The 57,247-nt window shown below is 70.2% G+C and carries 49 protein-coding genes, 1 tRNA gene and 2 pseudogenes (1 of these 52 only partly in view); 18 read left to right on the forward strand and 34 right to left on the reverse strand.

The window, feature by feature from the left end; genetic code table 11:
- The 4 genes from AIF0345_RS08470 to AIF0345_RS08485 all read right to left on the reverse strand — a co-directional run.
- Window positions 1-429 carry the 5' portion of a MerR family transcriptional regulator gene (locus AIF0345_RS08470; RefSeq protein ID WP_285297913.1) on the reverse strand. The gene continues 90 nt to the left of window position 1, outside the view, so the window shows 429 of its 519 coding nt (coding positions 1-429); the start codon lies at window positions 427-429; its stop codon lies beyond the left edge, outside the window.
- 356 nt (window positions 430-785) lie between these two features.
- Window positions 786-1,259 (reverse strand): bifunctional nuclease, encoded by a 474-nt coding sequence (locus AIF0345_RS08475; protein ID WP_268917208.1) that lies wholly within the window; start codon window positions 1,257-1,259, stop codon window positions 786-788.
- A 96-nt stretch (window positions 1,260-1,355) separates the two neighbouring features.
- A complete protein-coding gene (ftsR, locus tag AIF0345_RS08480) occupies window positions 1,356-2,102 on the reverse strand; it encodes a transcriptional regulator FtsR (RefSeq protein WP_404975915.1) in 747 nt (248 codons plus the stop codon).
- Complete coding sequence (locus tag AIF0345_RS08485; protein WP_043559479.1) at window positions 2,099-2,551, reverse strand: FHA domain-containing protein; 453 nt, start codon at window positions 2,549-2,551, stop codon at window positions 2,099-2,101. Before AIF0345_RS08485 ends, ftsR begins: the two co-directional genes overlap by 4 nt.
- 285 nt (window positions 2,552-2,836) lie before the next feature.
- Between AIF0345_RS08485 and AIF0345_RS08490 the strand changes: the two genes are divergently transcribed.
- Window positions 2,837-4,855, forward strand: coding sequence for a variant leucine-rich repeat-containing protein (locus AIF0345_RS08490; protein WP_285295878.1), 2,019 nt, complete (start codon window positions 2,837-2,839; stop codon window positions 4,853-4,855).
- 102 nt (window positions 4,856-4,957) lie between these two features.
- On the opposite strand, the gene gndA is transcribed toward AIF0345_RS08490, so the two are convergent.
- Window positions 4,958-6,433 (reverse strand): NADP-dependent phosphogluconate dehydrogenase, encoded by a 1,476-nt coding sequence (gndA, locus tag AIF0345_RS08495; RefSeq protein WP_285295879.1) that lies wholly within the window; start codon window positions 6,431-6,433, stop codon window positions 4,958-4,960.
- 282 nt (window positions 6,434-6,715) lie between these two features.
- Between gndA and zwf the strand changes: the two genes are divergently transcribed.
- The 5 genes from zwf to AIF0345_RS08520 all read left to right on the forward strand — a co-directional run bounded on the left by zwf (window position 6,716) and on the right by AIF0345_RS08520 (window position 11,582).
- Window positions 6,716-8,212, forward strand: a complete 1,497-nt coding sequence (gene zwf, locus AIF0345_RS08500; RefSeq protein WP_285297914.1) for a glucose-6-phosphate dehydrogenase — start codon at window positions 6,716-6,718, stop codon at window positions 8,210-8,212.
- On the forward strand, window positions 8,209-9,195 hold the full coding sequence (locus tag AIF0345_RS08505) for a glucose-6-phosphate dehydrogenase assembly protein OpcA (protein ID WP_285295880.1): 987 nt from the start codon (window positions 8,209-8,211) through the stop codon (window positions 9,193-9,195). Before zwf ends, AIF0345_RS08505 begins: the two co-directional genes overlap by 4 nt.
- Window positions 9,192-9,971 carry a 6-phosphogluconolactonase gene (pgl, locus tag AIF0345_RS08510; protein ID WP_285295881.1) on the forward strand — a complete coding sequence of 260 codons (780 nt, stop codon included), beginning with the start codon at window positions 9,192-9,194 and terminating at the stop codon, window positions 9,969-9,971. The genes AIF0345_RS08505 and pgl overlap by 4 nt, the downstream gene beginning before the upstream one ends.
- 135 nt (window positions 9,972-10,106) lie before the next feature.
- A complete protein-coding gene (locus AIF0345_RS08515; protein ID WP_285295882.1) occupies window positions 10,107-11,105 on the forward strand; it encodes an HNH endonuclease family protein in 999 nt (332 codons plus the stop codon).
- A 9-nt stretch (window positions 11,106-11,114) separates the two neighbouring features.
- Window positions 11,115-11,582 (forward strand): RNA-binding S4 domain-containing protein, encoded by a 468-nt coding sequence (locus tag AIF0345_RS08520; RefSeq protein WP_285295883.1) that lies wholly within the window; start codon window positions 11,115-11,117, stop codon window positions 11,580-11,582.
- A 36-nt stretch (window positions 11,583-11,618) separates the two neighbouring features.
- Here AIF0345_RS08520 and AIF0345_RS08525 read toward each other — a convergent pair whose 3' ends face one another.
- Window positions 11,619-12,473 (reverse strand): Cof-type HAD-IIB family hydrolase, encoded by an 855-nt coding sequence (locus AIF0345_RS08525; RefSeq protein WP_043559457.1) that lies wholly within the window; start codon window positions 12,471-12,473, stop codon window positions 11,619-11,621.
- A gap of 61 nt (window positions 12,474-12,534) precedes the next feature.
- Here AIF0345_RS08525 and AIF0345_RS08530 point away from each other — a divergent pair, with 61 nt between their 5' ends.
- Entirely contained in the window at window positions 12,535-13,215 is a 681-nt protein-coding gene (locus AIF0345_RS08530) for a DNA-3-methyladenine glycosylase I (protein ID WP_285295884.1), read from the forward strand.
- 49 nt (window positions 13,216-13,264) lie between these two features.
- Here the strand turns inward: AIF0345_RS08530 and AIF0345_RS08535 are convergent, their stop codons facing one another.
- Window positions 13,265-14,575, reverse strand: coding sequence for an anaerobic C4-dicarboxylate transporter family protein (locus AIF0345_RS08535; RefSeq protein ID WP_285295885.1), 1,311 nt, complete (start codon window positions 14,573-14,575; stop codon window positions 13,265-13,267).
- Window positions 14,576-14,826: 251 nt separating this feature from the next.
- Here AIF0345_RS08535 and AIF0345_RS08540 point away from each other — a divergent pair, with 251 nt between their 5' ends.
- The 9 genes from AIF0345_RS08540 (at window position 14,827) to AIF0345_RS08580 (ending at window position 26,810) form a co-directional block, all read left to right on the forward strand.
- Window positions 14,827-16,044: an ROK family transcriptional regulator gene (locus tag AIF0345_RS08540; protein ID WP_285295886.1), complete on the forward strand. Its 1,218-nt coding sequence runs from the start codon at window positions 14,827-14,829 to the stop codon at window positions 16,042-16,044.
- Window positions 16,045-16,190: 146 nt separating this feature from the next.
- Window positions 16,191-17,099, forward strand: coding sequence for a TIM barrel protein (locus AIF0345_RS08545; protein WP_285295887.1), 909 nt, complete (start codon window positions 16,191-16,193; stop codon window positions 17,097-17,099).
- Window positions 17,096-18,298 (forward strand): Gfo/Idh/MocA family protein, encoded by a 1,203-nt coding sequence (locus AIF0345_RS08550; RefSeq protein WP_285295888.1) that lies wholly within the window; start codon window positions 17,096-17,098, stop codon window positions 18,296-18,298. Before AIF0345_RS08545 ends, AIF0345_RS08550 begins: the two co-directional genes overlap by 4 nt.
- Before the next feature lie 116 nt (window positions 18,299-18,414).
- Window positions 18,415-19,818 (forward strand): sugar ABC transporter substrate-binding protein, encoded by a 1,404-nt coding sequence (locus tag AIF0345_RS08555; RefSeq protein ID WP_285295889.1) that lies wholly within the window; start codon window positions 18,415-18,417, stop codon window positions 19,816-19,818.
- Window positions 19,819-19,824: 6 nt separating this feature from the next.
- Complete coding sequence (locus AIF0345_RS08560) at window positions 19,825-20,748, forward strand: carbohydrate ABC transporter permease (RefSeq protein WP_285295890.1); 924 nt, start codon at window positions 19,825-19,827, stop codon at window positions 20,746-20,748.
- Window positions 20,745-21,611: a carbohydrate ABC transporter permease gene (locus tag AIF0345_RS08565; protein ID WP_285295891.1), complete on the forward strand. Its 867-nt coding sequence runs from the start codon at window positions 20,745-20,747 to the stop codon at window positions 21,609-21,611. The genes AIF0345_RS08560 and AIF0345_RS08565 overlap by 4 nt, the downstream gene beginning before the upstream one ends.
- Window positions 21,608-22,696 (forward strand): ABC transporter ATP-binding protein, encoded by a 1,089-nt coding sequence (locus AIF0345_RS08570; RefSeq protein WP_285295893.1) that lies wholly within the window; start codon window positions 21,608-21,610, stop codon window positions 22,694-22,696. The genes AIF0345_RS08565 and AIF0345_RS08570 overlap by 4 nt, the downstream gene beginning before the upstream one ends.
- A complete protein-coding gene (locus AIF0345_RS08575) occupies window positions 22,693-25,518 on the forward strand; it encodes a glycoside hydrolase family 38 N-terminal domain-containing protein (protein WP_285295894.1) in 2,826 nt (941 codons plus the stop codon). The genes AIF0345_RS08570 and AIF0345_RS08575 overlap by 4 nt, the downstream gene beginning before the upstream one ends.
- A complete protein-coding gene (locus AIF0345_RS08580; RefSeq protein ID WP_285295895.1) occupies window positions 25,515-26,810 on the forward strand; it encodes a CehA/McbA family metallohydrolase in 1,296 nt (431 codons plus the stop codon). The genes AIF0345_RS08575 and AIF0345_RS08580 overlap by 4 nt, the downstream gene beginning before the upstream one ends.
- 97 nt (window positions 26,811-26,907) lie before the next feature.
- Here AIF0345_RS08580 and AIF0345_RS08585 read toward each other — a convergent pair whose 3' ends face one another.
- The 7 genes and pseudogenes from AIF0345_RS08585 to AIF0345_RS08610 form a co-directional block, all read right to left on the reverse strand.
- The gene (locus AIF0345_RS08585; RefSeq protein ID WP_285295896.1) at window positions 26,908-28,653 is read right to left on the reverse strand and encodes an SWIM zinc finger family protein; all 1,746 of its coding nucleotides are present in this window, start codon (window positions 28,651-28,653) and stop codon (window positions 26,908-26,910) included.
- A gap of 459 nt (window positions 28,654-29,112) precedes the next feature.
- Window positions 29,113-29,856 (reverse strand): HNH endonuclease, encoded by a 744-nt coding sequence (locus AIF0345_RS08590; RefSeq protein ID WP_285295897.1) that lies wholly within the window; start codon window positions 29,854-29,856, stop codon window positions 29,113-29,115.
- A 1,157-nt stretch (window positions 29,857-31,013) separates the two neighbouring features.
- Complete coding sequence (gene ltrA / locus AIF0345_RS08595) at window positions 31,014-32,282, reverse strand: group II intron reverse transcriptase/maturase (protein ID WP_285295898.1); 1,269 nt, start codon at window positions 32,280-32,282, stop codon at window positions 31,014-31,016.
- Window positions 32,283-33,422: 1,140 nt separating this feature from the next.
- Window positions 33,423-33,593 (reverse strand): hypothetical protein, encoded by a 171-nt coding sequence (locus AIF0345_RS08600; protein ID WP_285295899.1) that lies wholly within the window; start codon window positions 33,591-33,593, stop codon window positions 33,423-33,425.
- 58 nt (window positions 33,594-33,651) lie between these two features.
- Window positions 33,652-33,756, reverse strand: a pseudogene (locus AIF0345_RS16675) (hypothetical protein); the annotation flags it as partial.
- The gene (locus AIF0345_RS08605; RefSeq protein ID WP_285295900.1) at window positions 33,725-34,042 is read right to left on the reverse strand and encodes a hypothetical protein; all 318 of its coding nucleotides are present in this window, start codon (window positions 34,040-34,042) and stop codon (window positions 33,725-33,727) included. The gene AIF0345_RS08605 and the pseudogene AIF0345_RS16675, both read right to left, overlap by 32 nt.
- Window positions 34,043-34,144: 102 nt before the next feature.
- A complete protein-coding gene (locus AIF0345_RS08610) occupies window positions 34,145-34,492 on the reverse strand; it encodes a helix-turn-helix domain-containing protein (RefSeq protein ID WP_285295901.1) in 348 nt (115 codons plus the stop codon).
- Between the two features lie 406 nt (window positions 34,493-34,898).
- On the opposite strand from AIF0345_RS08610, the pseudogene AIF0345_RS16680 reads away from it, so the two are divergent.
- Window positions 34,899-35,000: pseudogene (locus AIF0345_RS16680) on the forward strand (hypothetical protein); the annotation flags it as partial.
- A gap of 58 nt (window positions 35,001-35,058) precedes the next feature.
- On the forward strand, window positions 35,059-35,229 hold the full coding sequence (locus AIF0345_RS08615; protein WP_285295902.1) for a hypothetical protein: 171 nt from the start codon (window positions 35,059-35,061) through the stop codon (window positions 35,227-35,229).
- Between the two features lie 87 nt (window positions 35,230-35,316).
- Here AIF0345_RS08615 and AIF0345_RS08620 read toward each other — a convergent pair whose 3' ends face one another.
- The 20 genes from AIF0345_RS08620 to gap all read right to left on the reverse strand — a co-directional run bounded on the left by AIF0345_RS08620 (window position 35,317) and on the right by gap (window position 57,065).
- Window positions 35,317-35,664, reverse strand: a complete 348-nt coding sequence (locus AIF0345_RS08620; protein WP_285295903.1) for a COG3415 family protein — start codon at window positions 35,662-35,664, stop codon at window positions 35,317-35,319.
- Window positions 35,665-35,759: 95 nt separating this feature from the next.
- A complete protein-coding gene (locus AIF0345_RS08625) occupies window positions 35,760-36,818 on the reverse strand; it encodes a virulence RhuM family protein (protein ID WP_268916251.1) in 1,059 nt (352 codons plus the stop codon).
- A 317-nt stretch (window positions 36,819-37,135) separates the two neighbouring features.
- On the reverse strand, window positions 37,136-38,302 hold the full coding sequence (locus tag AIF0345_RS08630) for an ISAs1 family transposase (RefSeq protein ID WP_285295904.1): 1,167 nt from the start codon (window positions 38,300-38,302) through the stop codon (window positions 37,136-37,138).
- A gap of 668 nt (window positions 38,303-38,970) precedes the next feature.
- Window positions 38,971-39,047 (reverse strand) — tRNA-Pro (locus tag AIF0345_RS08635).
- Window positions 39,048-39,174: 127 nt separating this feature from the next.
- Window positions 39,175-40,293, reverse strand: coding sequence for a molybdopterin-synthase adenylyltransferase MoeB (moeB, locus tag AIF0345_RS08640; protein WP_404975916.1), 1,119 nt, complete (start codon window positions 40,291-40,293; stop codon window positions 39,175-39,177).
- Between the two features lie 137 nt (window positions 40,294-40,430).
- Window positions 40,431-42,086: a glucose-6-phosphate isomerase gene (gene pgi, locus AIF0345_RS08645; RefSeq protein WP_285295905.1), complete on the reverse strand. Its 1,656-nt coding sequence runs from the start codon at window positions 42,084-42,086 to the stop codon at window positions 40,431-40,433.
- A gap of 373 nt (window positions 42,087-42,459) precedes the next feature.
- Window positions 42,460-43,221, reverse strand: a complete 762-nt coding sequence (locus AIF0345_RS08650; protein WP_285295906.1) for a hypothetical protein — start codon at window positions 43,219-43,221, stop codon at window positions 42,460-42,462.
- Between the two features lie 32 nt (window positions 43,222-43,253).
- Complete coding sequence (locus tag AIF0345_RS08655) at window positions 43,254-44,432, reverse strand: low temperature requirement protein A (protein WP_285295907.1); 1,179 nt, start codon at window positions 44,430-44,432, stop codon at window positions 43,254-43,256.
- A gap of 50 nt (window positions 44,433-44,482) precedes the next feature.
- Window positions 44,483-45,202, reverse strand: coding sequence for an amidohydrolase family protein (locus tag AIF0345_RS08660; RefSeq protein WP_353962048.1), 720 nt, complete (start codon window positions 45,200-45,202; stop codon window positions 44,483-44,485).
- 322 nt (window positions 45,203-45,524) lie between these two features.
- Window positions 45,525-47,684 (reverse strand): bifunctional cytidylate kinase/GTPase Der, encoded by a 2,160-nt coding sequence (der, locus tag AIF0345_RS08665; RefSeq protein WP_268916256.1) that lies wholly within the window; start codon window positions 47,682-47,684, stop codon window positions 45,525-45,527.
- Between the two features lie 223 nt (window positions 47,685-47,907).
- Window positions 47,908-49,065 (reverse strand): prephenate dehydrogenase, encoded by a 1,158-nt coding sequence (locus tag AIF0345_RS08670; protein WP_285295909.1) that lies wholly within the window; start codon window positions 49,063-49,065, stop codon window positions 47,908-47,910.
- A complete protein-coding gene (locus tag AIF0345_RS08675) occupies window positions 49,062-50,015 on the reverse strand; it encodes a pseudouridine synthase (protein ID WP_285295910.1) in 954 nt (317 codons plus the stop codon). The genes AIF0345_RS08670 and AIF0345_RS08675 overlap by 4 nt, the downstream gene beginning before the upstream one ends.
- Window positions 50,012-50,635 (reverse strand): SMC-Scp complex subunit ScpB, encoded by a 624-nt coding sequence (gene scpB / locus AIF0345_RS08680; protein WP_285295911.1) that lies wholly within the window; start codon window positions 50,633-50,635, stop codon window positions 50,012-50,014. Before scpB ends, AIF0345_RS08675 begins: the two co-directional genes overlap by 4 nt.
- The gene (locus AIF0345_RS08685; RefSeq protein ID WP_285295912.1) at window positions 50,632-51,486 is read right to left on the reverse strand and encodes a segregation and condensation protein A; all 855 of its coding nucleotides are present in this window, start codon (window positions 51,484-51,486) and stop codon (window positions 50,632-50,634) included. The genes scpB and AIF0345_RS08685 overlap by 4 nt, the downstream gene beginning before the upstream one ends.
- Window positions 51,476-52,351, reverse strand: coding sequence for a ParA family protein (locus AIF0345_RS08690; RefSeq protein ID WP_043562143.1), 876 nt, complete (start codon window positions 52,349-52,351; stop codon window positions 51,476-51,478). The genes AIF0345_RS08685 and AIF0345_RS08690 overlap by 11 nt, the downstream gene beginning before the upstream one ends.
- An 85-nt stretch (window positions 52,352-52,436) precedes the next feature.
- Complete coding sequence (gene xerD / locus AIF0345_RS08695; protein WP_285297916.1) at window positions 52,437-53,366, reverse strand: site-specific tyrosine recombinase XerD; 930 nt, start codon at window positions 53,364-53,366, stop codon at window positions 52,437-52,439.
- A gap of 82 nt (window positions 53,367-53,448) precedes the next feature.
- A complete protein-coding gene (gene secG, locus AIF0345_RS08700) occupies window positions 53,449-53,694 on the reverse strand; it encodes a preprotein translocase subunit SecG (protein ID WP_043562139.1) in 246 nt (81 codons plus the stop codon).
- A gap of 205 nt (window positions 53,695-53,899) precedes the next feature.
- The gene (gene tpiA / locus AIF0345_RS08705) at window positions 53,900-54,679 is read right to left on the reverse strand and encodes a triose-phosphate isomerase (protein ID WP_285295913.1); all 780 of its coding nucleotides are present in this window, start codon (window positions 54,677-54,679) and stop codon (window positions 53,900-53,902) included.
- A 6-nt stretch (window positions 54,680-54,685) separates the two neighbouring features.
- Window positions 54,686-55,879: a phosphoglycerate kinase gene (locus tag AIF0345_RS08710; protein ID WP_285295914.1), complete on the reverse strand. Its 1,194-nt coding sequence runs from the start codon at window positions 55,877-55,879 to the stop codon at window positions 54,686-54,688.
- Between the two features lie 181 nt (window positions 55,880-56,060).
- Complete coding sequence (gene gap, locus AIF0345_RS08715; RefSeq protein ID WP_043562134.1) at window positions 56,061-57,065, reverse strand: type I glyceraldehyde-3-phosphate dehydrogenase; 1,005 nt, start codon at window positions 57,063-57,065, stop codon at window positions 56,061-56,063.
- Window positions 57,066-57,247 lie beyond the last annotated feature (182 nt).

A 57,247-nucleotide genomic window follows, 5' to 3' on the forward strand; every position in this document is an offset into this window, starting at 1 on the left:
CAGGGAGCCCTCGACCTCGTGCCATACGCGCCCCACGGCGATGCCGAAGACGCCCTGGCCCCCCTGGACGAGGTCGATGACCTCATCGGCGCTGGTGCACTCGTAGACGGAGGCGCCGTCGCTCATCAGCGTTATGGAGGTCAGGTCCTCCACGCCGTGCTGGTGAAGGGCGTTGACCGCGGTGCGGATCTGCTGGAGGGAGACGCCGGTGTCGAGCAGCCGCTTGACGATCTTGAGCAGCAGGATGTCGCGGAAGGAGTACAGACGCTGAGAGCCTGAGCCCCTGGCGCCTCGGATGGAGGGCTCGACCAGTCCGGTGCGGGCCCAGTAGTCCAGCTGCCGGTAGGTGATGCCGGCGGCGCGGCAGGCGATTGGTCCGCGGTAGCCCGTGTTGACATCAAGCTCGGGAAGCGGGTCGCCGAAGAGCATCCCCTGGCCGCGCTGAAGTGCTGGGGCATGAAGACTGGCCTCGTTCGCGCTCAACTGACCTGCTCCTGTCGGAATGGGGGCGTGCGCGCTGGGCGCGCCCCGTGGCGGTGGGGGTCGGGCGGGTGTCCCCGACCAGGACCCACGATAGGGCCACTGCCCGCGGTGCTCAATGAAGGGCGCGCCGCGTCCGCCTGTCGAGGATGTCTCAATCTCAGGGCGAGGTCAAGTTTTGCCGCATTCTGTTAGCGATTTGCGGCCTGATTGCAGGGCAAACGGGTGGGTCCCCTACGACAGAGCATGTGATTCACATCACATTATTCGTCACATGCGTCACTTCCGTCTCGCGTGTCGCGGAGTCAGGCTGACGACGCCGCCTCATCGACCGCCATCGCCTCCAGCTCCCGGCGCCACTGCGCGAAGCGCAGGCACAGCCCCTGAGCATCGAGGTCCAGCCCCCGCAGCCGCAGGAGCCCGGCGGTCGCCACCACGGGACGGCCCAACGACTGCGCCGCGACCAGCGCCTCCGCCGGCGAGCACGGGACCCGGTGCTCGATCTCGCCCTGAAGGAGCACCACGCAGGCGCACAGCGCCGCATCGGCGTCGACATCGAGCTCGACAGCACTGACGCGGCCGCCCAGCGCCCGGCACGTCTGCCCGAGCAGAGTCGTCCAGGTCAAGGTGCGCATTACCTCGCTGGCCTCACCAGAGCTGAGCAGCAGGCCCTCACGAGGGGTGACGGGGACTGCCACCATCGCAGGACCGCCGTCCTCAACGAGGATGGCGACCAGGCCGTTCTGGGACGTTGTGGAGCGGACGCTCACCAGTGTCATGGTGCTCACGGACCCAAATCTACGGGCGCGCGGGCGCCGTGTCCGGCGAACGGAGGCGGAACCTCGACCGGTTCGGTCCCTCCCCGGGGGCGCCTCTCAGCCCAGCGCCGAGACCGCCTGGTGGAGCAGAGCCGTGTGCAGGTCCGCGAGGACGCCGGCGAGCTCGGAGGCGGCGTCCTCGGCGGCCGTGCTCGACCGCAGCCGCTTGTACCGCACAGCCAGGTCGACGACGTCGGCCTCGCGCTCGGCCGCGGCTCGCACCGAGCGCAGGTTGCGCAGAGGAATGCCGAGCCGGTGCGCGCGCAGTGCAAGCGACACCGTCCGCAGGGAGCGCGCGTCGAAACGGCCGTGGGCGTCGGGCGCCACGACGCCGATCGCAACCAGCTCCTCCAGCTGGGCCACGGAGGCGCCGGCGTGGTGGGCCAGCGATGCGGCGTCCAGGCTGGTGCCCACCACCGCATGGCCGCCGGCCGCGACCACGCGCGGGACCGGGGAGGGCTCGGGCGCCTGAGGCGAGGCATCCAGCTCGGCGAGCCGCTGCCGGATGACCGACAGCGGCAGATACTCGTCGCGCTGGGCCGTCAGCGTGTAGCGGAGCCGCTCGACATCGGCCTGGGAGTAGCGCCGGTATCCGTTGCCGACCCGAAAGGGGGCGATGAGACCCTCCCCCTCGAGGTAGCGGACCTTCGACAGGGAAAGGGCCGGGAACTCCGCCTTGAGCCGGTCCACCACCTCGGAGATCTTCATCTCCGGCTTGCGGGAGACGTCTCGGGGCCAGGGCGGGACCTCGGCGTCGGCCGCATCGCGCTCAGCGGGACGACGGCGTGCGGGGACGGCGCTCACTGCGCAGCCGCGCCCGCGACCGGGCCGGGGTGGTAGGTCATTCGGTACTTGCCGATCTGGACCTCGTCGCCTCGACGCAGAGCGGCCTGCTCGACACGCTGGCGGTTGACGTAGGTGCCGTTGAGCGAGCCCGAGTCGCGCACGGCGAAGCCTCCCTCGGGCAGCGCGAAGAAGATCGCGTGCTTGCGCGAGACCGTCACGTCGTCGAGGAAGATGTCCGCGCGCGGGTGACGGCCCACGGTCGTCTCGGCCGCGTCGAGCAGGAAACGGGCGCCGGTGGTCGGGCCCTGCTGGACCAGCAGCAAAGCCGTTCCTGCGGGCAGGGCGGCGATCGCAGCGCGATCCTGCTGCGACAGTCCGATAAGCGACGCAGCCGAATCAGCACTGAAATCCATAGCACCGAAGGACTGGGTCGTGCTGGGATCCGGCTCGATCGGAGTGCTCGGCATCTGTTCCCCTCGGGTCGGGCGGCGCGGGTCGCGCCGGTGTGGTCACACCATACCGTCGCGGCGCGTGCCACTGACAATATAATCGCGTTCTCTACGCTCAGCGCGTTCCAGGCCGCCGCTGCTGCCGGCCGGGACGCCCCTCGCCCCGGCGCCCGGAGCAGCGGGCACGACGCGGATGCTGTATCAGAAATTGTATCTGGTGAGGGGGCGCACGGCTCACTATCCTGAGTGCCGTGTTGCGGTGCGCACGACCCGCTTCCCTATGTCATCCCACGGAGGTAGACGATGTCTGATCCCGCCGGTCCCCCCAGCCCCCCAGGCTTCTCCCCCGAGCAGGCCTCCGATCCCGGCACGAGTGCCCATGACATGGCCAGGATCGCCGCTGAGCGTCCCGACCTGTGGCCCGCTCTGGCGGCCAACCCGGCGCTCTACCCGGATCTGCGGCAGTGGCTCGGGCAGGTCGATGACCCGGCGGTCAAGGAGGCCCTGGCCGCTTCCGAGCTCCGGGCGGACTCGATGCGCGCCGAGCAGACTGAGACTCGGGCGGAGCCGGCCCCCGCTCCCATGCCCACGCCCCTTCCCCCGCCGCCTCCGCCCGCCGAAGGCCAGGGCGCCCCCACGCCGCTGCCGGCGTCGGCTGCGTCGGCCCCGGCTGTCGCCTTCAGTCAGGCTCCGCCCCCGCCCGTCTCGCCCGTCCGGGGCGGCCGCAAACGATGGACCAGAAAGACCCGGGGCATTGCGGCCGCGGTGCTCGCCGTCGCCCTGGTGCTCGGAGGCGGCGCCTACACCGTCTACTCCCACTTCTTCCAGCGCGGGGCCTCCTCCCCCGAGGCCGCCATGGACTACCTGTCCCAGGCCGTGCAGGACAAGGACGTCATGACCCTGTTCAAAATGGTGTCGCCCGCCGAGATCGACACCGTCTCCGACTCCGCCGAGGCGGTGCGGAAGAACGACGGCGGCGATACCGACAAGTCCTCCAAGACGGATCCCGACAAGCTCATGTCCAAGGACGCGCTCGACAGCTACCTGAAGGCCATCAATGTGACGTCTTCCAACATGGAGTACTCCATCGACAAGAAGTCCGACAGCCTGGCCATCGCGACCGTCTCCTCCTGGAAGCTCAAGGCCAATGTCGACCAGAGCCTGGCCACGACGCTGCGCACCCGCTACGAGTCGGCCAAGGGGGAGCCCCTGGACGGGGACGAGAAGGACTTCTTCAACGACCTGGATTTCTCGGACGCGTCCTACAACGGCGATGTCGCCAAGAGCTTCTCGGACGACATCCCGCTCGAGCTCGTCATGGTCCAGGAGGACGGGCGCTGGTTCGTCTCCCCGACGATGACCGTTGCGCAGTGGGCCTACCGGGAGCGGGCGCGCTATGACGATGACATCAAGACACCGAGCTACAAGGCCGACTTCACCTCGGCCAAGGGGGCGTCCTCGGCCGAGGACGCGGTCGAGAAGCTGACCGACGCCGTCCTGGACGCCCGCCGTCCCAGCGACCTGCTCGATGACAACGTCGTCGGCATGCTCTCTCTGCCAGAGCGCCGCCTGGCCATGGTCTACGGACCCACCATGATCGGCGAGGACCAGGAGTTCTCCGAGAGGGCCTCGAAGTCGGTGCAGATCGACTGGAACCTGACCTCGACGAGCATCGGCAGCGGCAAGACCGTCGTTCACCCCGGCAGCTCCACGGTGACCCTCCACCCCGATGACAGCAGCCGGAAGGTCACTCTGGCCTTCAACGACGGCAAGGTGGACGTGACCACATCCGCGTCCGAGAACAACACCGCATCTGTCGACTTCACCCGTCAGCTCGCCAATCCCGATCACCTCGGAGTGGTGGTGGAGAAGAGCGACGGAACCTGGCACGTGTCCTCCTCGGGGACGATTGTCAACATCTTCAACCTGCATCCCTCGCAGGGCGCTCTCAACAAGCTCGCCGACACCCTCACCGACTGGGGGGTGGACTCCGATGACGCCGACGACTTCGCCGAGGAGGTCACCCAGTCCGCCGCGATCGCCACGCCCATTCTCGTGGTCGCCGACGTCGCCCAGCAGCTCAAGGACCTGGAGTGGGAGGACCACTCGTACTCCTCCCCGAGTCGCCCGCCATACGGCTCGTCGTCGAACAGCAGCCTGAGGAGCTCGTGCTCCGCCGGGAACATGGCCGACTGCGACAGCCTCTACTACAGCTCCTCCTACGGAAGCGACGATGAGGCCTTCGGCAAGAGCTGCGGAGGACGCAGCTACTCCATGAGGTACGGGGGCGACTGCAGGTCGACATACGGCTCCCGCTACTGACTCACCGGCCGGCCCGGGCCCGGCCCGCACCCCTGGACGGGTGCGGGCCGGGCCCGGCGGCCGTCTCAGGCCGGTGAGGAGGAAACGGGCCCGGTCGCCCGGTCAGTCCCACTTCTCCTCGGGGCGGCCGTCCCGGGCCCACAGGACGTGGTAGACGCCGGCGGGGTCGTCGACCCGGTGGTAGGTGTGGGACCCGAAGAAGTCGCGCTGCCCCTGGATGAGGGCGGCGGGCAGCCGCGGTGCGCGGAGCTGGTCGACGTAGGCCAGCGAGGACGCGAAGGCCGGGGCGGGCACGCCCGTCAGGGCGGAGGTCGCCACCACCTCGCGCCACGCGGGCAGCACCGTCTCCAGGGCCCGGGCGAAAACAGGCGCCGTCAGCAGGCCGGCCGGCTCGCGGCCGTCCTCGTAGACGCGGGCGATATCGTCCAGGAAGCGGGCGCGGATAATGCAGCCGGCGCGCCAGATGCGCGCCATGGCGCCCAGGTCCACATTCCAGCCGTCCCGCGCGCTGGCGGTGGCGATCTCGTCGAAGCCCTGGGCGTAGGCGGCGATCTTCGAGCCGTACAGCGCCTGCTTGACCGCCTCGACGAAGGCCGCGGTGTCCTCATCGGAGTCGAAGGCGATCGTGCGGGCCCCGGCGTCCAGGTCGGCCTCGCGCACGGCGGCGCGGGCCGCGGCCGAGGAGGACACGGCGCGCGCGAAGGTCGCCTCGGCGATCGCCGGCACCGCGGTCCCGAGCTCCAGCGCGGTCTGGGTGGTCCACACGCCCGTGCCCTTCTGGCCGGCTGCGTCAACGATCACGTCGACGAACGGCTCGTCGGTCGCGGGGTCCGTGCGGTCGAGGACCTCCGCGGTGACGTCGATGAGGTAGGAGTCGAGCTCGGAGTCCTTCCAGGAGCGGAAGACCTCGGCGATGGCGGGCACGTCGAGCCCGGCGACGCGCCGCAGCAGGTCGTAGGCCTCGGCGATGAGCTGCATGTCGGCGTACTCGATGCCGTTGTGGACCATCTTGACGAAGTGGCCGGCGCCGTCGGGCCCCACGTGCGCGCAGCAGGGGGCGCCGTCCACGTGCGCGGAGATGGACTCGAGCATGGGGCCGAGCCGGTCGTAGGACTCCCTGGTGCCCCCGGGCATGATGGAGGGGCCGAGCAGAGCGCCCTCCTCCCCCCCGGACACGCCCACGCCCGCGAAGTGGATGCCGTCCCTCCTCAGCTCCGCCTCACGACGCTGGGTGTCCTTGTAGAAGGTGTTGCCGGCGTCGACGATGATATCGCCGGGCTCGAAGAGCTCGCGCAGCTGGCCGATCACCGCCTCGGTGGCCGCGCCCGCCTGGACCATGATGATGGCCACGCGCGGGCGGCGCAGAGAGGCCGCGAAATCGGCCAGCCGCGTCGCCGGCACGAAGTCGCCCTCGGTCGAGTAGCGCTCCATGAGACGCTCGGTGCGGGCCCGGGTGCGGTTGAACACGGCCACGGAGTGCCCGTGACGGGCCAGGTTGCGGGCGAGATTCGCCCCCATCACCCCCAGCCCGTAGACGCCGATGTCCGCGCTCGACGGGGCCGGGACAAAATCGCTCATGATGCTCCTCTCCCGCCCGCACTGAGATCGGCGGGCGACCATGGTGCGCAAAGGGCCTGCGGGGAGCCTACAGCAACAGCGGGCACGGGAAGCAGGGCGCGCCCGGGCCAGGCACGGTTCTTGTCCCGCCCGGGTGCTCGACGTCTAAGGTGGAACTCGTATCCTGTCCGGGACACACACCACCACAGGAAGGCACTCGTGGACGACTCCCCCGCCCCGACACCCGGCCGCAACGCACCGGCCACCGGTCTCAACCCCCTGCTGGACTCCCGCGATCTGCGCATGCCCCGGATCGCCGACCCGTGCGTGCTCGTCATGTTCGGCATCACCGGCGATCTGGCGCGCCACAAGCTGCTTCCGGCCATCTACGACCTGGCCAACCGCGGCCTGCTCTCGCCGAGCTTCTCCCTGGTCGGCGTGGGCCGGCGATCCTGGAGCGATGACGACCTGCGGGCCTACGTCGCGCAGGCGGCGCGCGCAGGTGCGCGCACCCCCTGGCACCAGGCCATCTGGGACCAGCTGGCCGCCGGCATGCGCTTCGTGGAGTTCTCCTCCTTCGAGGACGACGGCGCCTACTCCCGCCTGACCGCTGTCGTCGCGGATCTCGACGCGACGCGCGGCACCAGCGGCAACCGCGCCTTCTACCTGTCGATCCCGCCGGGCTGGTTCCCGGCGGTCACCCAGCGCATCGCCGCCTCCGGCCTCGTGGACGAGTCGCCGGGCTCCTGGCGGCGCGTGGTCATCGAGAAGCCCTTCGGCCACAACCGGGCCAGCGCGGCCGAGCTCGACGCCCTCGTGGGCCGGATCGTGCGGCCCGACGACGTCTTCCGCGTCGACCACTACCTGGGCAAGGAGACCGTCCAGAACATCCTGGCGCTGCGCTTCGCCAACACCATGCTCGAGCCGCTGTGGAACCATCGCTACGTCGACCACGTCCAGATCACCATGGCCGAGGACATCGGCATCGGCACGCGCGCTGGCTACTACGACACCATCGGCTCGGCCCGCGACGTCATCCAGAACCACCTTCTCCAGCTGCTGGCGCTGACGGCCATGGAGGAGCCGACCTCCATGACCGCTGCGGCCGTGCGCGCGGAGAAGGAGAAGGTTCTGGCCTCTGTGCGCCTGGAGCGCCGCGGCGAGCTGGACCTGGACGCCACGACCGCCCGTGGGCGCTACGACGCCGGGTTCCAGGGCGGCGTCCCCGTCAGGGGGTACCTCGAGGAGGACGGCGTCGCCCCCGGCTCGCGCACCGAGACCTTCGCGGCCATCCGCCTGGAGATCGCCAACCGCCGCTGGGCGGGTGTGCCCTTCTACCTGCGCACCGGCAAGCGCCTCGCCCGCCGCGTGACCGAGGTCGCCGTCGTCTTCGAGCGGCCGCCCTTCCTGCCCTTCGACGGCGCCGCCACCGCCGGGGTGGGCGCCAACACGATCGTCCTGCGGATCCAGCCCGACGAGGGCGTCACCATGCGCCTGGCCTCCAAGGTCCCCGGCTCCCACATGGAGCTGCGGGACGTGTCCATGGACTTCGGCTACGGCGGCACTTTCAACGAGGAGTCCCCCGAGGCCTACGAACGGCTGATTCTCGACGCCCTCCTCGGCGACGCCCCGCTGTTCCCCCACCAGCGGGAGGTGGACCTGTCCTGGCGGATCCTGGATCCGGTCATCGATCGGTGGGCCGCCGCAGGCGAGCCCGACGGATACCGGCCGGGCTCGTGGGGACCGGCGTCGGCCCACCAGCTCCTTGCCCGCGACGGCCGTACCTGGAGGCGCTCATGATCACCACCCTCACCGCCACGACCACCGACCGCATTGTCTCCGCCCTCCTGGCGGAGGGGGGCGCCTCCGGCGGCTCCCACGTGCTGACCCTCATGATCGACACCGACGCCGCCGGGCTGGAGGACGCCCTGGCCGCAGCGCACGGCGCGAGCCTGGACCACCCGTGCCGCATTGTCGCGGTGGTCCGCCCCGACCCCGAGGACGACGCGGCCACCGGGCCCCGGTCGCGCGACGGGCACGTCCCCTCCGACCTGCCCGGCCACCTCGACGCCGAGATCCGGGTGGGGCACGACGCCGGTGCCGGCGAGACCCTGGTCCTGCGGCCCTGGGGGGAGGCCGCCAAGCACACCGACACCCTCGTCGTCCCCTTCCTGCTGTCCGACGTCCCGGTGGTGACCTGGTGGCCGACGACTCCGCCCGTCTGCCCGTCGACGAGCCCCCTGGGACAGCTGGCCTCCACCCGCATCACCAACACCCCGGCGCTCGACGACCCGGTGACGGCGCTCAAGGCGCTCGCACCGTCCTTCACCCCGGGCGACATCGACCTGGCCTGGACCCGGACCACCCTGTGGCGGGCCATGGTCGCCTCGACTCTTGACCCGGTGCTGCGCGAGGGGGCCGTGCGCGGCATGGTCGTCGCCGGAGAGCCGGAGAACGCCTCCATCGCCCTCATGATCCAGTGGCTGGGGCTGCGCACCGGGGTGGGGGTGGAGCAGGTCGACGTCCCCGGCTTCAGCGGCATCGCCTCGATCACCGTGACCACGCCGGCGGGCGAGATCGTGATCGCCCGCACGGACCAGGAGCGCGCCACCATCACCCGCCCCGGGGGCGGCGCCCCGCAGCTCGTCACCATGCCCCGCCGCGAGCCGATCACCACCATGAACGAGGAGCTGCGCCGGCTCACCCCCGACCTCGTCTTCGGAGAGGTCCTGGCCTCCTTCGCCGCCGAGTGCTGCCACGAGCCCGGAGGGGGCCGTCGGTGAGCACCGCCGGCACGATCGAGCAGAGGGCCGCCGGCCTGCCCGCGGCGAGTATTGTGCGCCGCCCGTCCTTCGACGAGGCCTGCGCCCTGGCCGCCGGGCGGACCGCGGGCCTTCTCGCCGAGGCGGCGGCCGCGCGCGGCGCCGGCCACCTCGCCCTGACCGGCGGCTCGGCCGGGACCGCCCTGGCGCGCGCCCTGCCCGCGGCTCTCACCGCCGCCGGGATCGTCCCCTCACGGGGCCTGGAGAGCATTCACCTGTGGTTCGGCGACGAGCGCTTCGTGCCCGCCGGGCACGCCGACCGCAACGACCTGCTGGCCGCAGGACTGGTGGAGGCGGGCGTGCCCGAGACCAACGTCCACCGCCTGTGCGGCCCCGAGAGGGCCGCCGACGTCGAGGACGCCGCCGGACGCCTGGCCGCGGACCTGGCCGCGGCCGGCCCCGCGCAGGGGCGCTTCGACGTCGTGCACCTGGGGGTCGGGCCGGACGCGCACGTCTGCTCCCTCTTCCCCGGGCACCCGGCCGCACGGACCACCGGGACCGACGTCGTCGCGGTGCGCTCCTCCCCCAAGCCCCCGCCCGAGCGGGTCTCGCTGACCTTCGACGTCCTGCACCGCTCCCGGTGCCTGATGCTGGTCGCCGGCGGCAAGGGGAAGGCGGGGGCGGCCCGCGCCGGTCTGGGGGCCCCCGATGCGGAGGCCGCCCCGGCGTCGTGCGCCCGCGGCCTGGTCACGACCTGGTACCTCGACGACGCCGCCGCTGGCGCTCTGGGCGGTTGAGCGCGACGGTTGACGGGCCGGTCCGGCGCCGCGCGCGGCCCGGCCCGTGTGGACGGGCTCAGCGGGCGCGGGCCGCGTACCCTTGGCGCATGCGCCCCCAGCCGCCCGACCCGGCCGTCCCCGTCAACCGCTGACATGCTCGCTGTACCGAATGCGCTGCGCGCCGCAGCCGTCGCTCTCTCGGCGGCGCTGGTCGCCGCGGGCCCCACCGCGCCCGGGCAGTGGGACGACCGCGGGGACCAGGCTCTCAGCGCCGCCGACGCGCTGACGGCCCTGGACTCGCTTCCGGCCGATGCGCCGGCAGCCGTCTCCTGGGGCGAGGGAGGGTCGCGCACCGGCTGGTTCGGACAGGCCTGGGAGGACGTCGACGGCGACGGCTGCGACACACGCAACGAGATCCTGTCCCGGGACCTCACCGATGTGGACTACTCGCGCGCCAAGGGCATCCAGGGCCGCGACCAGGGGGTCGGGCAGGGGGCGGCCGTGTGCCCCGACGCCACGGTGTGGTCCGGCACGCTCCACGACCCCTACACGGGGTCCACCATCGAGTTCCAGCGCGGGCAGGGCACCTCCGAGGCTGTCCAGATCGACCACGTGGTGCCCCTGAACTATCTCTACGCGCACGGCGCCTGGGCGTGGGACCAGCGCACGCGCCTCCTGGTGGCCAACGACCCCCTCAACCTGCTGGCCGTCGACGGAAAGGCGAACCAGGCCAAGTCCGCCTGCGGCCCGGCGACCTGCCCGACGGGCTCGACCGAGACCGGCTCGTGGGAGACCGCGTCCGGTCGGGGATGGTGGCCCCCGAACGACTCCTACAGGTGCGCCTACGCCGCCCGGTTCGTCTCCGTGGCGGCCGCCTACGACCTCGGGCTCCCCCAGGCCGATGTCGATGCGCTGCGCACGACGCTGACGGACTGCGCGGCGGGGGGCGACGGGGCTCCCTCGGCCCTGGAGCGCGCGGCCGGCACCGCGCAGAGCACCGTCGAGGTTCTCAGGTCGACCCCCGCGTACCGGCTGGCGGCGATCATCGGGACCGCTCTGGTCGGAGCCGGCCTCATGGCGCGCTCCAAGCACGTCCTGGGGGCCGGCCGGCGAACTGGGAGGCGCCGCAGACGGCGCTCTCGCCGCCGGTAGGATCGGGCCATGAGCACCAGGCAGTCACGAGGCGCACGGCCGCCCGGCACGACCGGAGCCGGCGGCAGCGGGCCCGCCTCGGCGAGGATCGACGTGTGGCTGTGGAGCGTGCGCCAGGTCAAGACGCGCTCGGCGGCGACGGGGGCCTGCCGCGCCGGGCACGTGCGCGTCAACGGGGAGACGGCCAAGCCCGCCCAGCACGTGAGAGTCGGCGACGAGGTCCGCTACCGGGTCGACGGCTTCGACCGGCACCTCATTGTCGAGCGCATCCTGCTCAAGCGCGTCGGGGCGCCGATCGCGCGCGCCGCCTACACCGATGTCTCCGCACCGCGCCCCTCCCCCATGGACGTGCCGGCCGCCATTATCCGCGACCGGGGGGCGGGCCGCCCCACGAAGAAGGAGCGCCGCCGGCTCGACGCCCTGCGCGCCGCGCCGAGCGAGATCGACATCGAGCACATTCTCGACGGCGACCGCTGAGGGCGCGGCCACCGGAGAGGCGGCCGGGCCTCAGCGTCACGGCAGGCGGTCCAGAAGGGCCTCGATTGTGCGCAGCACCCCGTCCTCGGTGTTCGCCGGGGCGATGTAGCGGGCGCGGGAGATAATGCCCGGGTGGGCGTTGGCCATCGCGAAGGACAGGTCGGCGTGGTCGTACAGCTCGGCGTCATTGAGGTAGTCCCCGAAGACCGCGGTCTGGGCCGGAGCGACGCCCAGGCGCTCCTGCACGGCGACGAGCGCCCGGCCCTTGGAGGCCGAGCGGGCCATCATGTCGACCCAGTGCGCGCCTGAGACCACGGCCTGCACCTCGGGCACGGCGGCTGCCAGGGGGCCCCGGCACTCGGACTCGGCGTCGCCGAAGGTGTAGACGGCGATCTTGATGACATTGCCCAGGGGAAGATCCAGGAGATCCCGAACCGGGTCGAGGGCCGTGTAGTAGAGAGCGCACTGGCGGACGAAGCGCTCGTCAATGCGGTCGACGTAGGCACGGTTCCTGGTGGCGACCACGACCCCGACGTCGAGCCCCTGCTCGCCCAGCGCACGTGTCGTGCGCACCGCGGCGGCGGCCTGGGCGCGGGTGACCGTCTCGCAGTGGATCTCGGCGGCGCCCTGGACGACGACCGTGCCGTTCTCCGCGATCACCGGGCTGTCGGCGATCGCGGCGCCGAAGGTCGCCCTGAGGTTGTCGAGCTGGCGGCCCGAGGCCGGCACGAGGACGACGCCGCGCTCGCGCATGCGCGCCAGGACGGCGTCGAAGCGGGGCGGGAGACGGCCCTCGCCGTCGAGCAGGGAGCCGTCCATGTCGGTGACCACCAGCCTGAGGTCCACGGGATCGGGAAGAGCGCTGAGCGGGGTCGGAGCGGGAGGGGTCATGACCCGATCCTTCCAGATCCGGCTCGCCGCGCGGCGCCGGGTGCGGTGAGACACTGGACCCATGGCCGACTCGCCCAGGACACTCCGCTCCCCCGGTGGCCCTGTCGGCCCTGGGGTCGCGCCCGCCGAGCGGAAGCAGGCGTCCGCCGACCTGGTCGTGGGCGCGGACGGACTCGCCCGGCCCGCCTGGGCGGCCTCGGACCCGCTCCTGCGGGAGTACTACGACACCGAGTGGGGCATGCCGGTGCGCGACGAGCGCGGCGTCTTCGAGCGCGTGAGCCTGGAGGCCTTCCAGTCCGGGCTGTCGTGGGCCACGATCCTGCGCAGGCGGCCCGCCTTCCGGGAGGCCTTCGCCGGCTTCAGCCCGGACGCCGTCGCCGCCTTCGACGACGATGACATCGCCCGGCTCATGGCCGACTCCTCCATCGTGCGCAACCGCGCCAAGATCCTGGCGACGCTGACCAACGCGCGCGCCACCGTCGCGCTGCGCGAGGACACCGCCGTCGGCGGGCTGGCCGGCCTGGTGTGGTCCTACCGGCCGGAGCGCACCCCCGAGCCGCGCCGGGTGGCCGACATCCCCATGCGGTCGGCCGAGTCGGCCGCCCTGGCGGGGGAGCTCAAGCGGCGGGGCTTCCGCTTCGTGGGGCCGACGACCTGCTTCGCGCTCATGGAGGCCATCGGGATCGTCGACACCCACCTGCTCGGCTCCCACCGCCGCGGCTCGTCGGGAGTGTGGGGCTGAGGGCCGGGGAGGACTGCGGCGCGGACCGGGCGCACCGCGCGGGAGACTCTCAGACCACCAGCTGCGCCAGGAGGAATCCGAGCACGACGCAGACGACGATCGAGACCGTTCCCGGCAGGACGAAGGGGTGGGCGAAGACGTTCCTGCCCACGCGCGTGGAGCCGGTGTCGTCCATCTCCATGGCCGCGACCGTCGTCGGGTAGTTCGGCAGCAGGTAGTAGTTGGCGACGGCGGGGTAGCTCGCCAGCAGCGCCACTGCGGGCAGGCCGAGGCTCACCATGAGCGGCATGAAGGCCGTCGTCGTCGCCGCGTGGGAGAACATGAGCGGAGCCGTGAAGTAGAAGAACACCGCGGCCAGCCACGGCTGGGACTGCAGGGGCGCCGACAGCGCGCTGGAGATGGTGTCCGTGTAGTGGTTGACGAAGGTGTTGCCGAGCCAGGCCAGGCCCATAATGCAGATGGCGGCGGTCATACCGGCGCGGAAGGTGTCCTGGGTCGCGATCGCGGCGGTGTGCTTCTTGGCAGCAAGGCAGATCACGATGGCGGTGACCAGCATGATCGTCATAATGGCCGCCGTCGAGTCCATTGGCGGGTTCTCGACAATGCCGAGCTCCTTGGAGGTCACCGTCGCATAGGCGACGACCAGGACGAGGGAGACGAGGAAGATGATCAGGCCGGACACTGCGCCGGGCGCCGCCCTGTAGTCGTCGGAGCCCGCCGCGCTCGTCTTGAGGAGCCCCTTCGCCCTGCGCTCCTGGTAGACCGGGTCGTCCTCGAGCTCCGATCCCTGGCGCGCGGCGACGACGGCGCCGACCGCCAGGCCGATGAAGGTGGTGGGCAGGACGACGGCGAGGCAGGCCAGGTAGCCGACGTCCAGGGGCGCCAGGGCGACGACGAGGGCGACCATGGCCGCCGAGATGGGCGAGGCCGCAACGCCCACCTGCGAGGCGACGACCGCGATGGACAGCGGGCGGGAGGGGCGGATCCCGTGCTCCTTGGCCACATCGACGATGACGGGGATGACCGAGTAGGCGGTATGACCGGTACCGCACATGACGGACATGAGGAAGGTGACGAAGGGCGCCAGGAAGACGACCTGCCGGGGGTGCCTGCGCAGCAGGAGCTCGGTGAGGTGGACGAGGTGGTCCATGGCGCCGACCACCTGGAGGGCGGCCACGGTGCAGATCACCGACATAATGATCCCGATGACCTCCCAGGGGACGCCGTCGGTCGAGATCTGCACGCCGGTCGCGGCGAGGACCAGGATGCCGGCCGCACCGGCCAGACCGATGCCGATGCCGCCGAGCCTGGCGCCGACGACGATGAATAGCAGGACGACGAGTAGGTGGAACCAGATCATGGGCGGTCTCCCTCCGCTCTGGGGCAGCGGTTGCCCCGCTGATCATGCGCCGGCCTCGCGCCAGGGCGTCCGGAGCCGCTGGGCCGGCGGAACATGACCGCACAGTGGCGGCGCAAGACTCATTTTATGCGGCGTTCTGTCATCTCGCCGGCTTTTGACACGGAAGGAAGCGGCTTTTCGGTCGCAGGCCCCGGGGCGCTCCTATGGTAAGCGTGTGCCGGACAGCACGAGCTCCACGGAAGGGCGATTCAATGAGGACGGGCACCAGTCTGGTCGACCTGGGCAAGTACAACGAGAACGTCGTCATCCACGCTTTCCGCCGCCTGGGCGCCTCCAGCCAGCGGGACGTCGCCGCCTCGACGGGGCTGTCGGTGCAGGCGGTGTCCACGATCGTTCGCGGCCTGGTCAGGCAGGGGCTGTTGACGGAGGTGGGGACCAGGATCAGCGGGCCGGGGCGCCCGCACACGATCCTCAACATCGTCGGCTCGGCGCGCATCGCCGTCGGGGTGCACATCGACCCCTCCCTGATCACGGCCGTCGCGCTGGACCTCAACGGTGAGGTGGCGGCATCCGCCTCCTCCACCGACGTCGACTCCGACGACCCGCGCTCGGCAATGGCGAATGTCGCCGCAATGGTGCAGCGGCTCATCCAAGAGAGCTCCATCGACGACCAGCAGCTGGCGGGCACCTGTCTCGCGCTGCCGGGACCGGTGGACCCCTCGACCGGCGCCCCTGGCAGCGCCGTATGGCTGCCGGGCTGGGCCAAGGTGCCCCTGGGCGAGGTCCTGGGAGAGCGCCTGGGGAGGATGCCCGTGCCAGTGGTCAAGGACACGCTGGCGGCCGTCATCGGGGAGAACTGGGTCCGGGGCGGCGAGTCGCTGGAGTCGACCATGGTGTTCGTCTACATCGGGACCGGAACCGGGCTCGGGCTGTCCGTCAACGGCGAGGCCGTGCGCGGGTTCTCGGGCAACAGCGGCGAGGTCGGCACCATGATGACGGCCCTCGGCTCGAACGCGCCCGGGGAGCCCCCGGGCATGGCCAACGACCCCGCCGTCCTCGTCGCGCGCGCCCACGGTCTGGGACTCCAGCCCGAGCCCCTCCCGGCACGGTCGGACTTCGTGGCCATTGAGCGCCGTTTCGCCGGCCTGTGCGCCATGGCCGCCCAGGGGGCGGACCGCGCGGACCGGCTCCTGACAACGGCGGCGGAGCGGATAGCCGAGCTGGTCATGATGGCCACCGAGCTTCTCGACGCCGACACGGTGGTGTTCGGCGGTCCGTACTGGCACCTGCTCGAGCCGTGGTACGCCCCCGCCGTCAAGCGCGCGGTGAGGCGCCCCTCCGCCCGAGGACCGCATCCTGTATCGGTGCTCTCCACGGCGATGGGCGACCATGTCGGCGCCATCGGCGCCGCATCGGTCGTGCACGACAACCTCTACGTACCGCGCGCGCCGAACTCGACCGACCGCTGAGCGCGGGCACGCATCCGGCTTCGCGCCGGAGGGAGCCACGGCTGGTAACGGCCTGGGAGGAGCCTTGACACGAATTAATCCATACTTCAGACTAATCCGTGACGGCGTCACGACGACGTGCCGCCCCTCGCGCCCGTGGGAGAGTCATGATCACTGTTGCCAACGCCCCCGTGTCGTACGGGGTCTTCGACCTCGCCAGGCCGGACCTCGTCCCTCCTCCAACAGGCGGCGAGCTGCTCGACGCCGTCGGCGCCGCCGGCTACGACGGCATCGACCTGGGGCCCCGCGGCCTGCTCGGCACGGGAGGCGACCTGGTCGAGGCGCTCGCCGCCCGCGACCTGCTGCTGTGCGGGGGATGGATCGACCTCCCGTTCGCCGGGAGCGACGCCGAGTTCGAGTCCGCACTCGCCCTGGCGCTGCCCGTGCTGGAGGATCTCGCCCTCGTCGCGCGCACCCAGGACGGACCGGCTCCCAGGCCGACGCTGGCCGACGCCGGGGACGCCCTTCGCCGCGCCCCGCCCGGCGGAGGCCCGGCGCTGGAGGCCGACGCGCGGATGTGGGCGGCCCTCGTCAAGCGCGTCGAGCGCGTGTGCGCGCTCGCGCGGGGCCTCGGACTGACGCCGACGTTCCACCACCACGCGGCGACCTACGTGGAGACTCCCGCCGAGATCGACAGGCTGCTGAACGACACGTCGGTGGACCTCACCTTCGACTCCGGTCACCTCCTCCTCGCCGGAGGCGATGCTCTGGCCGACTTCGACCGGTGGCGCGCCCGCATCAACCACATCCACCTCAAGGACGTTGACACCGCCGTCCTCCCCCGGGTCGCGGGACGACCGGACGCCCTGCGCCAGGTGTGGGAGAGGCGCGCGTTCACGGCCCTGGGAGACGGCGACCTCGACGTGGCCGGGCTGATGGAGCGCCTCCTCGCAGACGGCTACGACGGGTACCTCGTCGTCGAGCAGGACGTGGTCCTCCTCGACCGGCGGGACGTCGAGCGAGCCGTGTCCGACCAGGTGCGCAACCGCGACCTCCTGCGCAGGTGGATCCCGTGAGCACCACCCCGATACGCGCCGCGCTGGTCGGCCTGGGCTGCATCTCCCAGGCCGTGCACCTGCCCGTCCTGCGCCGCAACCACCGGCTCGTCGCCATCGAGGCCCTCGTCGAGCTCTCCCCCGCCCGCCGGGCGCGCCACGCCGAGCTCAACGGGGTGCCCGCCCAGAACCGCTTCGGCGACGTCGGGGCCCTGGTCGGGGCCATCGGGGAGGGACGCGTCCACATCGATATCGCGATCCTCGCCACCAGCGGCAGCCACGTCGATGACGCCCTGGCCCTGGTCGGCGCCGGGGTGCGCGTTCTGGTGGAGAAGCCGCTGGCGCTGTCGCACTCCGAGCTCGACAGGCTCGAGACCGGCCTCGCCCGCCTGGGGGCCGATCCCGACGAGTGGATTCGCGTCGGGTACATGAAGGAGTACGACCCCGCGACGGCCCGGGCCCGCCACCTCATCGACGGGGTGCGTCCCCGCCACCTCTGCGTCGAGGTCCTCCACCCCGCCGACGCCAGCCAGCTCCGCTTCGCGCGCCTCGACCCGCCGGACGAGGACGTGGCGCCTGCGGTGACCGCGGCGCTCGCCGCGCGCACGGACGAGGCCGTGCGAGACGCTATCGGCGGCATCGCCTCCGACGACACCATGCGCCGCCTGTACACGAACGTCATCCTCGGCTCGGTCATCCACGACATCGCCCTGACGCGCGTGCTCGGGCTCCCCATCGAGGAGGTCCTCACCGCGGTGCGCGCAGGGGGCTCCTTCCCCGGGAGCATTGTCGCGCAGGGGATGATCCGCCCCTCGACGACCGAGGACGGGCCCTGCGGAAGGGCGGTTCCCTGGCACCTCGGGTGGCACTTCATCGCGGGCTACCCCGAGTACCGCGAGCGCGTCGTCGTCCACCACGACAAGGGGACCATCGAGATCGAGTTCGCGACCCCGTACCTGCTCAACGCCCCCACAACCCTGCGGATCCGCTCAGCGGCCTCGCCTCTGGGGAGCGCCACCAGCCAGTCCGTCTGGCCCCAGGAGGAGGCGTTCGAGCGCGAGCTGTACGAGATGGTCGCGCTCGCCCGCGGCGAGGGGCGCGCCGGATCCGTGCTGCCCGCCTCCCGCGCCGACCTGGCGGCCGCCCAGCGGCTGTGGAGGGCGTGCGCGACCAGCGCGGGAGTCATACCCGACCCCGACTCCGAGGCCGCCTGGAGCTGAGGCCCCGTTCACGACCCGCCCCGCCCGGGCCCGCTCGCAGGCCGCGGGCGGACCGCGGCTGGACCAACAACACTACGGAGGTAACGACAATGACAGCGATGACAGCGATGACACCGATGACACCGATGACACGGCGCACCGCGCTCACGGGCGCGGCAATGGCGTCGGCATCGCTCCTGCTGGGGGCGTGCGGCTCGAAGAAGCAGTCCGGCCCGGGCTCCGGGACGCTGACCATTATGACCAACGCCATTGCCGGCGGGAAGAACGCGGCGGAGGCCACGTGGATCGAGGAGTGGGTCATCCCGGGTTTCAAGGAGGCCCAGCAGAGCGCCGGGAAGGACGTCGACGTCGTCTTCGAGGCCCAGGGCGTCGACGACAAGGACTACAAGACGAAAGCCGCTCTCGACTTCCAGTCGGGCAAGGGGGCCGACATCGTCGCCCTGGACGGCATCTGGATCGGGGAGTTCGCTCAGGCCGGGTACATCAAGCCCCTCGACGACGTCGCCGGGGAGGCGGCGTCCTCCTGGGACGGGTGGGCGCAGATCCCCGAGACCATCCAGAAGGCCGCCTCCTTCGACGGCAGGCGCTTCGGCGTGCCGCAGGGCGCGGACGGACGGGTGATCTACTACAACAAGAGCATCTTCTCCAGGGCCGGGCTCCCCGCCGCGTGGCAGCCGACGTCGTGGGAGGACATCCTCAGCGCGGCCCGCGCCATCAAGGACAAGGCCGACGGCGTCGTCCCCGTGCAGCTCAACGCGGGCACCGCCATGACCGAGGCCTCCACCATGCAGGGCTTCCTGCCCATGCTCATGGGCACCGGCCAGCCCCTGTGGTCCGACGGCGCCTGGGCCGGTGACACCCAGGGCATGAGGAAGGTCCTCGACCTCTACAAGACGATCTACGTCGACGAGGCGCTCGGGGACCCGGTCCTCCAGCAGGAGGCGTCCGGGCGGGACACCTCCTTCCAGGAGTTCGCGGCCGGACGCATCGCCATGCTCTTCGAGGGCGACTACTTCTGGCGCTCGGTGATCAACCCGGCCGAGGGTGTGGGAACCGCCCCGATGACGGACCGGGACACCGCGGTCGGATACGCGAAGATCCCCGCCGTCAAGCCCGGCGCGGGCGTCAACGGGCAGGACTTCGTCTCCATGTCCGGCGGCACCGCCAGGGTGCTCAACCCGGGCTCGTCGAACCCGGGGCTCGCATGGGAGCTGCTCGCCTTCATGAGCTCCGCCGAGGCCTTCGAGGCCCGTGCGGCCGGCACCCTGTCGATCTCGCCGCGAAACGACGTCAATGCGGAGCTGCTCGCCTCCGACCCGATGCTCTCCTTCGTGTCCGAGCAGGTCCTGCCCATCACGTCCTACCGGCCCGGCCTGGCCGAGTACCCGGAGGTGTCCTCCCTCCTGCAGCAGGCGACCCTCGACGTCGTCATGGGCACCGCGGTCGATGACGCCGTGAAGACCTATGTGTCGGGCCTGCAGGGGATTGTCGGCTCCGACGCGGTCAAGAGCGGGAGCTGATCCGCGGTGGCCTCTACAGCGACCGCGGCTGCGGGTGCGCCAAGGCGGGCCCGCAGCCGCGCCGAGGACGTCGCCGGCCTGGGCAGCGTGCGGGCGCTGCTCTTCGTGGCCCCGGCTCTGACCGTCATCGCGCTGTTCCTCCTCTTCCCGGCGGTGTGGACGATCTACCTGGGGCTGACCAGCTACAGGCTGACCGGCCTGGCCGCCTCCAGCACCGACTTCGTGGGGGTCGACAACTACCTGGCGACCCTGCGCGACCCCGCCTTCTGGAGCTCCCTGCGCCTGACGGTGCTGTTCGTGGCCCTGTCGGGAGTCGTCGGGCAGTCCGTCATGGGCTTCGCCCTGGCGTGGTCGACCCGGCGCATCACCGGGTGGGCGCGCACCCTCCTGGAGTCGGTGGTGCTCTCGGCATGGGTGATTCCCGGTTCGGTCGTCTCCTTCCTGTGGATCGCCCTGCTCGACCGGCGCGGGGGGACGCTCAACGCGCTGCTCCACCTTCCGGGCAAGGCATGGCTCATCGAGCACCCGCTGGCGGTCATCATCGTCTTCAACATCTGGTGCGGCACCGCCTTCTCCATGCAGCTGTTCTCCTCGGCCCTGTCCGCGGTGCCGCCCTCTCAGCTGGAGAGCGCGCGCATGGCCGGGGCCTCCGGCTTACAGCAGCTGCGCGACGTCGTCCTGCCCACGATCAGGGGCCACATCCTGACCAACACCCTGATGATCACGTTGTGGACCTTCAACACGTTCACCCCCTACCTGCTCACCGCCGGCGGGCCGGGGCACCGCACGGAGATCATGTCGGTGTACATCTACAAGACGGCGATTCCCGGCGGACAGCTGGGCCGCGGGGCGGCGCTGTCCGTGCTCATGCTCGTCATCAACCTGGTCATCGCCCTGGCCTGCATGAGGGTCGGAAGGAGCCGACGATGAGCTCATCCGCACCCCGCGGCAGGCCCGCGGGCACACTGGCGGGCGCGCTGCGCAGGACCGCCGGGCGGATCGTCTTCGCCGTCGCGGTCGCCGTGATCGGGGTCGTCTTCGCTCTTCCCCTGGCGTGGCTGCTGGTCGCCCCCTTCGACGCGAGCCCGACCATGTCGGTGAAGTGGCCGCGCTGGACGCTGTCGAGCTTCCACCGCCTGATGGACAACCCCTATGCTCTCGGGTCGATCGTCAACTCCCTGATCATCGCCCTGGGTACGATGGCGGTCGTCATCGCGCTGGGCACACTCGCCTCCTACGCGCTGTCCCGCGTGCGCGTCCCCGGGCGCGACGCGCTCCTGTACGCCATGCTCCTGCTGTCCTCGATCGTCACGGGGACCGCGGCCATGGTGCCCACCTTCCAGCTGATGAACCTCATCGGCCTGATCAACACCCATACCGGGGTGATCCTGGTGCTGGCCGGGGGCCTGCTGCCCACGGTGGTGTTCATCCTCAAGGACTTCATGGACTCGGTCCCCAGGTCCTACGAGGAGTCCGCCCGCCTGTACGGGGCGGGGCCGGGCAGGATCCTCGCCGACGTCGTCATCCCCGTGGCCCGTCCCGGGATCGCCTTCGTGGCGATCTGGTCGGTCGTCCAGGTCTGGGGCAACTTCCTCGTCCCCTACCTGCTGCTGCGCGACCCGGCCGGTCAGCCCGCGGCGGTCCTCATGTACACCTTCTACACCGAGTCCGGGCAGGCAGATCTCAGGCTGATCTCGGTGTTCGCCCTCGTCTTCGCCCTGCCCGTCCTCGTCATCTACTTCGTCGTCAACAGGAAGCTCGGCTTCCGCTTCTATGGAGGTATCAAGTCATGACCGCCACGATCGTCATGGAGGGCCTCGTGAAGCAGTACCCTAACGGGGTGCGCGGAGTCGACGGGGTGGACCTGTCCATCGCCGAGGGCGAGTTCTTCGCGCTGCTGGGCCCCTCGGGCTGCGGCAAGACGACGCTCCTGAGGTCCGTCGCCGGCCTGGAGAGCATCACCGAGGGGACCCTTCATATCGGCGGGGTCGATATGACCGGCGCCGAGCCCGGGCGGCGGGGCGTGGCCATGGTGTTCCAGGACTACGCCCTCTTCCCCCACATGAATGTGTCTGACAATATCGCCTACCCGCTGCGCGTGCGCAGGGTCGCCAGGGCCGAGCGCCGGCGGAGCGCCGCCGACACGGCGAGCAGGCTCTCCCTGGCCGAGCTGCTGGAGCGCAGGCCGGGCCAGCTCTCCGGCGGGCAGCAGCAGCGCGTCGCCCTCGCCCGGGCGATCGCCACCGGGCCCGACGTGCTCCTTCTCGACGAGCCCCTGTCCAACCTGGACGCCCGGCTGCGCCTGGAGGCGCGCACCTTCCTCAAGGAGCTGCAGCGCGACCTCGGCGTCACCTCGGTCTTCGTCACCCACGATCAGGCGGAGGCCCTCGCGCTGGCCGACCGCATCGCCGTCATGCGGGACGGCAGGATCCAGCAGGTCGGCACTCCCCGGGAGGTCTTCCACCGGCCCGCCAACGAGTTCGTCGCCTCCTTCATCGGGTCGCACCCCATGAACCTCAACAGCGGCGTCGTCCGCGAGGGGGCGATCGAGTCCATGGAGGCGCGGATCCCCCTGCCCGAGAACACGAGGCGCGAGCTGCCCGATGGGATGAGAGTGACCTGGGGCGTGCGACCCGAGTACGTCGAGTGGTCCGCCGACGCCGTCGCGCACGCCGTGGGCGGCCGGGTGCAGACGGTGGAGAACCTCGGGGCCCAGAACCTGCTCACCATGCGCTCCGGGGAGGGCCGTCTGCAGGCCGTCGTCGGCGAGGACCCGCTGCCCGAGCGGGGCCAGCGGTGCTGGTTCACGTTCCCGAAGGCCAAGACCCTGGTGTTCGGGTCCGATGGCGGCGAGCTCATTGCGGGAGGGCGCCGGTGAGGGCGACGGAAGCAACGGGAGACAGCAGCGCCGGTGCAGCCGACGCCCCCACCGCCATGTGGATCATCCCCCACACCCACTGGGACCGGGAGTGGTACGAGCCCCACGACATCTTCCGCGCCAGGCTGGTGAGGATGATCGACGGCCTGCTGGACCTCCTGGAGCGCGAGGGGGACTACCGCTTCACCCTGGACGGGCAGGCGGCCGCGTTCGAGGACTATCTCGCCATCCGCCCGGAGAGCGCGGGGCGGCTGCGCGCGGCGGTCGCCCGCGGGCAGCTGGGTATCGGCCCCTTCCTCATCCTCCTGGACGAGTTCTGCTGCGACGGGGAGACCACGGTGCGCAACCTCGAGCTGGGCATCCGCTCCTGCCGCGCCGTGGGGACGGAGATGCGGGTCGGCTACCTGCCGGACATGTTCGGCCACGCCGCCCAGATGCCGCAGGTGCTGCGGGGCTTCGGCCTGGCCGATGCCGCACTGTGGCGCGGCGCGCCGGCCGGGGTGGACCGCGACGCCTTCCGCTGGCGAGCCCTGGACGGCTCCGAGGTCCGGGTGGAGTACCTGTGGGACGGCTACGGGTCCGCCCTGAAGCTCCTGGATCCTCCGGGGAAGCTCGACCGGCTCGTCTCGGACTACCTGGAGGCCAACGCCGGGCGGCTGCGCGGGCGCCCGCCCGCAGGCATGTACGGGACGGACCACATGAGTCCTCGGGAGGACCTGGTCGACCTCGTTCGCGCCCACAACGCCCGCCGCCCCGGGGCGCGGCTGACGGTGGCCACGCTGGGCGAGGTCGTGGCCTCGCGCGCGCACGACCGGGCGAGCCTGGAGGCGCTCCCCCTGGTCGTCGGCGAGATGCGCTCCCACGCGCTGGGCAACATCCTGCCGGGGGTCCTGTCCATCCGGACGAATATCAAGGCGGCGATGGCGGGCGCCGAGCGCGCCCTGACCGCCGCTGAGCGCCTCGACGCCGTCGTCGGGGGCCCCTCCCGACGGGCCCTGCTCGAACGGGGCTGGAGGCTGGTCGTGGAGTCCTCGGCGCACGACTCGGTGACCGGCTGCGGCGTCGATGCGACAGCGGAGGAGGTCGAGACGCGCCTGCACGTCGCCGCCCACACGGCCGGGGGCGCCATCGACATCGCCCTGCCGCGCCTGACGGCAACGGCCCGGCAGGGGGAGCTCGTGGCCTTCAACCAGTCGGGGTGGGCGCGCCGCGTCCAGGGCGAGATTGTGCTCGACGGCGCGCCCGACGCCCTGCCCGGAGGCGCCCAGCTCCTCGAGGAGCTTCCCACCGTCATCGGGGACGAGTGGATGCCGGCCTCGGCCGTGCGCCGGGTCCTGCGCAGGATCCACGGCCAGGAGCTCTTCGGCAGGCGCATCCGCGGGTGGTCCTTCCCCGGGGCCGCCGAGCTCGTCTTCGAGGTCGGCCGGGTCAGCGACGAGGACTTCGACCTCGACGACTTCACCGGGGAGCTCGACCGCCGGCTGGCCGACGCCGATCCGCAGCGGCCCTGGCACGTCCGGACCCTGGTCGCCCCATCGTGCAGGGTGCTGGTCGCCGGCCGGGCGGAGGGCACCGCGGCAACGGTGCTGGGCGGGGACGGCGCCGCCGTCGACCATCCGGTCCGCGTGCGCGGGCGGAGCGTGTCCAACGGCCTGGTGCGCATCGACGTCGACGACGACGGCCTGGTGCGCATCGAGGACGTCCCCAGCGGCCGGGCCATCAGCCGGGCCCTGGCCGTCGTCGACGAGGGCGACCGGGGGGACTCCTACAACTTCGGGCCCGTCGGCTCCGGGGCGGTCGCCGCGCCGGTGAGAACGCGGGTGGTGGTCGATGAGCCGGGGCCCCTGCGGGCGCGCGTCCTCGTCCGGCGCACCTACCGCCTGCCGGAGGGGCTGGACGCCACTCGCTCGGCCCGCTCCGGGGCCCTGCGCGACCAGGTGGTCGACCTGCGACTGGAGGTCCGGGAGGGCGAACGGTTCGTGCGCGTGCGCGCGTCCCTGGTCAACGAGGTCGGCAACCACCGGCTCAGGCTCCATGTGCCCACCCTCGCACAGGATCTGGACGGCTCGGTGTCCGCAGGACAGTACGGCGCGACCCGGCGCGGGCGCACCGGCGAGGGCGGGTGGGGGGAGTACCCCCTGCCGACCTTCCCCGCCACGCGCTTCGTCCACGCCGGCGGGGTCGCGGTCCACACCCGCCGGCTCATGGAGTACGAGGTCGTCACCCCCCCGGGCCCCACGGCGTCGGACGGCGCGGGGCGGCCCGACGAGATCGCCCTGACGCTGCTGCGCGCCGTCGACCTGATGAGCGTCAACGTGCACCCGCTGCGCGAGGAGCCCGCCGGGTCCGAGTGCCCCGTGCCGGGCGCCCAGTACCTGGGGACGAGGGTCGAGACCGACCTCGCCGTCGACCTGTCGTGCCCGGCGTGGGACGACTCCAAGATCGTCCGGCACTCCGACATCTTCCGCTTCGAGCCCGTCGTCGCGCACGGTGCCGCACGGGACGGGGAGGAGGCCGCTGAGGCTGTCGGGCCTGTGGTGGCCACCCTCGGGCGCGTCGCGCTGGAGTCCCTGCGACGCCTCGACGACGGCGCCCTGGAGGCCCGTTTCGTCAACTACCACCACCACGCCGAGCTGCTGCGGGCCCGGATGGCGGGAGAATGGGACAGGACGGACCTGACAGGGGCGGTCCTCCAGAAGAGGATCGACCCGTGGGACCTGCCCGTCCCGGCGTCGTCGATCCTCACCCTGCGCCGCCCCGGGACGGCGGCGGCCCCGAACAACATTCCGAAAGACGCTCCGACGGGCAAGGAGGACCAATGACAGTTCTGCGGCGCATGACCGCGCACCTGGGTCTGGTCGACCAGGCCGAGGACCGCTACCCCCGTCTCCCCTTCGAGGTGCCGGCCGGCGCCGAGTCCATTGGCGTGACCATGGATGTCGCGGAGCCGGGCGCGGCCGGCGAGAGCGCCGTGATCGACCTGGGCCTGCTGGGCCCCGACGGCCTGCGCGGCTGGTCCGGAGGGGCGAGGGCCTCCTACGTGGTCGAGCGCGACGACGCCACTCCCGGCTACCGCCCGGGCCTGGAGGAGGGGGCCTGGGCGGTGCTGCTGGGGCTGCACCAGGTGCCCGCGCAGGGCGTGGACGTCACCGTCACGGTGGTCTCCCCCGCCCCGGAGCACCCGGACCACGGCCCGCGGGAGGCCCCCGCCCCGCGCCTCCTGCGGGGCTCCGACCGGGGCCTGCCCGCCCCCGGGGGCCTGACCTGGTACGCAGGCGATCTCCACAATCACAGCCTCCACTCCGACGGGGACCTGTCGCTGTGGGAGCTGGCGAACGAGGGCGTCAGGTCCGGGCTGGACTACCTGGGCTGCACCGACCACAACACCACCAGCCACCACCCCCATCTCGCCTCCGTCTCGCGCCGCCACGGCATCACCCTGGTGCCGGGGCAGGAGATCACCACCCACCGCGGGCACGCCAACGCCTGGGGCGAGATCGGCGTCATCGACTTCCGCGACGACGCCCGGACGTGGGTGGAGGAGGTCGAGCGGCGCGGCGGCCTCATGTCGATCAACCACCCCGTCTCAGACGACTGCTCGTGGCTGCACCCCCTGGAGCGCATGCCGCCCGGGGCGGAGCTCTTCCACGGCACCTGGTACCGGAACCTCACGGACACCTCGGTCCTGGCCTGGGCGGCGATGCTGGGCAGGAGTGTCGTGGTCCTCGGCGGCGGGGACTTCCACAACCGCTCGACTCCCCTGCGCCCGGGAATGCCCACAACGTGGGTCGCGGCCGAGGAGTGCAGTCCGGGGGCCCTCCTCGAGGCAATGGCCGCGGGCCGGACCACGGTGACCGCAAGCGCCCGCCGCATCCACGACGGCGAGGCCCGTCCCGTCCTGCTCGAGGCTCCCGCCCTCGTGCGCCTCGGCGGCGTGGACGGGCACGACGAGGATGATCTCATGGCCGTGGACGCGGCGGGGACCGTGCTCGTGGACCGGCTCGGTGGGCGCCTGGTGATCCGGGAGGAGAACCAGGTGGTCCGGGCGCCGGGAGGCCGGGGGCCCTACCGGCTGGAGACCGCCGAGCGGTGGGTCGTCGCCCTGTCCGCCTGAGGCGGGTCTCCCGGCCGCGCCGCCGCGTCGAGGGCCTGCAGCAGGTTCGGGATGTGCGGCGCGTGCCGGGCTCCGGGGGCGGGCGGGCCGCCGGTCCTCACAGACCCGCGCGGTCGAGCTCGTCGCGCACGGTCGGGCGGTGCCGGTAGGTCTCCCGCAGGTCGTCGACCCAGGCGTTGAAGGCTCTCAGGTGCCGGCCGGCGTGCTGGTCGTCCGCCGTGACGGCGATCCGCCGCATGCAGGAGGCCATGGCGACCGCCTGCTGGGCCGAGGGCCGACCGGTCTTCCGCAGGACCTCTTTGACGCGGTGACGGTACAGGTCGATGGCGTCGTCGGGGCGGGGCTGGGGCTCGGCGTCGGCGAGGGCCTGCCAGGTGCAGTCCGCGCCCCAGCGGTCCGCGGCCGCCCAGGCGCGGTCGACGTCGTCGATGTGCAGGGCGAGGGCGATGACCGTGTCCCCGGTCCGCCAGTCCTGGCTCTCGGCCCACTCGAGGGCGGCCCTCTGCTCCTCCTCCCGGCGGTCGAGCCGCTCGGCTGTGGCAAGGAGGAAGTCGAGGGTCTCCGGCGTCGGGCTGGAGCGGAACAGGCCGCGGGCGAGGGCGAGGGCGTCCTCGCTGCGCCCGTCCTCCAGGTAGAGGTCGACAGCGCGAGCGGGGTCGACCTCGTAGGAGGTGCCAGCTGCGGCCCAGTAGCGGAGGTTGGCGCCGATGACCTGGGAGTCGGCGACGGCGCAATCGAGGCAGGCCATGGCCTCGCGGCGCCGGCCGGCGGCCAGGAGCCGCTCGATCATGGCCGCGTACCGGGGGCGTGCGCCCCCTGAGAGCAGGTCGATGGCGCGGTCGACGTCGTCATCATGGTCGGCCAGCTCGAGGAGCATGCCGGTCAGCTCGTAGTCCCGGGCCCGGCCCTCGTCGCCGGCCTGCCTTGCGGCGGCGTTGACAATGCGGCGATACTCGGCCAGTCCCTCCTCCCCGAGCGCGGGGAGGAAGTCGTTCAGGGCGACGTTGGGCCATCCCGGTGAGGTGAGCCGGAAGTCGGCGAGCCAGAGGCCGAGCTCGACGCCGTCGGGGTTCCCCTCGCAGCAGGCCCGCGCATAGAGGTCGATGGCACTCTGGCACGTGTTCGACACCGCGCCGCTGGAGTCGTCGATGCTGTTCTCGAGCTGCGCGCGCAGGCGGGTCGCGATGTGCAGGAGGGCGGGGGCCGCGCTGTCGGCTCCCTCGGGGTCGTCCAGAAGGGGCTCGAGCTCGTCGAGGAAATCGTTGATCTCACCGGCGTAGGCGTCGGCCTCGTAGTAGTCGAGGACATCGTGTATGGAGGTCAGGGACCGGGCGGTTGCCATAAGCTCGATGTCGTCGGCATCGGCGGCGTCGGCGCCGTCCAGGGCGAGACCGGCCGCGTTCTCCAGGGCGCGAAGCGCGTTGGGGCTGGCTGAGGCGAGGGTGAGGACGAGGTCGCGCAGCTCCTCGTCGTACAGGCCTTCCAGGTAGGTCTCGACGGCGGTGGCGGACTCGGGCGTCAGGGCCGTTGCGGCCGGGCGGTCGGGGACGATGATGGTGTCGCGCGCATGGCTGAGGGCGGTCAGTCCGACCGCGACCATGTGCTCGCAGAATCCGTGGTCGGGGAAGTACGGGCACGTACAGGTGCCGTCGATGCCGTCGCCGCGCCAGGTCAGCCGCACGTCGTGGGAAACGGTGCTGGTGACCGTTGCGGTCGTGCCGCCGGTGGAGGTGCTGGTGATGGAGACCTCGTCGATGCAGTCCTCGCCGCGCTCGTACACGGCGTCGCCGGCGGCGTCGAGCAGCGCCGTCTCGCTCAGGACCCCGTCCAGAATGATTGCCATGCGTCAAGCGTCGCAGGCCGGCGGTGGGCGGGCAAGGAGCGGCTCCGTGTCAGGGCGCCCCGGAGTGCCGGGGCCGGTGGGCCCTCGGCTGGCTCTCGGCCGGCTGGATCGCCGCCGAGCCGGGTCGCGGCGGCCGGCAGGAGCCCTCAGCCCAGGCGCTCCAGGGCGGCCCGGGCGCTGTCGGCCTCGATGTACTCCTGCCCCTCAGGCACCCATCCGAGCGAGTCCCAGGTAGAAGGCCCCCGACCGCAGGACCGCCACGAGGTTCAGGGCCTGTCGTTCGCGAAGGGCCCGGTCCCCTATGCTCCCATTCAGTGAGCGCAGCCGACGGTGGCGCTCCGGCGAAGTGCCCAGGCGAAAGCGGTCGGGCCAGTTCGTTGCGAGCATCCGTGAGGTTGCGGCACTTTACCGCCTACCTCCCGCTATTTGGGGCGGTCACCCGGAAACTTCGTACAGCTGTCAGCAGTTCCGGCTCGCCGAACATGCGGTTTTCGCCCAGTTGATGTATTCCTTTCGGACACGCGGCCACTCCGTCCGCCACGTCAGTTCACGGTGAGCCGGCGAGACTGGCTCATCACAGAGAATCTGATTGGTCACCCAGCCGAAGCGCGTGTCCGCGTACACCTCGACGCAATCGCGGAGGTCAGACCACTCGGCAGCTTCGTCGAGCGGCAACCCAGTCAGTAACGCGGCGCGCCATGCTGATTGGAGCGCTCTCGTCTCGGGACCAAAATCAACCGCGCCGTTGCCGTCTCTTGTCAAGTCGTCGGGGATCGGACCGCGAGGCTTCGCCTCATGGCAATGACGGCAAAGGCCTCGCAGGTTCTCGGGAGCGGATGAACCTCCTCTGATGTGATCAACCTCGGCAGCCGGAGCAGAGTTGCAGATAGCACACCTCCCATTATTACGTGCCAGCACTGACTTCCGCAGGTCGGCAGGCAACTGTGGGCGCACGTAGGCCAGGTCAAGAGCCAGGAAAACGATCATGTTTTTGTAAATGACGTCACGAGTCATCGGAACACTGATTCTGCCATCCCGAATCACGGCTCGAACGTACCGAACCTTTTCGGCCTGCTTGCGACAATGAAGCGAGCAAAAAGCCGCATTTTTCGAGGTAACATGTTCCGGATTCAACGACACGAGACAATTAGAACATGCGCCAATACGCCACGTAGGAACAACCGTAGATGTGTCATCGCTCATAAACTGAGCCTAACACTCGCCGCCGACATGAAGAGACCAATGTTAGCAACAGTATTGTTGCAGTACCCATGACAGGTGCCGACCAGGAGCTCTGGGCAGCCGGGCGTGTCTCGGACAGCTCTGAAAGCGGTCTTTCAGGCTGCTTGTCTTACTGCTCGGTGCTCCTGGTGGACCTCGCCCTGCGTCCTGTGCCCCAGGGCGGAATGGAATCGTTTCTGATTGTGTGTACCGGGCTCGACCTGGGAGGCAGTATCCCGGATGGCCTTGCTTCTTGTGGGATACACCATCTGATAGATCCTCTCGTTCCTTCAGGGCGGCGCCCGCCGACTTCCGCCCGGGCACCCGCCCAGCACACCCCGGTCCTGCCCACCGAAGGGCGAGCTCTATAACTCTCCAGGTGCCCGGCGAGCTGCTCGGATCGGATGTGTACTGGCAGCCCCGGTCGGAGTGGAATACCGTCTCCCCCCTGTCGTGTACGGGCGCCTGCGGGCCGCCATGTCGATAGCCTCGCACAACGGAGTCGGTGCCGCGTGCTGTCGCCCCAGTCGCGTACCCGACTGCTTTCCTCGTGCAGCAGCCCGGGGGGGGGCGGTCGCCAGGTACACGAACCCCTCCCAGGTGATGATGTAGGTGGGTGTCGCCCACCCACCTGCTCTCCCGGCCTGTTGGCGGTGAATTTCCGCCGGACCAGGTCGGGACGCGAGCCCCAGGCCCAGCAGCCCAGGGCGGTGGCGCCGGGTCCCTCTCGGCGTGGCCGCGGCCTGGCGGGCCCCGAGCGGGCGGGTGCACGCCGTGTCCGGGCTCGTCTCAACGCCTCTGCGGGCCCCGGCGACATGGGATGCGGCGGCAGCCCGCAGGGTGGTGCGGGAGCTGTTGAGGACCCACTCGACCAAGGCGCTGAGCTCTTTCCTGCGTCGCACGGTTCTTGATGGCTCCCGGCCCAGCCAGGCGTAACAGCCTGATCGAGACACTTTCAGACAGCGGCACACCAATAGTGATCGGGTAGCTTCCTGTCTACCGCGGTGGACGCAGGCGCGCGCCCGGGCGCCTACCGGGACCCTCTGGGCGAAGTCGGGTGGCCCGGGGGCCGTGGCCCCCGGGCTCCCACAGAACCGTACGTGACGGTCTCCCGTCATACGGCTCTTGTCGCTCTACTGTCACCACAGAGGGCCTGGACCAGTGATCCAGGCCCAGTGCACGAAGTAACCCGGTGCGGCCTTGATGCCGCCGTACCACTTGCGCATGGTTGCCCTCCAGCTGCGCCGCAGCCGTCGGTACTTCCCCCGCAGCCAGCGGATCAGGTAGGAGCTGACCCGCTTGAGCAGTGGGTAGAGGGCCGATGGGTGGAAAGCACCGTAATAGCTCATCCAGCCACGCATGATCGGGTTGATGTGCTCAGCCAGATCACGGGCGGTAGCCCGGACCCATCGGTGAAGCCTCCAGGAGCGCAGCCGCGCACTCATCGTCTTAAGGGCCGTTTTGGACGCTGCCGGGCTAAAGCTCCTGAACAGCCCGTGGCGGCCTTTGACAGTGCGCTCCGTGAACTCATACCCCAGGAACGTGAAACCGGTGTGCTCATAGCAGCCCGGCCGGTTGGCGTCCTTGCAGTACACAATCCGCGTCCTGCGCGGGTGCAGGCGCAGTCCTACCTGCTTCATGCGCGCCTCAAGCGCGGCCAGCACGCCCCGGGCCTGAGTCAGGCTGCGGCAGTGGATGACCGCATCATCGGCGTAGCGCTCGAAGACCACCCCGGGGAAGGCCCGGGCCAGCCATGCATCGAACGCGTAGTGCATGAACAGGTTGGCCAGCACAGGGGAGACGGCCGAGCCCTGCGGGGTTCCCCGCACACGCTCGACCACCGCGCCGTCGGGATGCTGCAACGGGGCGGCCAGCCAGCGCTTGACGTAGAGCATCACCCAACCAGGGGCGCCTACCGCACCCACCGCCTTGCACACCAGATCCCACGGAACGCTGTCGAAGAACGCCTCGATATCCAGGTCTATCACCCAGCTCCTGCTCCAGCACCGCCTCCGGCAGGCCGCGACCGCATCGATCGCGCCACGACCAGGGCGATAACCGTAGGAGTCAGGGTGAAAGACCGGCTCGGCCGCTTTCTCCAGCACCATGGCAGCTGCCGTCTGGGCCACACGATCAGCGACCGTGGGCACGCCCAGGACCCTGGTGCCTGCCTGCGGTCTGGGGATCTCAACCATTCTCACCGCCGGCGGGAAGCAGCTCCCCGAGAACATCCGATTCCAGATCTTGTACAGGTTGCCTGCCAGGTCTTCCTCGAATTCCTCCACCGAGCACTCATCCACCCCCAGCGCTCCCCTATCGCTCTTGACCCGCTGCCACGCATCCATCACCAGCTGCTTGGAGATATCGAAGGACTTGCCTCCTGGTACCTCCGACAGCGACCTGCTCATATCCAGCTCCTCCCAGAGACCTGGTTGACCGACACGAACACACCACGAACGACCCAGCCCCCTGGCTCCACTCCCATTACAGGAGTCTCGACGCTACTACGAGCCGGTCCGCCAGCACCCCACAACCAGGGCGCCTTCTCCTGCTTCGCACAGACCCAGCAGACCGGGATCACGCCGCCAACACAGACGGACACCGCCTGGCCAGCACTGCGGACACACCGCCAGACTCATCCCAGGGACACCTTCAAACCCCGGTCCTGATGTCATCCAAGCATCTCGACGCATCAACAGCGGTTCACTCACGTTCGTCTTCCCGATCCCCACCTGACACCCGCCCACGGACGCCTTTTCCTTGAACGCTCACCACGACGGTCTTCAGCCAACGCAGCACAAGGCGGTTTGAAGTCACTGTCCGCACAACGACTCCAAGGGGCCACACCCTCATCGTCTATGCAACACCATCCCCAGGCCACTGATCCACACCAGCACCCCACTTCCGTTCAGGACACACGAAGGAAACCGCTTCTGCCCAGGAGCCCGCCTCCCAGCTCCTGGCCTCTCGCAGCCAGGCACGCAGCCTCCTGCTCCCCGCCGACCGCTCCGCACCGACCTCAGCATCCACGGACTCCGGATGGTCCCTTCCACCATCTCCTGACCCAGCCCCCCCACCGCCCCAAGGAACCACGTAGGACCCCGCCACCTCCGCGATAGTCCGGCCCCTTCACCCGCGACCTCAAAGACCACCTGCTCCTTAAGCTCACTACTGAGCCCCTGCGCCGACATGAGCCGATTCAACCTCATCTCTCAAAACAGCACTCTTTCCACCACTGCCCAAGAAACACCAGGCACCTCAATCCTCCACGCGCGCCGCCATCGAGCACACCATCGCCACACTGAAGAAATGGAAGATCCTGTCCACCGGCTACCGCCACCGCCTGACAGAGCTCCCCGACATCATCATCCTGACCACCAAACTCGACCTCTACAGAACAGGCTGGTAACACCCCACATGAATAACACCTTGAGGCGGAGAATACGGCGTGAGGGAGAAGTGGATTGCAGGCTGTTCAAATGCGTCATATTCTAATAAACTATACCGAAATCATTGTGTATTTGCTACAAGTATAGGTATGGCTGAAATTAAACAAGATCGGTGTGTGGGTGTGTGACTGGTAGGTGCTCGAAGTCGTAGTCGAAGGTGCGGCTGGTGATGTAGGCGGTGAAGGCCGCGAAGGTGTTCTCCGGGGCGAGCGCGCGGGGGTTGGCGATATTGTTCTTGGCGGCGTTCCACACGTGTTCTGTGGGACCCAAGGTCTGGGGCGTAGGGGGGCATGTAGATGGGCGTGATGCGCTCCAGAGCCCGACCAGGGGCATAAAGATCGTTCAAGGCCTTGGCGTGGTGGAACCTGGCGTTGTCCAGGACGACCGCGATCTTCTTTCCCTCATCGGTCTCGCGCTGAAGACGATCCATCATGAGGGCGGGTCTGCTCGGCGTTCTGGTTTCCCTCGATCGGGTAGATCCTCATCTTCTTGGTCGTCAGGCTCAGTGCCCCGAGGAACGACCGGCTCGCCTTCTCGCGGTCCACGTACAGCTTTGTTCTCTTTCCCTTGGGAAGCCACATGCGCCTCGTCTCGGCCTCGTGCTCGACGCGGACCTCGTCGACGGTGCAGACCTCCCAGCCTTCTTCCGGCAGATCGTTGACCTGGCGCCGGATCTCGGCCATCCGCCTGGCGATGGCCTCCTCGTCGCGACGCCCCACGAACGGGTCGGGCAGCAGAGGCTCGTGCCCAGAAAGCGCATGAGCAGCCGATAGGAGGAGTCCGACCTGTACTCGACTCCGAACTTGATGGACACGACGTCCTCAAGGGGCCGGGACGTCCCAGAAACCGGCTTTGACGCCTGCCTCCGAGGGCGGTCTACTGAGAATCTCCTCCAGCTCCTCCTTCTGCACCCTCTTGAGCTTCGCCGCGTTCTCACCTCCGGCGTGACCGGTTACCACGGAGCTCAACCTGGTCTGCCGCCACTGCGAAAGCCACTCGCGTACCGTCCCCTCGGCCCGCTCGACCATCTCCGCGATAATATCCAGGCCGACGCCGCGGGCAGCGTACACAATCGCCTCCGCCTTCATTCTCACCAGCTTGTAGGTGTCCGAGCGCTTCTTCCACCTGATAAGGATGTCCCGCTCCTCGTCCGTCATATCGACCCGCATGAAGCAATCCTATACGAGATGCTCCGCAAACACCAATCAGGAATCCCGCAGCAGCCGCCCCAGAATGCCATTTTGTTTAATTCCGGCCATATGAGCCTCTGCTGCCCGACCCGTTCGTGGGGCGTCGCGACGAGGAGGCCATCGCCAGGCGGATGGCCGAGATCCGGCGCCAGGTCAACGATCTGCCGGAAGAAGGCTGGGAGGTCTGCACCGTCGACGAGGTCCGCGTCGAGCACGAGGCCGAGACGAGGCGCATGTGGCTTCCCAAGGGAAAGAGAACAAAGCCTGTACGTGGACCGCGAGAAGGCGAGCCGGTCGTTCCTCGGGGCACTGAGCCTGACGACCAAGAAGATGAGGATCTACCCGATCGAGGGAAACCAGAACGCCGAGCAGACCCGCCCTCATGATGGATCGTCTTCAGCGCGAGACCGATGAGGGAAAGAAGATCGCGGTCGTCCTGGACAACGCCAGGTTCCACCACGCCAAGGCCTTGAACGATCTTTATGCCCCTGGTCGGGCTCTGGAGCGCATCACGCCCATCTACATGCCCCCCTACGCCCCAGACCTTGGGTCCCACAGAACACGTGTGGAACGCCGCCAAGAACAATATCGCCAACCCCCGCGCGCTCGCCCCGGAGAACACCTTCGCGGCCTTCACCGCCTACATCACCAGCCGCACCTTCGACTACGACTTCGAGCACCTACCAGTCACACCATCACACACCGATCTTGTTTAATTCCAGCCATACCTAGAAAACGCATAAGCAGCCGGTCAGGAGGACTCAGACCTGTACTCGACGCCGAACTTGATGGACACGACGTCCTCAAGGGGCCGGGACGCCCCAGAAACCGGCCTTGACTCCCGACTCCGAGGGTAGCTTACCAAGAATCTCCTCCAGCTCCTCCTTCTGCACCCTCTTGAGCTTCGCCGCGTTCTCACCTCCGGCGTGACCGGTTACCACAGAGCTCAACCTGGTCTGCCGCCACTGCGAAAGCCACTCGCGTACCGTCCCCTCGGCCCGCTCGACCATCTCCGCGATAATATCCAGGCAGACACCACGGGCAGCGTACACAATCGCCTCCGCCTTCATTCTCACCAGCTTGTAGGTGTCCGAGCGCTTCTTCCACCTGATAAGGATGTCCCGCTCCTCGTCCGTCATATCGATCCGCATGAAGCAATCCTATACGAGATGCTCCGCAAACACCAATCAGGAATCCCGCAGCAGTTGCCCCAGAATGCCATTTTGTTTAATTCCAGCCATAGATCCTACTCCACCACCCCAGCCTCACCCTCCAGCCGGTCAAAGTCGCTGGTGTAGAGGCGGTCTTGGGTGATGCGGTATTTCTGGAACTCGCTCAGGGCGTGGTCGTCGGCCTGGGACTTGGAGATGCGCCCGGTGCCCTCAAGGATCTGGCGGTCGTCAAGGTCGAGGAAGGCGTCCAAGCGGGTGGCCCAGTCCTGCATGGTCATGGGGATGTGGCGGCGGGCGCGGGATTCGGCCAGGTCGAGGAAGGCGTTGACCAGTCTGCCCAGGTCCTCCAGCTCGGCGCGAGTGAGGTAGTTCTTGCCGATGATGACGTCGCTGGGCAGGATCTTGCCGTCTGGACTACTCGCCCAGGTGGTCAGGCCCATGTGGGGCTGGTCGGCGTCAGCCCGGGAGCGGATGAGCTCGGCAGCGGTCTGGCCGTGGACAGCGTAGTGCAACTTGTTCTGGACGGTGGCGAAGAAGCGCCTGGTGGTCGGGGCGTCACGGTTGTAGTCGATGCTGGTGGCGTAGATGTCGGTGACCTTCTGGTAGAAGCGCCGCTCGGACAGGCGGATCTCTCGGATCTCCTCCAGCAGGCGCTCGAAGTAGTCCTGGCCCAGGAAGCTGCCGTTCTCCATGCGCTCCCGGTCGATGACGTAGCCCCTGATGGCAAAGTCGCGCAGCACTTGAGTGGCCCATTGGCGGAACTGAGTGGCCCGCACCGAGTTGACCCGGTAACCAACCGAGATGATGGCATCGAGGTTGTAGTGGTCGATGCTGCGCGTCACCTGCCGGGTGCCCTCGGTTCGAACTATCCGGAATCTCCGGATAGTTGCCTGCCGCTCCAGCTCGCCGGAGGAAAAAACGTTGCCCAGGTGCTCGCTGACGGTGCGCACATCGACATCGAACAACTCAGCCATCAGCTTCTGCGTCAACCAGACCGTCTCGTCCTCGTACCGCGCCTCAATGCTGCCGCTCCCGTCCTGCGCCGTGAAGATCAGGAACTCAGCCGTGGAGTTACGAATCAGCCTGCGACGAGGATCGGGTTGAGAGTTGGAAGGTGAGGCGTGGTTAGACATGCTCTTATTATACGCTACCTCTATTTCGGACAGTTGGGTTGCTATGACCGGTGCCCTCGGTGCACTGGCGCGCTAACGCCAGCAAATCGTCAACAGAAATCTTCCCTTGAGAAAACGCCTCAAGGACTTGCCTCATACGAACGTCCATGGGCATGCCTTCAAACTCTTGCGATACGATCACAATGCGGGCAGTCTGCTGTCTTCTAGATAACTCTTCTGCCGTCATATATAAAATATATATAACAAGTTGAGGAAAAATTGGTAAATATTACCTAAGACACGTAACTCGTTGGGGCACAGCCAGGGGGTCGGCGTTGTTATGGGGTGGGTTGTTGTGTGAGTTGTTGGAGGGTTTGGTGGGGGTGGGTTGCCCAGTAGCGGCAGGTGGAGGCGATGCTGCTTTTTCGGCGTTGTCGGCTGGGGTGGTCGGGGCTGGTGAGGCGGATGAGGCTGATGGCGGTGTTCCTGAGTGTGGCCATGGCTCGGGCGGTGGTGGTTGTGGGCAGCTGGTGGCGGTCCTCGTCGAAGGTGACGTCGCGGACCCAGTGGAGGCGGTTCTCTATTCCCCAGTGGCCTTGGATCCAGGCTGCTACGTGATCGGGCGGGGCGGCGATCATGTCCAGGGAGCAGATGGCGTAGACGGTCTCGGTGGTGCGTTTGTTGCTTGCGTCCTTGGTCCTGGTGGTGCGGGTGCGCCGGATCTGGAGGACCTGGGCGGCGTTGGGGAAGTCGATCCATTGAGGTGCCTGGAGTGCTTTGATGGTCCTGCGCACGTATCGGCCGTGGGAGCGCTCGGCTGCGGTGGTGGCGGGAGTGTCCTTCCAGGGCAGGGCCTTGAGCTGGGCCAGCAGCCTGGGCTGGTTGGCCTTGACGGTCAGGACCCAGTGGCCCCCGCGGGCCGTGATCGCCTCGGCGGTGGCCCGTTGGGTGTGCATGGCGTCGGCGGTGGTCACCGCGCCGTCCAGGCCCGGCAGGCGGGCCACGAGATCGTCGATCATGTCCCGCAGGGCGGGGATCTCGTTGGTCTTGGGCCCGACTTCCTGCTGGGCCACGACCGCGCCGGTGGCGTGATCCAGAACGGCCAGCAGGTGGGTTGCGGTGGCCCGCATGGTTTTGCCGTCCACCGCCAGCACGCGTCTGCCCGCGACGGTGGCGGCGGTGCGCGACCACATCCACGCTCCCACGGCCGCGTCCAGGGCGGCTCCGTCGACGCTGGACAGGACGCGGCGGATCGTGGTCTCCTCGGGCAGGCGCGCCGAGGCGGGCAGGCCCAGCCTTGTGCGCGCCTCGGCGTCCAGGCCGGCGGCCCACTGCCCGATGGCCAGCAGGCTGCGCGCTCCGGACAGCACGGCCCCCACCGCCACGGCCAGGATCACCTCCAGCCGGTGCCTCATTCCCCGGGCGCACCTGGGACCGGGCACGGTGGACAAGACCTGCATCAGGCTCGGCTGGCGCCCAGCAATGTTGATAGGGGAAGATGGCATAGCGGCGCGGCTCCTGACGACGAAAGGGTGCGTAGGACACACCCATCGTCACCCCAGGAACCGCGCCGCACCCCCACCAACACACCCACGACTACGCCGACCCCCTGGGGGCACAGCTGATCTGGACTTCCGGGCGTGTCTCGGACAACTCACCACCACCGCCACCCGCCTACCGCCCTTCAACAGCATCCTAGGCCTGAGCAGGGGCGGGAGCCCGACGGATAGCGAGCAGATCCTGCCCGAGGGCGAGGAGAGTATGAAGCCTCTCGCCACGAACCCGCAGGAACCAGACGAGGACCAGAACCCACACAGCACTGATGAGGCTATCGCCAGCACGACCGGAACCACCCAGCACAGCCGGCCCAGGGTAGCAGCGACAGCGCCCCAGCCGGCCGACTACCTGAAGACAGACCAGGCAGCAGCCCCTGCCACCACACCCAGCAACCCACCCCACACACCGCAGCCGCCAGACGCAGCACAGACCCTGCAGGCACCACGGAATCACCAGGTCGCAGGGGGTCACGAGGTCGCAAACACCAGCCCCACCACGCAGCCGCCGAACCGACCTCGTGGCCCCAAACCACCAAAAACAGTCCAGAACACGCCGCTTTCAACCCAAAAACCCACGTCCGAGGTCTCTCAGGACGTGGGTTTGAGTGTCGAGTGTTTGGTCGGGCTGGCGGGATTTGAACCCACGACCCCTTGACCCCCAGTCAAGTGCGCTACCAAGCTGCGCCACAGCCCGTCGCCTCGCGGCCCAGCACCGCTCGCAACGGGTAGAACTCTAGCCCATGAGTCCCCCGGTCTCGAAATCTGCGGGCGGTGACGCCACTCACCGCCCGCTCCGATGACCCGGTCGAGGCGGCCCCGGCTCAGGCGCTCTCGTTCCAGGCCTTCATGCCGCCGGCGAGGTTGGTGAGCGCCCCCGTGTAGCCGGCCGCCGTCAACGCCTCGATGGCCCGCGCCGAGCGCACCCCGGCGGCGCAGTGGACGACCGTCTCCCGGCCCGGGTCCAGCTCGCCCATGCGCTCCACGACCTCCCCCAGCGGGATCCGCAGGGAGCCCTCTATGGCATCGATCGCGACCTCGCTGGGCTCGCGCACGTCCAGCAGCGTGTACGTGCTTCCGGGCGCCCGGCCCGCGGCGACTCGCGCGCGCAGCTCGGTGGCGGTGATCTCGTTCATGGTGCGTCCTCTCAGCTCGTTGGCGCTTCCGTCATCAGTATCCCCCGGCGTCCGCACACCGCAGAAGGCCTCGTAGTCGCCGAGCTCGGTGATGGTGGGTTCGGCCCCGCACACGGGGCAGGCCGGGTTCTTGGCGATCGGCAGCTCGCCGCTCCGCCCCCTCCAGGCGTTGAGCAGCACCATGCGCCCGATGAGCGGCTGCGCCCCGCCGACAATGAGCTTGAGCGCCTCGGCGGCCTGCATGGTCCCGATAATCCCCGGCATGACTCCCAGCACCCCGCCCTCGGCGCACGAGGGCACCGCCCCCGGCTCGGGCGGCGTCGGGTGAAGGCAGCGGTAGCACGGGCCGCGCCGGGCGTCGAAGACGGCCACCTGCCCGTCAGAGCGGAACACGGCCCCGTGCACGAGCGGAATCCCGAGCATGACGCAGGCGTCGTTGAGCAGGTAGCGCGTCGGAAAGTTGTCCGTCCCGTCGACGACGACGTCCCACCCGGCCAGCAGCTCCAGCGCGTTCGCGCTCGTCAGCGCGGTCCGGTGCGCGACGACTTCGACGTCGGGGTTGAGGGCCTCCACGGCGCGCCGTGCCGACTCCGCCTTCGCCTGCCCCACTCCCGGCGTCGTGTGGACGACCTGGCGCTGCAGGTTGGAGATGGCCACGACGTCGTCGTCGACAATGCCGAGGCCCCCCACCCCCGCGGCCGCCAGGTAGAGGGCCACGGGCGAGCCGAGCCCGCCCGCCCCCACGATCAGGACACGGGCTGCCCGGATGCGCTGCTGCCCGGCCACGCCCACCTCGGGGACGAGCATGTTGCGGCAGTAGCGGCGCCTCTGCGCCGCCGACAGCGGCCGCAGGCGCCCGGCCGCGATGATCGGCTCCTCCGGCCTGAGGCCGGGAGCACCGGCCCCGCCGGGAGCGCCCGCGGCGGCCCGATCGGGTCCTGCGCTCAGTGCCGCAGCTCCCGGTAGCGGCGGATGAGCTGCTGGGTGGAGGCGTCCTGGGCCTCCAGAGCGGCGGCGTCGCCCTGGACGGCGGGGGCGATCTGAAGAGCGAGCTTCTTGCCGAGCTCCACGCCCCACTGGTCGAAGGAGTCGATGCCCCACACGATGCCCTCGGTGAAGGTGATGTGCTCGTACAGGGCGATGAGCTGGCCCACCACCGACGGCGTGAGAGCGGGAGCCAGGATCGACGTCGTCGGCCTGTTGCCGGCGAAGACGCGCGCCGGGACAATGGCCTCGGCCGTGCCCTCGGCGCGCACCTCCTCGGCGGTCTTGCCGAAGGCGAGGGCGGCCGTCTGGGCCAGGTAGTTGGACAGGAAGAGCTCGTGGACGTCTGTCCCCCCGTCCTTGGTCGGGTGGGCGGGGTTGGCCACGGCGATGAAGTCGGCGGGGATGAGCCGGGTGCCCTGGTGGATGAGCTGGTAGAAGGCGTGCTGGCCGTTGGTGCCGGGCTCGCCCCAGAAGATCTCACCGGTCTCGGTGGTCACCGGGCTGCCGTCCCAGCGCACTGACTTGCCGTTGGACTCCATGGTGAGCTGCTGGAGGTAGGCGGGGAAGCGGTGCAGGTACTGGGCGTAGGGCAGGACGGCGTGCGAGTCCGCCTTGTAGAAGTTGACGTACCAGACGTTGAGCAGGCCCATGAGCATGGGGACGTTCTGCACTGGGGGCCTGGTGGCGAAGTGCTCGTCGACGGCGTGGAAGCCGCCCAGGAAGTCGCGAAAGCTCTCCGGGCCGATGGCCACGGCCAGGACGGTGCCGACGGCGGAGTCCACCGAGTAGCGTCCGCCCACCCAGCTCCAGAAGCCGAAGGCGTTGGCGGGGTCGATGCCGAAGGCCTCGACCTTGTCCAGGGCGGTGGACACGGCCACGAAGTGCCTGGCGATGGCGCCGTCGGTGCTGATGCCCCGCTCGGCGAGCGCGCCGAGGAACCAGTCGCGGGCCATGCGGGCGTTGGTGAGGGTCTCCAGGGTGGTGAAGGTCTTGGAGGCGATAATGAACAGGGTCGTCTCCGGGTCGAGGTCGGCGACCTTCTCGGCGCAGTCGGTGGGGTCGATGTTGGAGATGAAGCGGGCGCTCAGGCCGTCCTGGACGTAGGGCCTCAAGGCCTCGTAGACCATGACCGGGCCCAGGTCGGACCCGCCGATCCCGATGTTGACGACCGTCTTAATGCGCTTGCCGGTCACTCCGGTCCACTCCCCCGAGCGCACGCGCCGGGCGAAGGCGTAGATCCTCTCCAGGACGTCGTGGACATCGACGACGACGTCCTGGCCGTCCACGGTCAGGGAGTCGGTCGCCGGGCGGCGCAGCGCGGTGTGGAGGACGGCGCGGTCCTCGGTGATGTTGATGTGCTCGCCGGCGAACATGGCGTCGCGGCGGCCCGGGACGTCGACGGCCTCGGCCAGCCGGGCCAGGGCGTCGCGCACCTCGTCGGTGAGGAAGTTCTTGGACAGGTCGACGAAGAGGTCGCCCACCTCGTAGGAGTAGCGCTCAGCGCGGCCGGGGTCCTCGGCGAACCAGGCGCGCAGGTCGGGGTGAAGGTTCTTGTGGAGCTCGGTGAGCTGTTTCCAGGCGGGCGTGGTGGTGGCATCGACGGGCTTCAGCATGAGATCAGTGTAGGGGGCGTGCGCCCCGGCGCCCTGGGCCGAGGTCCCGTGTCTGCCCGTGCTCAGTCATCGTAGGCCTCCCTCTCATGGCTTCCATCTTGTTCGCGAGAGACGTCCGCCACCGTGACCCTCACCGGGCAGTCGCCAGGATCGACGTCGAAAATGGTCCGGCCTCGGGGCCTCGGAACCGCGCCGTCGTCGAGAGCGTAGAAGTTCGGGACCGCTCATGCTCGAAGAATAGGTGTCCGACGGCGGTCCCCGCAGCGGCGGCCTCGTCGGCGGCCGCGGCGATGTCGCACAACCGCGCGGCGATCTGCGCGGTCGAGCCGGCCCAGGGCCTCTCGGCCCTGTCCCGCCGCCAGCAGCTGCTTGATTATCCTTGCGTACCGGGGGCGCTCCCCCGCGCCAACAGCTCGACGGCCCGATCGACGGCCCGATCGACGGCCCCTTCCGAGTCGGCCAGTTCCCGCTCGAGCCTGAGCCTCTCCCGGCCGGCTGGAGCATCCGCGACGGCCCGCCGGTAGGCGGCGAGTCCCTCCTCCCCCAGCGCAGCCAGGAAATCGGCAAGGGCGAGGGTCGGGCAGTTCGGGAACGCCAACCGATGCTGGACCAGCCACACCGCCAGCGCCTCGACGTCGGGGCTGCCCTCGCGGCACGCGCGCGCATACAGGTCCGCGGCCCGCTCGCAGACCGCCTCCGTCAGGCCCTCGAGATCGCCCAGGCCCTCCTCCAGGTCCGGGCTCAGGCGCGTCATGATCATGCGCAGCGGGAGGGCGGCGGCGTCGGCCCCGCCACTGCGCATCAGGGCTTCCAGCTCGTCCAGGAAGGCGCCGATGTCGGCGGCATAGCCGTTGTCGTTATAACCGTCGAAGTAGTCGTCATAGGGGTCGTAGCCCTCGTAGCCATTGGGCGCGGACAGCAGGGCGTCCGCTCTTCGAACCAGGTCGTTCTCCGCCGGATCCCGCCGGCCCTCGGCGAGCCCGGCTGCAGTCTCCAGCGCCTGGCGCGCCGTCTCGGAGCGGCCGGCCAGCGTCAGCACCAGCTCGCGCAGCCCGGGGCGGTCCAGCTCGTCCAGGTGGGCCTTCACCGCGGGGCTCGGCTCGTATCCGTCGGTTCCGCCGGTCGTGGTATCCATCCGCGCCACCCTATCGTCGTCAACCGCCGGGCTCAGGCGGTCGCCGCCAGGTGCGCGAGCTCCTCGTGCTCGGGCACGCCCGCGCTGCGCGGGGCGAGGGTCTCCCAGGCGCACTCGGCCACGGCGACGGCCGCGAGGAGGGCGACCAGGAGCAGCCCGCTCATGCGGGTCCCCGCCGGGATGAGGGCCAGGCACAGCAGGCACGCCACGACCCGGGACCGGTAGATCCGCCGGGCGTTGCGCAGACGCACGACGGCGAACATGGCGAGGAAGACGACGACGCCTCCGCACAGCAGGGCGGTCGACTCCGCCGGGACGCGGTGGTTCGGCTCCTCCATCACGTGGTGGAGCCCCGCCGCCAGGGCGATGAGCCCGGCGGCAAGGGCCAGGTGGCCGTAGGCCAGGAGGCTGCGCACTGCGAAGAAGGTGATGCGCGCCCGGCCGATGTAGTGCTCCATGAGGCTGAGGCTGTGGTGGAAGTAGGCCCACCACAGCCCGCCCACGAGAATGAAGGCGGCGACGAGCCCGCCCAGGCCGGCCCAGGACAGGTGCTCGAGATCGGCCTGGGGGGTCACGATCGAGACGATGGTCTCCCCCAGTGCCACGATAATGAGGAGGCTGAAGCGCTCGACCACGTTGCCGACGTCGTAGCGCTGGGCGCTCATGGCCCGACTGTGCAGGAAGGGGCCGGTGATCTCCCACAGCGCGGCCAGGCTCCACAGCGCCAGCTGCCCGGCGCCTCCCAGAGCGGCCCCGCCGAGAAGAAGCGGTCCCTGGATGAGGCTGGAGGTCAGGTCCATGCGGAAGGCCTTGCTGTTCTCGCTGCGGGCGAGCAGGAAGGTGATGACCAGGCGGGACGTCCAGCAGGTGACGGCGAACAGGAGCGCCCGGTTTCCGAAGGCCTGGGGCAGTGCCACCGCGCTGACCATGGCGATGAGCATGAGGAGCATAATGACGAAGCGGTGGCGGCCGGTGGAGGCGTCGCGAATGCTCGACTGCACGGTCACCAGCACCCACTGCCAGTAGATGAGGGCCAGCAGGACGGCGCAGTGGACAATCCCCCGCCATCCCTCCCCGGCGCGCAGCACGCCGTTGAGCTCGGTGATGAGGAAGACGTAGACGAGGTCGAAGAACAGCATGACCGGGTCCACGGCCCGGTGCGGCATGACCGTCTTGGCGGCGGGCGACTGGCTGGCGTCTGGGCGGCTCACTGTTGCTTCTCCTTAAGCTTCTCGTGTGATGGATGGCCGGCTGATGGCCCTCAGGCCAGGGCTGGGAAGAGCGCGGCCGTGGTCGATGCGATGCGCCCGATGTCCACCACCTGGTCCAGCTCTCCGGCCAGGATCCGCGAGATGCTCTCGGTGACGACCTGTGGCGGGGCATAGGGGGTATCGGTGCCCAGGACCAGCTGCTCGGCGCCGACCAGGTCGGCGATGCTCCGCGCGGCCCGGGGGAAGGGCGCGGAGGAGCCGATCTCGAAGAACATGGAGCGCAGCTGCGCCAGCGGCTCCGCCTCGGCCCCGAGGATCACCTCGGCGAACATGGCGACCCGGTCGATCACGGACGGGATCGCCGCGCCGTTGTGGAGCACGACCCACCGGATGCGCGGGTGGCGGGCCACCGCGCCGGCGAGGAGGAGATCGGTGACGGCGCGGGTGGTCTCGAAGAGGTACTCGATGACGGGGCTCGGCCTCCCGCAGGTCAGGTGCTCGGCGCCCCGGGGCGAGGTCGGGTGGATGACGACCGTCGCCGCGCGGGCATCGAGGATCTCGAGCAGCGGCTCGAGCTCGGGGGCGCCCGGATAGATCCCGTCGTAGCTGGTCAGAAGACCGATTCCCGCGGCGCCTCCGTCGGTGAGCGCCCATGCGGCCTCGGCGCAGGACGCGGGAACATCGGGAAGCGGGAGGCAGGCGAGATAGGCGAATGCGTCGGGGTGCCTGCGCGCGATCTCATGACCTCGCTCATTGACGCGCCGCGCCATTGCCGCTGGATCGGGCAGTCCGCTCACCCCGGGGCTGGACAGGGACAGGACCGCTGCGTCCAGGCGCAGCTCCTCCAGGCGCGCCAGGTGCGTCTCCTCGTCCCATGCGGGGATGGGCGAGCCTCAACGCTCCCTTATCCGACTGGTATCTCGTTGCCTCGTCCCATGCGGGGATGGGCGAGCCGTCGGGAGTGCTGCTGCCTGAGTCGATAAGCGCCTGACGGTAGAAGTCCGGAACATAGTGGGCATGGACATCGATGAGGCGGGACATGCGCGCGATTCTCGCACGATGGCAGAAGGGCGCAAGCCGCCTGATCCCCTCTCAGCGCCGTTTGCGCTTCTCGCGCACACGCACCCCGATCTGGATGGGCGTGCCGACGAAGCCGAACTCCTCGCGCAGGCGCCGCTCGATGAAGCGGCGGTAGCCGGCCTCCAGGAAACCGGTGGCGAAGATGACAATGCGCGGCGGCGCGGTCTGCACCTGGGTTGCGAACAGGATCCGGGGCTGCTTGCCGCCGCGCAGCGGGTGCGGGGTCGCGGACTGCAGCTCCCCGAGGAAGGCGTTGAGGCGGCCGGTCGGGATGCGCGTCGTCCATCCCTCGAGGGCGGCGTCCAGGGCCCGCACGAGCCGGTTGGTGTGCCAGCCGGTGCGCGCCGACAGGTTGATGTGCGGCGCCCAGGCCACGTGTGCCAGGTCGCGCCCGGCCTCCCGGGCGAGCATCCGGCGGCGCTCCTCGCCGACCAGGTCCCACTTGTTGTTGACCAGTACGAGGGCCCTCCCGGCGTCGATCGTCTGCTGGATGACGCGCACGTCCTGGTCGGTGACCGGCTCGGAGGCGTCCAGGAGGACGACTGCGACCTCGGCCTTCTCAATGGCGCCCTGGGTGCGCAGGACCGCGTAGTAGTCGGCGCCGCGGGCCTGCCTCACACGACGGCGGATCCCGGCGGTGTCCACGAAGACCCACTGGCGCCCGTCGAGCTCGAGGACCTCATCGACCGGGTCGCGGGTGGTGCCCGCCGCCTCATTGACCACCACGCGGGTGGCTCTGGCGATGGAGTTGAGCAGGGAGGACTTGCCGACGTTCGGCCGTCCCACCAGGGCGATGCGGTGCAGGCCGTCGTCGGGCCCCGGTCCGGCGACGGCGGAGACCTCGGGCAGGATCGCCATGGCGGCGTCCAGGACCTCGCCGCTGCCGCGCCCGTGCAGGGCGGAGAGCGCGTAGGGCTCGCCGAGCCCCAGGCTCCACAGGGCGGCGGCGTCTCCCTCCTGGGCCGGTGAGTCCACCTTGTTGGCGGCCAGCACGACGGGCCTGCCCGACCCGCGCAGCATGCGCACGATGCGCGCGTCGGTCTCGGTGATGCCGACCTGGGCGTCGACGACGAGCAGCACGGCGTCGGACATCTCGACGGCGACCTCGGCCTGGGCGGCGACGGCGGCTTCCAGCCCTGCGACGTCGACCTCCCAGCCGCCGGTGTCCACGATGGTGAAGTGGCGCCCGGCCCACTCCGCCGGGTAGGAGACGCGGTCGCGGGTGACGCCGGGGACGTCCTGGACCACGGCCGCCCGGCGCCCCAGGACGCGGTTGACCAGGGTCGACTTGCCGACGTTGGGCCTGCCGATGACGGCCAGGACGGGCAGTCCTGCCTCCGGGCCGGAGCCGTCGGCCGGAGCGTCCCGGCCGTCCAGCAGGGCGAGGTCGTCCTCGTCGAGCTCGTAGTCGGCCAGCCCCTGGCGCAGCGCCTGGGCCCGCAGGATGTCCTGGCGGTCGTGCTCGGCGGCCCGGTCGAGGGACGCCTCGATCAGGGAGATGACGTGCTCGACGGTCTCGGGCAGGTCCATCTCGGAGGTGTCCACGAGAGTGACGCCCTCCGGGGCGGTGAGGAACTGGGAGACGGTGGCGTCGTCCCGGTCGCGGCGGACCACCTGGTCGCGCAGGGCGGCGGCGTCGACGCTTTTGCCGGCGGCCTCCAGGTCGGCGGCGCGGCGGGCGAGCCGGGCCTCCTCGCTGGCGGTGATGAGCAGGCGGACATCCGCGTCGGGCGCGATGACGGTGGTGATGTCGCGGCCCTCGGCGACGACGCCGGCGCCGTCGGAGAAGGTGCCGGGCCCACCGGAGGCCTCGGCGCGGATGAGCCCGCGCTGGAGGCGGGCCAGCTCGGCGCGGACCTCGAGGTTGGTGGCGACCCTGGAGACGATGGTGGCGATGTGGGGGTCGCGGATGGCGGTGGCGATGTCCTCGCCGTCGCACACGACGCCGGGCGCCTCGGGGTCCATGCCCATGACGAGGGGCATGGCCTCGACCGCGCGCACCACGGCGCCCGAGTCATCAAGGTCCACGCCCTCGTGCTCGCACCACCAGGCGGCCGCCCGGTACATGGCGCCGGTGTCGAGATAGGCCAGGCCGAGCCTGGAGGCGACGCGCCTGGAAACGGTCGACTTGCCCGATCCGCTCGGCCCGTCGATCGCGACGACGATTCCCATGTGCTTCCTCCAGAACTCGATGAACCCGTCCAAGGGTCCCACAGGCGGCGCGCCTCCTCGGTGCGCGACCGCCATGAGATCGCGCACGGCGGGGGCCGCAGCACCCTCGCCCGGCTGCCGTCATCCACAGCGGCACGTCGCGGCCCGAGCCCGTAGATCCTGTGAAGGGCCACCCACGCTCCCGCACGCGGGACCTCTCCCGCCAGAGAACCGGAGCGGAGTCCTAGCCGGCGACGACCCGCCAGTCCTTCGCGTCCAGCGCCTCCTGGAGGCCCTGGGCCGCCGCGGGCAGCACGGAGAGCATGGCGAGGCCGGCGCTCTGCCCGGCGGAGTGCTCCATAGAGAAGTCCTCGACATTGACCCCGGCCGCCCCCACGTCGGACAAGAGCCTGCCGAGCTCGCCGGCCGAGTCCGGCACGAGGACCTGGACCACGGCGTAGCGGCGCGGCGCACCGCCGTGCTTGCCGGGAATGCGGGCCCGCCCGGTGTTGCCGCGGCTCATGACGTCGGTGACGGCGCCCACCGCTCCCGGGGCGATCGTCTCCGCGCCTCCCGGGGCGGCGTACTCGGGCGAGTCGGGCGGCAGCGCGGCGGGGCCGACGCCTGTGATGAGAATGTCGAGGTCGTCGCGCACGGCGCGCAGCAGCTCGGCCACCGGCCCGGCGTTGCCGACCACGATCGCCGACCACAGGCGCGGGTCGGAGGCGGCGATACGGGTGGTGTCGCGCAGACCCTGGCCAGCCAGGGCCAGCGCCGACTCGGGCAGGTCCTCCAGCCGTGCGGCCATCAGCGAGCTGAGCAGCTGGGGGACGTGCGAGACGGCCGCGACCGCGGCGTCGTGCTCGGCGGCGCCCATGGCCACCGGGGTGGCGCCGACGTCGACGGCAAGGTTGCGGACCCGGAGCACCGCCTCCGGGTCGGCCCCCTCCCCCACGACCACCCAGGGGCGCCCGGCGAACAGGTCGGAGTCCGCGGCTGCGGCCCCGGAGCGCTCACGGCCCGCCATGGGGTGGGAGCCGACGTAGCGGCGCGCGCCCTCGCCCCCGCGGGCGCGGACCTCTGCGGCGACGCGGTTCTTGACGGAGGCGACGTCGGTGACCACGGCGCCCGGGTGAGCGTCCAGCTCGCGCACCACGACGCTCGCGGCGACGTCGGGGGGCGTGGCGACTACGATCATGCGCGGCTCGGCGTCGCCGCTGGCGCGCACCCGCCCGGCGCCCATGTCGCGGGCCAGGGCCAGGGAGGTGGGCGAGGTGTCGGACAGCTGCACCTGGACTCCGGCGGCGGTCAGGGCCAGGGCGAGCGAGGTGCCCAGCAGGCCGGTTCCCACGACGAGCACCGGCCCCCGGGTCGAGAACGCCGGCGAGGAGGAGCCGTTCACAGCCCGACCTCGTTCTGGAGGGCTGCGACCTCGTCGCCGGTGAGCCGCCGCATCTTCCCGGGGCTCAGAGACCCGAGCGTCAGCGGTCCCAGCCTGGTGCGGACCAGGCGCGCCACCGGGTGGTCGACCGCGGCCAGCATGCGCCGCACAATGCGGTTCCGGCCGGAGTGCAGCGTGATCTCGACGATGGAGCCGCGCGGCCCGGAGTCCTTGATCGTGACGCGGTCCGCCCGGGCCTCGCCATCGTCCAGCTCGATGCCTCGCCTGAGCTTGCGCGGCACCCAGTGCTCCACCCTGCCCTCGACAATCGCCACATAGGTCTTGGCGATCTCATAGCTGGGGTGAGTGAGGCGGTGCGCGAGCTCGCCGTCGTTGGACAGCAGCAGCAGTCCCTCGGTCTCGGTGTCCAGGCGCCCCACGTGCACGAGGCGGATGGAGCCGGGGCTCTCCAGCTCGGCGGCGTGCTCGGCCACCCACCGGGCCCCGAGCTCGGCGACGGTGGGGCGGCCCTCCGGGTCCTCCATGGTGGTGACCACCCCGGCGGGCTTGTGCAGCATGACGGTGATGACGTCGGGGTCGGTCAGGACGCGGGCGCCGTCAACCCGGATCTCCTGCGCCACGGGGTCGACCCTCACGCCGGGCCCGGTCACGGTCACCCCGTCCACGCTGACCCGTCCCGAGGCGATGAGCGCCTCGCAGGCGCGCCGGGAGGCCACGCCGGCGTGGGCCAGGACCTTCTGAAGGCGCTCGCCGCCGGCGACGTGCGGGTCGTCGATCCCGCCGCGGGCGGCGCGGCGGCGGGCGGCGAGGAGCTCGGCCTCCTCGTCCTCGCCCAGCGCCTCGGCGTCGAAGGCGGCCAGCTGGCCGGAGTCGGCGGTCTCGTCCAGCTCCTCCAGGTCGTCCTCGTCGTAGAACTCCTGACCGGTCAGGTCGAGCTCGTCGCCGCTCATCGGTGGTTCCTCTCGGTCATCTCGTCCTCAATGTCGTCCAGGGCCGTGGTGTCGGGCAGGTAGGGGGCCAGGGGCGGCAGGTCCTCCAGGGAGTCCAGGCCCAGGTACTCCAGGAACTCGGCGGTCGTGCGGTACAGGATCGCGCCGCTGGGCTCGGTGCCGGTCTCCTCGATGAGGCCGCGCGCGTGCAGGGTGCGCACGACGCCGTCGACGTTGACGCCGCGGATCGCGGCGATGCGCCCGCGGGTGACGGGCTGGCGGTAGGCGACGACGGCGAGGGTCTCCAGGGCCGCCTGGGACAGGCGGGCCGTCGCCCCGCCGACGACGAAGCGCTCGACGAGGTCTGAGAACTCCGGCGCAGAGGCGAGCCTCCACCCCCCGGCGGCGCGGCGCAGCACGAATCCGCGGGGGCGCCCGGCGTCGTCGCGGCCGGCGTACTCGGCGGCCAGGGACTCCAGGAGCGCCTCGGTGGCGGCCTCCCCCAGCCCGAGGGCCTCGGACAGCGCCGCGGTGGTGACCGGCTCGTCGGCGACGACGAGCACCGCCTCGGCCGCGGACCGCAGGCGGTCCCCGGGCACGGCGCTCAGCTCCCCCTGGCGGGCGGGCGGGTTCTGCCTCATTCGAACTCCTCCTCGACATCCGGGGTCATAATGCCCGCCAGGTCCCCCTCGCCGCCGCACCACGCCACGGTGATCTCCCCCATCGGCTCGCTCTGATCAAGGTCGACGCTGCCCTGGCGGTGCAGGATGAGCAGGGCCAGGAATCGGGCCACGACGACGGCGGAGCGCCCGGCGTCGTCGATGAGCCGGCTGAAGGTCAGGGTGCCGTGGCGCCGCAGGCGCAGGGCGATCAGGCTCAGCTGCTCTCCGACGGCCACCCGCTCGTGCAGGTGGACGGTCTGGACGCCGGGGTCCGCGGGCCTGGTGAAGGCCCGCACCGCCAGCCGGGCGAGCTCGGCGGCGTCGACGGTGGCCACGAGCCGGGGCAGCAGCGCGGCGAGCTCGGGGGTCAGGCCGACGACGCGGGGGTGGCTGCGCGAGGCGGCGGCGGCCATGTCGGCCAGCCACCGGGAGGCCTGCTTGTAGGCGCGGTACTGCAGGAGACGGGCGAACAGGAGGTCCTGGGCCTCGAGGAGCTCCAGGTCCTCCTCCTCGTCGCCGTCCTCGTGCGGAAGAAGGCGATGGGCCTTGAGGGCGAGCAGGGTGGAGGCGACGACGACGAACTCGCTGGCCCGCCCCAGATCCCAGTCGGCGCGCATATGGGCGATGAACTCGTCGGTGACCTCCGCCAGGGCGAGCTCGGTGACGTCCAGGCGGCGACGCGCAATGAGGGCCAGGAGCAGGTCGAAGGGGCCCTCGAACTGGGGCAGGCTGACGGAGAAGCCGGGGAGGCGCGCCGCCGCCTCCTCCTCGCCGCCCGCCGACGCAGCCAGGGGGGCCGGGGCGCTCTCAGGGGCCGCCTCAGGCGACATTGCCGCGGGCGATAACCTCCCGGGCGAGCCGACGGTAGGCCTCCGCGCCGGGGTGGGTCGGGGCGTAGCTGGTGATCGGCTCGTTGGCGACGGTGGCGTCGGGGAACTTGATGGTCCTGCGGATCTGCGTGTCGTAGAGCTGCTCGCCGAAGGCGTCGTCGAGGCGCTCGAGGACCTCGCGGGCGTGCAGGGTGCGGTGGTCGACCATGGTGGCCAGGATGCCGTCGATCTGCAGGCGGGGGTTGAGGCGGTCGCGGACCCGGTCGACGGTCTCCACCAGCAGGGCGACGCCGCGCAGTGCGAAGAACTCGGTCTCCAGCGGGATGATGACGCCGTGGGAGGCGGTCAGGGCGTTAATGGTCAGCAGCCCCAGCGAGGGCTGGCAGTCGACCAGGATGGCGTCGTACTCATCCAGCACCGGGCGGATGACCCGGGTCAGGGCCTGCTCGCGGGCGACCTCGTTGACCAGCTGGACCTCGGCCGCGGACAGGTCGATATTGGCCGGGACAATGTCAAGCCCCTCGGCGGGCGTGGAGTGGATCACTGGGCGCACGTCCGGACTGGTGGAGACCAGCAGGCTGTAGATGGTGGACTCCAGCTCGTGGGCGTTGACGCCCAGGCCCGCGCTGGCGGCTCCCTGCGGGTCGAAATCGACAATGAGGACCTTGCGCCCGTACTCGGCCAGGGCCGCTCCGAGGTTGATGGTGGTGGTTGTCTTCCCGACGCCGCCCTTCTGGTTGCACATGGAGATGACGCGTGCGGGACCATGCGACTCCAGTGGGGCGGGCTCAGGGAAAACCTTCTCCTCGGGCTCTTCCGTGGAGGAGTTCAGGTCGATCAGGCCGGACTGGTTGGACTCACTCACATTGGCAGCCTAGTCGATAACCGCTCACAGGCCGTGGTAGGCGCGTCTATAGCCATGTCGTGTTCATGCTCCGCGATGCGCCCGCTCAGCCGCGGGCGCGCGGATGACTGGTGGCGTAGACCTCCCGGAGGTGGTCCACGGTGACCTTCGTGTAGATCTGGGTGGTCGTCACCGAGGCGTGGCCAAGCATCTCCTGGACCACGCGGACGTCGGCGCCCCCGGCGAGCAGGTGGGTGGCGAAGGAGTGACGCAGGGTGTGGGGCGAGATATGCCGTTCCTCCACCTCGGCGTCGTCCACGCCGACCAGACCGGCGCGCTCGGCGGCGCGCTGGAGCACGGCCCAGGCGGACTGCCGCGACAGCGGCCTGCCCAGGGTGTTGAGGAAGACCTGCGGCACTCCCCTGCCCCGGGCGGCCAGCTCGGGGCGCCCCTGCACCAGGTAGGCCTCCAGGGCGTTCCAGGCGTACTGGCCCATGGGCACGACCCGTTCCTTGCGCCCCTTGCCGAGCAGACGCAGGCACCCCGAGTCCGCGTCGAGATCGTCCACGACCAGGCCCACAGCCTCCGAGATCCGTGCGCCTGTGGCGTACAGGACCTCCAGAAGCGCCCGGTCGCGCAGGCCCACCGCGTCGTCGCCGGCTGAGGCGGCGTCGAGCAGGCGGGACACCTCGTCGATGCTCAGGGCCTTGGGCAGCCGCCGTGCCACCTGGGGCGGGCGGACCCGGGCCGCGGGGTCGGACCCGGCCAGGCCCTCGTCCAGAAGGAAGCGGTGGAAGCCGCGCACGGCGGCGACGGTGCGCGCCGCCGACGAGGCCGCCAGGGGCCGCCCCCCGTCCGAGCCGGTGCGCAGCGCCTCGAGAAAGGCCGCCACATCCGCCTCCTCGACATCGGCGAGGGCGCGGGCGCCGCGCGCGCGCAGGAAGTCGGCGTAGCGGCTCAGGTCCCGCTCGTAGGCCGCCAGGGTGTTCCGGCTCAGGCCGCGCTCGACGCGCAGATGAGCGAAGTACCCGCGCAGGGACCGCTGGAGCGCGTCCCCGCGCGGGTCCGTCTCGGTTCCGGTGCCCGCGAAGGTGGTCGTGGTCGTCTACCGGCAGTGCTCAGGAGGAGAACCGGGCGACGAGCCCGAGGCCCACGATCGTGACGGTCCACAGCAGGGCGACGCCGACCGTGATGCGGTCGAGGTTGCGCTCGGCCACGCCCGAGGAGCCGGCGGACGAGGAGATGCCTCCGCCGAACATGTCGGACAGTCCGCCCCCCTTGCCCTTGTGCAGGAGGATCGACATGATCAAGAAGAAGCTCGACAGGACCAGGAGCACCTGGAGGATGATTCTCAGCGCCGTCACGCTGCGTTCCCTTCGTGTGTATCGCGCCTCCGCAGGCCGGTAGGCGCTCGTGTGGGGCAGCCGTCTGCCCGATCCGTGCCGGACTCTACCCGATCCGCGGCTGATTCACGCCACCGGGCTCGGCGGTCCTGTGCGGGACCGCCGAGCCCGGGCTGCAGCCTCCGACCAGCCGGCGCTCGCCGGCGGGATCGGGGTCGCGGGGCTGTCAGGCGTAGAAGTTCGCCATGGCGGCGAAGGAGTCCGCCTTGAGCGAGGCGCCGCCGACGAGGGCGCCGTCGACATCCGGCTGGGCCATGAGCTCCTTGATGTTGCCGGGCTTGGCGGACCCGCCGTACAGGATGCGCGCGGCGTCGGCGGTGTCGTCGCCGAAGTCGGTGCGCAGGGCCTGGCGGATCGCGTGGCAGACCTCCTGGGCGTCGGCGGCGGTGGCGGTCTCGCCGGTGCCAATGGCCCAGATGGGCTCGTAGGCGATGACGATCTTGGCGACGTCGGCGGGGCTCCAGCCCTTGAGGGCCGCACGGATCTGACCGATCACGAACTCCACGTGCGTGCCGGCCTTGCGGATCTCCAGGGCCTCCCCGCAGCACAGGATCGGGGTCATGCCGGCGTCGAGCACCTTGCGCGCCTTGGCGCCCACGAGCTCGTCGGACTCGCTGTGGTACTCGCGGCGCTCGGAGTGGCCCATGACCACGTAGGTGCAGCCGAGCTTGGTGAGCATCGCGGTGGAGACCTCACCGGTGTAGGCGCCGTTGTCGTGCACGGACACGTCCTGGGCGCCGTACTTGATGTCGAGGTTGTCGGCGTCGACGATCGTCTGCACGGTGCGGATGTCGGTGAAGGGCGGGATGACCAGGACCTCGCACTTGGCGTAGTCGTGGTCGTCATCCTCCAGGGCCATGGCCAGGCCCTGGACCAGGTGGTTGGCCTCGAGGTGGTCGAGGTTCATCTTCCAGTTGCCCGCCATGAGCGGGATGCGGTTCGTCATAGTGGATCAGCCTTCCAGGACAGCGATTCCGGGCAGGGTCTTGCCCTCGAGGAGCTCGAGGGAGGCGCCACCACCGGTGGAGATGTGGGAGAAGGTGGACACGTCGAATCCGAGCGTGCGCACGGCTGCGGCGGAGTCGCCCCCGCCGATGACGCTGAAGGCGTCGGAGGCGGAGATCGCCTCGGCCACGGCCTTGGTGCCCGCGGCGAAGGCGGGGAACTCGAAGACGCCCATGGGGCCGTTCCACACGACGGTCTTGGACGACGCGATGGCCTGCGCGAAGAGCTCGCGGGTCTTCGGGCCGATGTCCAGGCCCATCTGGTCGTCCGGGATGGCGTCGGAGGGCACGACGGTGGCGGGGGCGTCAGCCTTGAACTCGGGGGCGACGACGGTGTCGACGGGCAGGAGGAGCTCGACGCCGCGCTCCTTGGCGGTGGCCAGGTATCCCTTGACGGTGTCGACCTGGTCCTTCTCCAGCAGCGAGGTACCCACCCCGTGCCCCTGGGCGACCATGAAGGTGTAGGCCATGCCGCCGCCGATGAGCAGGCGGTCGGCCTTGCCCAGGAGGTTGGCGATCACGCCGAGCTTGTCGGAGACCTTCGAGCCGCCCAGCACCACCGTGTAGGGGCGCTCAGGGTCGTTGACGGCCCGGCCCAGGGACTCGATCTCCTTGCGCACGAGCAGGCCCGCGGCGGCCGGCAGGAGCTTGGCGACGTCGTAGACGGAGGCCTGCTTGCGGTGGACCACGCCGAAGCCGTCGGAGACGAAGACGTCACCCAGGGCGGCCAGCTCGGCCGCGAAGGCGGCACGCTCGGCGTCGTCCTTGGAGGTCTCAGCGGCGTTGAAGCGGACGTTCTCCAGCAGGACGATCTCGCCGTCCTTCAGGTCGGCGACCGCGGCCTTGGCGGAGGGGCCGACGGTGTCCTCGGCCAGCGTGACGTTCACGCCGGTGACCTCGGCGAGGCGCTTGGCGACGGGGGCCAGCGAGAAGTCGGGGTTGACCTTGCCCTTGGGGCGACCGAGGTGCGCGACGATAATGACCTTGGCGCCGGCGCCCAGGAGGGTCTTGAGGGTGGGCAGTGCGGCCTGGATGCGGCCGTCGTCGGTGATGTTCTTGTCGGCGTCGAGCGGGACGTTGAAGTCGGAGCGGACCAGGACGCGCTTGCCCTTCAGGTCGCCCAGGGACTCGATGGTTTTCATGAGAAACCTCTTATCGGTGGTGGTGGCTGGTAAAAGGGAGCCGGCTCGACGCGCTCGCCGGAACCGGGGGCCCTGCCGCCGGCGGTGGCACCGGCGGCGGGCCCGACGGACTGCGCCCGCGCACGCAAGTGGCGTGCGCGGGCGCAGTCTCAGGGGAGCATCATGCTCTCGGGCGTCGTGCTCAGAGGCGCTCGGCGACGTACTCGGTCAGGTCGACGAGGCGGTTGGAGTAGCCCCACTCGTTGTCGTACCAGGACAGGACCTTGACGAGGTCGCCAATGACCTTGGTCTCGGTGGCGTCGAAGATCGAGGAGTGCGAGTCGCCCACGATGTCCGCGGAGACGATCGGGTCCTCGGTGTAGGCCAGGATGCCCTTGAGCGGGCCCTCGGCGGCCTCCTTGACGGCGGCCTTGACGGACTCGACGGAGACCTCCTTCTCGGCCTGGAAGGTGAGGTCCGTCAGGGAGCCGGTCGGGGTGGGCACGCGCACGGCCAGGCCGTCGAACTTGCCCTTGAGCTCGGGGATGACCAGGGCGACGGCCTGGGCCGCGCCCGTCTTGGTCGGGATCATGGACAGGGCGGCGGCGCGGGCGCGGCGCAGGTCCTTGTGGGGGGCGTCGAGAATGCGCTGGTCGCCGGTGTAGGAGTGCACCGTGGTCATGATGCCGCGGACGATCCCGAACTTGTCGTTGAGGACCTTGGCCAGCGGGGCGAGGCAGTTAGTGGTGCAGGAGGCGTTGGACACGATGTTCATCGTGGCCGGGTCGTACTTCTCCTCGTTGACGCCGATGACGAAGGTGCCGTCGACGTTCTTGGCGGGGGCGGAGATGACGACCTTCTTGGCGCCGCCGTCGATGTGGGCCTTCGCCTTCTGGCCGTCGGTGAAGAAGCCGGTGGACTCGACGACCACCTCGACGCCCAGGTCGCCCCAGGGCAGCTCGGCCGGGTCGCGGTGGGCGAGGACCTTGATGTGCTTGCCGTCGACGACGATGCCCTCGTCGTCGTAGGAGACCTCACCATCGAAACGGCCGAGGATGGAGTCGTACTTGAGCAGGTGAGCGAGGGTCTTGTTGTCCGTCAGGTCGTTGACCGCTACAACCTCGAGGTCCGCCTTCTGCTTGAGGGCGGCGCGGAAGAAGTTGCGGCCGATACGACCGAAGCCGTTGATACCAACGCGGGTGGTCACTTTAGGTCCTCCTAGTACGCCGGTACGGCGCACGCTGTTCGTGTCTTCGCACACCGGAGTGTGCCCCGGACCGCGGGGGCTGCGCCTCTGCGCTCCGGCACTCGGGAGTCTAGCGTTTGCGACTCGTCTCACGCGAGGATCGGCCACGCCAAGGGCGAACAGCGGCGGGAGAAAAGGCCTCG

Origin of the sequence: Actinomyces israelii, from assembly GCF_030253495.1 — a bacterium.
GTDB classification, from domain to species: domain Bacteria; phylum Actinomycetota; class Actinomycetes; order Actinomycetales; family Actinomycetaceae; genus Actinomyces; species Actinomyces israelii.

Excerpts from the sequence above, each read along its gene's own strand:
- der (WP_268916256.1), bottom strand. The coding sequence starts at position 47,684 with ATGGGAATCGTCGTCGCGATCGACGGGCCGAGCGGATCGGGCAAGTCG.
- ltrA (WP_285295898.1), bottom strand. The coding sequence starts at position 32,282 with ATGAGCAGGTCGCTGTCGGAGGTACCAGGAGGCAAGTCCTTCGATATC.
- AIF0345_RS08505 (WP_285295880.1), top strand. The coding sequence starts at position 8,209 with ATGATCACCACCCTCACCGCCACGACCACCGACCGCATTGTCTCCGCC.
- AIF0345_RS08485 (WP_043559479.1), bottom strand. The coding sequence starts at position 2,551 with ATGCCGAGCACTCCGATCGAGCCGGATCCCAGCACGACCCAGTCCTTC.
- AIF0345_RS08625 (WP_268916251.1), bottom strand. The coding sequence starts at position 36,818 with ATGTCTAACCACGCCTCACCTTCCAACTCTCAACCCGATCCTCGTCGC.
- AIF0345_RS08685 (WP_285295912.1), bottom strand. The coding sequence starts at position 51,486 with ATGTCGCCTGAGGCGGCCCCTGAGAGCGCCCCGGCCCCCCTGGCTGCG.
- AIF0345_RS08580 (WP_285295895.1), top strand. The coding sequence starts at position 25,515 with ATGACAGTTCTGCGGCGCATGACCGCGCACCTGGGTCTGGTCGACCAG.
- AIF0345_RS08490 (WP_285295878.1), top strand. The coding sequence starts at position 2,837 with ATGTCTGATCCCGCCGGTCCCCCCAGCCCCCCAGGCTTCTCCCCCGAG.
- AIF0345_RS08660 (WP_353962048.1), bottom strand. The coding sequence starts at position 45,202 with ATGGCGCGGCGCGTCAATGAGCGAGGTCATGAGATCGCGCGCAGGCAC.
- AIF0345_RS08585 (WP_285295896.1), bottom strand. The coding sequence starts at position 28,653 with ATGGCAATCATTCTGGACGGGGTCCTGAGCGAGACGGCGCTGCTCGAC.
- AIF0345_RS08520 (WP_285295883.1), top strand. The coding sequence starts at position 11,115 with ATGAGCACCAGGCAGTCACGAGGCGCACGGCCGCCCGGCACGACCGGA.
- pgi (WP_285295905.1), bottom strand. The coding sequence starts at position 42,086 with ATGCTGAAGCCCGTCGATGCCACCACCACGCCCGCCTGGAAACAGCTC.
- zwf (WP_285297914.1), top strand. The coding sequence starts at position 6,716 with ATGCCCCGGATCGCCGACCCGTGCGTGCTCGTCATGTTCGGCATCACC.
- AIF0345_RS08710 (WP_285295914.1), bottom strand. The coding sequence starts at position 55,879 with ATGAAAACCATCGAGTCCCTGGGCGACCTGAAGGGCAAGCGCGTCCTG.
- AIF0345_RS08565 (WP_285295891.1), top strand. The coding sequence starts at position 20,745 with ATGAGCTCATCCGCACCCCGCGGCAGGCCCGCGGGCACACTGGCGGGC.
- AIF0345_RS08525 (WP_043559457.1), bottom strand. The coding sequence starts at position 12,473 with ATGACCCCTCCCGCTCCGACCCCGCTCAGCGCTCTTCCCGATCCCGTG.
- AIF0345_RS08555 (WP_285295889.1), top strand. The coding sequence starts at position 18,415 with ATGACACCGATGACACGGCGCACCGCGCTCACGGGCGCGGCAATGGCG.
- gndA (WP_285295879.1), bottom strand. The coding sequence starts at position 6,433 with ATGAGCGATTTTGTCCCGGCCCCGTCGAGCGCGGACATCGGCGTCTAC.
- AIF0345_RS08535 (WP_285295885.1), bottom strand. The coding sequence starts at position 14,575 with ATGATCTGGTTCCACCTACTCGTCGTCCTGCTATTCATCGTCGTCGGC.
- AIF0345_RS08540 (WP_285295886.1), top strand. The coding sequence starts at position 14,827 with ATGAGGACGGGCACCAGTCTGGTCGACCTGGGCAAGTACAACGAGAAC.
- moeB (WP_404975916.1), bottom strand. The coding sequence starts at position 40,293 with ATGCTCGTCCCCGAGGTGGGCGTGGCCGGGCAGCAGCGCATCCGGGCA.
- AIF0345_RS08620 (WP_285295903.1), bottom strand. The coding sequence starts at position 35,664 with ATGCGGATCGATATGACGGACGAGGAGCGGGACATCCTTATCAGGTGG.
- AIF0345_RS08590 (WP_285295897.1), bottom strand. The coding sequence starts at position 29,856 with ATGAGCGATGACACATCTACGGTTGTTCCTACGTGGCGTATTGGCGCA.
- AIF0345_RS08475 (WP_268917208.1), bottom strand. The coding sequence starts at position 1,259 with ATGACACTGGTGAGCGTCCGCTCCACAACGTCCCAGAACGGCCTGGTC.
- AIF0345_RS08630 (WP_285295904.1), bottom strand. The coding sequence starts at position 38,302 with ATGCCATCTTCCCCTATCAACATTGCTGGGCGCCAGCCGAGCCTGATG.
- scpB (WP_285295911.1), bottom strand. The coding sequence starts at position 50,635 with ATGAGGCAGAACCCGCCCGCCCGCCAGGGGGAGCTGAGCGCCGTGCCC.
- AIF0345_RS08515 (WP_285295882.1), top strand. The coding sequence starts at position 10,107 with ATGCTCGCTGTACCGAATGCGCTGCGCGCCGCAGCCGTCGCTCTCTCG.
- AIF0345_RS08530 (WP_285295884.1), top strand. The coding sequence starts at position 12,535 with ATGGCCGACTCGCCCAGGACACTCCGCTCCCCCGGTGGCCCTGTCGGC.
- AIF0345_RS08650 (WP_285295906.1), bottom strand. The coding sequence starts at position 43,221 with ATGGATACCACGACCGGCGGAACCGACGGATACGAGCCGAGCCCCGCG.
- AIF0345_RS08610 (WP_285295901.1), bottom strand. The coding sequence starts at position 34,492 with ATGCGGGTCGATATGACGGACGAGGAGCGGGACATCCTTATCAGGTGG.
- AIF0345_RS08570 (WP_285295893.1), top strand. The coding sequence starts at position 21,608 with ATGACCGCCACGATCGTCATGGAGGGCCTCGTGAAGCAGTACCCTAAC.
- AIF0345_RS08545 (WP_285295887.1), top strand. The coding sequence starts at position 16,191 with ATGATCACTGTTGCCAACGCCCCCGTGTCGTACGGGGTCTTCGACCTC.
- tpiA (WP_285295913.1), bottom strand. The coding sequence starts at position 54,679 with ATGACGAACCGCATCCCGCTCATGGCGGGCAACTGGAAGATGAACCTC.
- AIF0345_RS08675 (WP_285295910.1), bottom strand. The coding sequence starts at position 50,015 with ATGAGCGGCGACGAGCTCGACCTGACCGGTCAGGAGTTCTACGACGAG.